Source organism: Streptomyces sp. NPDC020490 (genome assembly GCF_044335305.1).
Lineage (GTDB): Bacteria > Actinomycetota > Actinomycetes > Streptomycetales > Streptomycetaceae > Streptomyces.
This window is the reverse complement of record NZ_JBIRUY010000014.1, coordinates 86,242-143,468: the sequence shown is the minus strand read 5'-3', so window position 1 is coordinate 143,468 and position 57,227 is coordinate 86,242. Positions and strand designations below refer to the sequence as shown.

Annotated in this window: 49 protein-coding genes and 1 pseudogene (2 of these 50 only partly in view); 26 read left to right on the top strand and 24 right to left on the bottom strand. The window is 72.4% G+C overall.

All coding sequences use genetic code 11. The features are described from left to right. Both ACH4ZX_RS17230 and ACH4ZX_RS17225 read left to right on the top strand, forming a co-directional pair. Window positions 1-961, top strand: the 3' portion of a protein-coding gene (locus ACH4ZX_RS17230) for a phytoene desaturase family protein (protein WP_398272896.1). Its footprint begins 449 nt before the window's first position; only the last 961 of its 1,410 coding nucleotides appear in the window; the start codon falls outside the window, past its left edge; the stop codon is at window positions 959-961. After that, window positions 958-1,470 (top strand): O-acetyl-ADP-ribose deacetylase, encoded by a 513-nt coding sequence (locus ACH4ZX_RS17225; RefSeq protein WP_398272894.1) that lies wholly within the window; start codon window positions 958-960, stop codon window positions 1,468-1,470. Before ACH4ZX_RS17230 ends, ACH4ZX_RS17225 begins: the two co-directional genes overlap by 4 nt. 81 nt (window positions 1,471-1,551) lie before the next feature. Here ACH4ZX_RS17225 and ACH4ZX_RS17220 read toward each other — a convergent pair whose 3' ends face one another. Further along, window positions 1,552-1,851 (bottom strand): SH3 domain-containing protein, encoded by a 300-nt coding sequence (locus ACH4ZX_RS17220; protein ID WP_398272893.1) that lies wholly within the window; start codon window positions 1,849-1,851, stop codon window positions 1,552-1,554. A gap of 393 nt (window positions 1,852-2,244) precedes the next feature. Here ACH4ZX_RS17220 and ACH4ZX_RS17215 point away from each other — a divergent pair. From ACH4ZX_RS17215 to ACH4ZX_RS17195, 5 genes and pseudogenes are all read left to right on the top strand, one after another. After that, window positions 2,245-3,083 (top strand): annotated as a pseudogene (locus ACH4ZX_RS17215) (helix-turn-helix transcriptional regulator). Beyond that, window positions 3,080-3,283, top strand: a complete 204-nt coding sequence (locus tag ACH4ZX_RS17210) for a DUF397 domain-containing protein (RefSeq protein WP_398272891.1) — start codon at window positions 3,080-3,082, stop codon at window positions 3,281-3,283. Before ACH4ZX_RS17215 ends, ACH4ZX_RS17210 begins: the two are co-directional and overlap by 4 nt. A gap of 548 nt (window positions 3,284-3,831) precedes the next feature. Continuing rightward, on the top strand, window positions 3,832-7,758 hold the full coding sequence (locus ACH4ZX_RS17205) for a glycoside hydrolase family 2 TIM barrel-domain containing protein (protein ID WP_398272989.1): 3,927 nt from the start codon (window positions 3,832-3,834) through the stop codon (window positions 7,756-7,758). Between the two features lie 111 nt (window positions 7,759-7,869). Continuing rightward, window positions 7,870-9,372 (top strand): AlkA N-terminal domain-containing protein, encoded by a 1,503-nt coding sequence (locus ACH4ZX_RS17200; protein WP_398272889.1) that lies wholly within the window; start codon window positions 7,870-7,872, stop codon window positions 9,370-9,372. Between the two features lie 8 nt (window positions 9,373-9,380). Further along, window positions 9,381-9,869: a methylated-DNA--[protein]-cysteine S-methyltransferase gene (locus ACH4ZX_RS17195; RefSeq protein ID WP_398272887.1), complete on the top strand. Its 489-nt coding sequence runs from the start codon at window positions 9,381-9,383 to the stop codon at window positions 9,867-9,869. A 79-nt stretch (window positions 9,870-9,948) separates the two neighbouring features. Here ACH4ZX_RS17195 and ACH4ZX_RS17190 read toward each other — a convergent pair whose 3' ends face one another. The 3 genes from ACH4ZX_RS17190 to ACH4ZX_RS17180 all read right to left on the bottom strand — a co-directional run bounded on the left by ACH4ZX_RS17190 (window position 9,949) and on the right by ACH4ZX_RS17180 (window position 12,382). Further along, on the bottom strand, window positions 9,949-10,716 hold the full coding sequence (locus ACH4ZX_RS17190) for an SIR2 family NAD-dependent protein deacylase (RefSeq protein ID WP_398272885.1): 768 nt from the start codon (window positions 10,714-10,716) through the stop codon (window positions 9,949-9,951). 92 nt (window positions 10,717-10,808) lie between these two features. Next, a complete protein-coding gene (locus ACH4ZX_RS17185) occupies window positions 10,809-11,306 on the bottom strand; it encodes an NUDIX domain-containing protein (protein WP_398272883.1) in 498 nt (165 codons plus the stop codon). Further along, the gene (locus ACH4ZX_RS17180) at window positions 11,303-12,382 is read right to left on the bottom strand and encodes an ADP-ribosylglycohydrolase family protein (RefSeq protein ID WP_398272881.1); all 1,080 of its coding nucleotides are present in this window, start codon (window positions 12,380-12,382) and stop codon (window positions 11,303-11,305) included. The genes ACH4ZX_RS17185 and ACH4ZX_RS17180 overlap by 4 nt, the downstream gene beginning before the upstream one ends. Window positions 12,383-12,582: 200 nt before the next feature. On the opposite strand from ACH4ZX_RS17180, the gene ACH4ZX_RS17175 reads away from it, so the two are divergent. Further along, window positions 12,583-13,701 (top strand): glycerate kinase, encoded by a 1,119-nt coding sequence (locus tag ACH4ZX_RS17175; RefSeq protein ID WP_398272987.1) that lies wholly within the window; start codon window positions 12,583-12,585, stop codon window positions 13,699-13,701. 414 nt (window positions 13,702-14,115) lie between these two features. Here the strand turns inward: ACH4ZX_RS17175 and ACH4ZX_RS17170 are convergent, their stop codons facing one another. The 13 genes from ACH4ZX_RS17170 to ACH4ZX_RS17110 form a co-directional block, all read right to left on the bottom strand. Beyond that, window positions 14,116-14,850 (bottom strand): D-Ala-D-Ala carboxypeptidase family metallohydrolase, encoded by a 735-nt coding sequence (locus tag ACH4ZX_RS17170; protein ID WP_398272879.1) that lies wholly within the window; start codon window positions 14,848-14,850, stop codon window positions 14,116-14,118. A gap of 195 nt (window positions 14,851-15,045) precedes the next feature. After that, window positions 15,046-15,864 (bottom strand): CDP-diacylglycerol--serine O-phosphatidyltransferase, encoded by an 819-nt coding sequence (pssA, locus tag ACH4ZX_RS17165; protein ID WP_324788110.1) that lies wholly within the window; start codon window positions 15,862-15,864, stop codon window positions 15,046-15,048. A gap of 22 nt (window positions 15,865-15,886) precedes the next feature. After that, the gene (locus ACH4ZX_RS17160) at window positions 15,887-16,543 is read right to left on the bottom strand and encodes a phosphatidylserine decarboxylase (RefSeq protein WP_351894008.1); all 657 of its coding nucleotides are present in this window, start codon (window positions 16,541-16,543) and stop codon (window positions 15,887-15,889) included. 170 nt (window positions 16,544-16,713) lie between these two features. Further along, the gene (locus tag ACH4ZX_RS17155) at window positions 16,714-17,919 is read right to left on the bottom strand and encodes an acyl-CoA dehydrogenase family protein (protein WP_398272877.1); all 1,206 of its coding nucleotides are present in this window, start codon (window positions 17,917-17,919) and stop codon (window positions 16,714-16,716) included. 3 nt (window positions 17,920-17,922) lie between these two features. Then, window positions 17,923-18,429 (bottom strand): MaoC family dehydratase, encoded by a 507-nt coding sequence (locus ACH4ZX_RS17150; RefSeq protein WP_351894006.1) that lies wholly within the window; start codon window positions 18,427-18,429, stop codon window positions 17,923-17,925. Between the two features lie 5 nt (window positions 18,430-18,434). After that, complete coding sequence (locus tag ACH4ZX_RS17145; protein WP_324788063.1) at window positions 18,435-19,409, bottom strand: CoA ester lyase; 975 nt, start codon at window positions 19,407-19,409, stop codon at window positions 18,435-18,437. Next, window positions 19,406-21,454 (bottom strand): protein meaA, encoded by a 2,049-nt coding sequence (locus ACH4ZX_RS17140; RefSeq protein WP_398272875.1) that lies wholly within the window; start codon window positions 21,452-21,454, stop codon window positions 19,406-19,408. The genes ACH4ZX_RS17145 and ACH4ZX_RS17140 overlap by 4 nt, the downstream gene beginning before the upstream one ends. A 20-nt stretch (window positions 21,455-21,474) precedes the next feature. Then, on the bottom strand, window positions 21,475-22,812 hold the full coding sequence (gene ccrA, locus ACH4ZX_RS17135; RefSeq protein WP_398272985.1) for a crotonyl-CoA carboxylase/reductase: 1,338 nt from the start codon (window positions 22,810-22,812) through the stop codon (window positions 21,475-21,477). Between the two features lie 447 nt (window positions 22,813-23,259). Beyond that, window positions 23,260-24,090, bottom strand: coding sequence for a TetR family transcriptional regulator (locus tag ACH4ZX_RS17130; RefSeq protein WP_398272873.1), 831 nt, complete (start codon window positions 24,088-24,090; stop codon window positions 23,260-23,262). A 184-nt stretch (window positions 24,091-24,274) separates the two neighbouring features. Then, entirely contained in the window at window positions 24,275-26,080 is a 1,806-nt protein-coding gene (locus ACH4ZX_RS17125) for a 3-hydroxyacyl-CoA dehydrogenase family protein (RefSeq protein ID WP_398272871.1), read from the bottom strand. A gap of 408 nt (window positions 26,081-26,488) precedes the next feature. Further along, window positions 26,489-27,625, bottom strand: coding sequence for a hypothetical protein (locus ACH4ZX_RS17120; protein WP_398272869.1), 1,137 nt, complete (start codon window positions 27,623-27,625; stop codon window positions 26,489-26,491). 22 nt (window positions 27,626-27,647) lie between these two features. Next, complete coding sequence (locus ACH4ZX_RS17115) at window positions 27,648-28,688, bottom strand: hypothetical protein (RefSeq protein ID WP_398272867.1); 1,041 nt, start codon at window positions 28,686-28,688, stop codon at window positions 27,648-27,650. Between the two features lie 29 nt (window positions 28,689-28,717). Then, window positions 28,718-30,010: a glutamate-cysteine ligase family protein gene (locus ACH4ZX_RS17110; RefSeq protein ID WP_398272865.1), complete on the bottom strand. Its 1,293-nt coding sequence runs from the start codon at window positions 30,008-30,010 to the stop codon at window positions 28,718-28,720. A 281-nt stretch (window positions 30,011-30,291) separates the two neighbouring features. On the opposite strand from ACH4ZX_RS17110, the gene ACH4ZX_RS17105 reads away from it, so the two are divergent. After that, window positions 30,292-31,140, top strand: coding sequence for an alpha/beta fold hydrolase (locus tag ACH4ZX_RS17105; RefSeq protein WP_398272863.1), 849 nt, complete (start codon window positions 30,292-30,294; stop codon window positions 31,138-31,140). 56 nt (window positions 31,141-31,196) lie between these two features. Beyond that, entirely contained in the window at window positions 31,197-31,760 is a 564-nt protein-coding gene (locus ACH4ZX_RS17100) for an adenylosuccinate lyase (RefSeq protein WP_398272862.1), read from the top strand. A gap of 11 nt (window positions 31,761-31,771) precedes the next feature. On the opposite strand, the gene ACH4ZX_RS17095 is transcribed toward ACH4ZX_RS17100, so the two are convergent. The 3 genes from ACH4ZX_RS17095 to ACH4ZX_RS17085 form a co-directional block, all read right to left on the bottom strand. After that, window positions 31,772-32,191, bottom strand: coding sequence for a RidA family protein (locus tag ACH4ZX_RS17095; protein WP_398272860.1), 420 nt, complete (start codon window positions 32,189-32,191; stop codon window positions 31,772-31,774). 62 nt (window positions 32,192-32,253) lie between these two features. Beyond that, entirely contained in the window at window positions 32,254-33,831 is a 1,578-nt protein-coding gene (locus tag ACH4ZX_RS17090) for an alpha/beta hydrolase (protein ID WP_398272858.1), read from the bottom strand. Window positions 33,832-33,970: 139 nt separating this feature from the next. Beyond that, window positions 33,971-35,032 carry an Rv2578c family radical SAM protein gene (locus ACH4ZX_RS17085; RefSeq protein ID WP_398272983.1) on the bottom strand — a complete coding sequence of 354 codons (1,062 nt, stop codon included), beginning with the start codon at window positions 35,030-35,032 and terminating at the stop codon, window positions 33,971-33,973. Window positions 35,033-35,200: 168 nt separating this feature from the next. On the opposite strand from ACH4ZX_RS17085, the gene ACH4ZX_RS17080 reads away from it, so the two are divergent. From ACH4ZX_RS17080 to ACH4ZX_RS17040, 9 genes are all read left to right on the top strand, one after another. Beyond that, on the top strand, window positions 35,201-35,644 hold the full coding sequence (locus tag ACH4ZX_RS17080; RefSeq protein ID WP_398272856.1) for an SRPBCC family protein: 444 nt from the start codon (window positions 35,201-35,203) through the stop codon (window positions 35,642-35,644). A gap of 147 nt (window positions 35,645-35,791) precedes the next feature. After that, window positions 35,792-38,170: an MFS transporter gene (locus ACH4ZX_RS17075; RefSeq protein ID WP_398272855.1), complete on the top strand. Its 2,379-nt coding sequence runs from the start codon at window positions 35,792-35,794 to the stop codon at window positions 38,168-38,170. Between the two features lie 150 nt (window positions 38,171-38,320). Continuing rightward, a complete protein-coding gene (locus ACH4ZX_RS17070; protein ID WP_398272853.1) occupies window positions 38,321-40,810 on the top strand; it encodes a SpoIIE family protein phosphatase in 2,490 nt (829 codons plus the stop codon). Window positions 40,811-40,965: 155 nt separating this feature from the next. Next, window positions 40,966-41,691: a class I SAM-dependent methyltransferase gene (locus tag ACH4ZX_RS17065; RefSeq protein WP_398272851.1), complete on the top strand. Its 726-nt coding sequence runs from the start codon at window positions 40,966-40,968 to the stop codon at window positions 41,689-41,691. A gap of 50 nt (window positions 41,692-41,741) precedes the next feature. Continuing rightward, window positions 41,742-42,575 (top strand): M55 family metallopeptidase, encoded by an 834-nt coding sequence (locus ACH4ZX_RS17060; protein ID WP_398272849.1) that lies wholly within the window; start codon window positions 41,742-41,744, stop codon window positions 42,573-42,575. Next, entirely contained in the window at window positions 42,568-43,872 is a 1,305-nt protein-coding gene (locus ACH4ZX_RS17055) for a M20/M25/M40 family metallo-hydrolase (RefSeq protein WP_398272847.1), read from the top strand. The genes ACH4ZX_RS17060 and ACH4ZX_RS17055 overlap by 8 nt, the downstream gene beginning before the upstream one ends. A gap of 5 nt (window positions 43,873-43,877) precedes the next feature. Beyond that, complete coding sequence (locus tag ACH4ZX_RS17050; protein WP_398272845.1) at window positions 43,878-45,842, top strand: prolyl oligopeptidase family serine peptidase; 1,965 nt, start codon at window positions 43,878-43,880, stop codon at window positions 45,840-45,842. Then, window positions 45,839-46,762 (top strand): LD-carboxypeptidase, encoded by a 924-nt coding sequence (locus ACH4ZX_RS17045; protein WP_398272843.1) that lies wholly within the window; start codon window positions 45,839-45,841, stop codon window positions 46,760-46,762. The genes ACH4ZX_RS17050 and ACH4ZX_RS17045 overlap by 4 nt, the downstream gene beginning before the upstream one ends. Window positions 46,763-46,817: 55 nt before the next feature. Further along, a complete protein-coding gene (locus ACH4ZX_RS17040) occupies window positions 46,818-47,375 on the top strand; it encodes a GNAT family N-acetyltransferase (RefSeq protein WP_398272841.1) in 558 nt (185 codons plus the stop codon). Here ACH4ZX_RS17040 and ACH4ZX_RS17035 read toward each other — a convergent pair. The 3 genes from ACH4ZX_RS17035 to ACH4ZX_RS17025 all read right to left on the bottom strand — a co-directional run bounded on the left by ACH4ZX_RS17035 (window position 47,353) and on the right by ACH4ZX_RS17025 (window position 48,797). Then, a complete protein-coding gene (locus tag ACH4ZX_RS17035) occupies window positions 47,353-47,700 on the bottom strand; it encodes a DUF6204 family protein (protein ID WP_398272839.1) in 348 nt (115 codons plus the stop codon). The genes ACH4ZX_RS17040 and ACH4ZX_RS17035 overlap by 23 nt on opposite strands. 94 nt (window positions 47,701-47,794) lie before the next feature. Further along, complete coding sequence (locus ACH4ZX_RS17030) at window positions 47,795-48,142, bottom strand: VOC family protein (protein ID WP_360751630.1); 348 nt, start codon at window positions 48,140-48,142, stop codon at window positions 47,795-47,797. Window positions 48,143-48,248: 106 nt separating this feature from the next. Then, entirely contained in the window at window positions 48,249-48,797 is a 549-nt protein-coding gene (locus tag ACH4ZX_RS17025; protein ID WP_398272837.1) for a hemerythrin domain-containing protein, read from the bottom strand. Between the two features lie 136 nt (window positions 48,798-48,933). Here ACH4ZX_RS17025 and ACH4ZX_RS17020 point away from each other — a divergent pair, with 136 nt between their 5' ends. Together ACH4ZX_RS17020 and ACH4ZX_RS17015 are read left to right on the top strand one after the other, a co-directional pair. Then, on the top strand, window positions 48,934-49,572 hold the full coding sequence (locus tag ACH4ZX_RS17020; protein ID WP_398272836.1) for a phage holin family protein: 639 nt from the start codon (window positions 48,934-48,936) through the stop codon (window positions 49,570-49,572). A gap of 6 nt (window positions 49,573-49,578) precedes the next feature. Further along, complete coding sequence (locus ACH4ZX_RS17015; protein ID WP_398272981.1) at window positions 49,579-50,622, top strand: SDR family oxidoreductase; 1,044 nt, start codon at window positions 49,579-49,581, stop codon at window positions 50,620-50,622. Between the two features lie 266 nt (window positions 50,623-50,888). On the opposite strand, the gene ACH4ZX_RS17010 is transcribed toward ACH4ZX_RS17015, so the two are convergent. Beyond that, window positions 50,889-51,845: an LLM class F420-dependent oxidoreductase gene (locus ACH4ZX_RS17010; RefSeq protein WP_398272834.1), complete on the bottom strand. Its 957-nt coding sequence runs from the start codon at window positions 51,843-51,845 to the stop codon at window positions 50,889-50,891. A gap of 157 nt (window positions 51,846-52,002) precedes the next feature. Between ACH4ZX_RS17010 and ACH4ZX_RS17005 the strand changes: the two genes are divergently transcribed. From ACH4ZX_RS17005 to ACH4ZX_RS16985, 5 genes are all read left to right on the top strand, one after another. Beyond that, the gene (locus ACH4ZX_RS17005) at window positions 52,003-53,613 is read left to right on the top strand and encodes an NAD(P)/FAD-dependent oxidoreductase (protein WP_398272832.1); all 1,611 of its coding nucleotides are present in this window, start codon (window positions 52,003-52,005) and stop codon (window positions 53,611-53,613) included. 18 nt (window positions 53,614-53,631) lie between these two features. Then, entirely contained in the window at window positions 53,632-55,479 is a 1,848-nt protein-coding gene (locus ACH4ZX_RS17000) for a transketolase (protein WP_398272831.1), read from the top strand. A gap of 47 nt (window positions 55,480-55,526) precedes the next feature. Beyond that, window positions 55,527-56,453: a non-homologous end-joining DNA ligase gene (gene ligD / locus ACH4ZX_RS16995; RefSeq protein ID WP_398272979.1), complete on the top strand. Its 927-nt coding sequence runs from the start codon at window positions 55,527-55,529 to the stop codon at window positions 56,451-56,453. A 104-nt stretch (window positions 56,454-56,557) separates the two neighbouring features. Continuing rightward, the gene (locus ACH4ZX_RS16990; protein WP_398272830.1) at window positions 56,558-56,920 is read left to right on the top strand and encodes a gas vesicle protein; all 363 of its coding nucleotides are present in this window, start codon (window positions 56,558-56,560) and stop codon (window positions 56,918-56,920) included. A gap of 59 nt (window positions 56,921-56,979) precedes the next feature. Then, window positions 56,980-57,227: the 5' portion of a gas vesicle structural protein GvpA gene (locus ACH4ZX_RS16985; protein WP_360755287.1), read on the top strand. The gene runs 175 nt beyond the window's last position; only the first 248 of its 423 coding nucleotides appear in the window; the start codon lies at window positions 56,980-56,982; its stop codon lies off the right edge, out of view.

Below are 57,227 nucleotides of genomic sequence, written 5' to 3'. Positions count from 1 at the left end.
CCTCGCCCGCTTCGGCCTGGCCGGCCTGCCCCCGTCGACATGGCTGATCCGCCGCTTCCGCGACGAGCGGGCCAAGACCCTGTTCGCCGGTCTCGTCGCCCACGTCATGGCGCCCCTCAGCGGCTTCGCCACCGGCGGCGTCGGTCTGGTCTTCGCGCTCGCCGCGCACGCCCGCGGCTGGCCCGTGGTCCGCGGCGGCTCCCAGTCCCTCTCCGACGCCCTCGCCGCCCACCTCGCGGACCTCGGCGGCAGCATCCACACCGACTACGAGGTCAAGCGCCTCGACGACCTGCCGCCCGCCCGCGCGTACGTCTTCGACACCTCGCCCACCGCCCTGGCCCGCATCGCGGGCCTCGGCGGCTACTACGACCGCTACCGCTACGGCCCCGGCGTCTTCAAGATCGACTACGCGCTGGACGGCCCGGTGCCGTGGACCGCGAAGGAGGCCCGCCTCGCGGGCACCGTGCAGATCGGCGCGGACAGCGCGGAGATCGGCGCCGCCCTGCGCGCCGCCTCCCGGGAGGGGCGGGCGCCCGACCGGCCGTTCCTGATCACGGTCCAGCCCAGCGTCGTCGACCCCACCCGCGCGCCCGAGGGCAAGCACGTCTTCTGGGTCTACGGCCATGTCCCCAGCGGCTGGACCGGAGATCTCACGGACGCCGTAGAGGACCAGCTGGAGCGTTTCGCCCCCGGCTTCCGCGACCGCGTCCTCGCCCGCGCGACCGCCGGCCCGCCCGAGATGGCCGCCCGCAACGCCAACTACATCGGCGGCGACATCGCCACCGGCGCGGTCAGCGGACTGCAGACCCTGCTCCGGCCGAAACTCTCCCTGTCCCCCTACAGCACCCCGCACCCGGCCGTCTTCATCTGCTCGTCGGCCACCCCGCCCGGCCCCGGCGTCCACGGCATGTCCGGCCACAACGCGGCCAAGGCCGTGTGGAAGCGACTGCGGCAGACATGACCCCCACCATCACCTTCCTCCAGGGCGACATCAGCCGCGTCAGCGCCGACGCGATCGTCAACGCGGCCAATTCCTCCCTGCTCGGCGGCGGAGGGGTGGACGGCGCCATCCACCGCCGCGGCGGCCCCGCGATCCTCGAGGAGTGCCGCAGGCTGCGCGCCTCCAGGTACGGCAGGGGCCTGCCCACGGGCCAGGCGGTCGCCACCACCGCGGGCAACCTGGACGCCCGCTGGGTGATCCACACCGTCGGCCCCGTGCACAGTGCCACCGAGGACCGCTCCGACCTGCTGGCCTCCTGCTATCGGGAGTCCCTGCGCGTCGCCGACGAACTCGGCGCCCGGACGGTCGCCTTCCCCGCGATCTCCACCGGCGTCTACCGCTGGCCGCTGCCGGACGCCGCCCGCATCGCGGTGGACACCGTGCGCACCACGCCGACGGCCGTCGAAGAGGTCCGGTTCGTCCTCTTCGACGGCCGTGCGTACGAGGCCTTCACCCGGCACCGCGTCTGACCGCGCCCGGAACCTGCTCCATGTGCCGGGGCCGCCCGGCCTGCGGCCGGACAGCCCCTCACCATGATCTTCAGGAGCCTTCTAGCACTGGGCGCTGAGCGGCAGGTTGCCGTACTTGTCGCCCTTGAAGTAGATGGCACTGCTGTACCCGACACTCCAGTCGGTCCAGCGGACCTGGAGCCACACGTTGTTGGTGTATCCCTCGGCGGTGACGGTCTGGCCGTAGACCCAGCAGTTGATGACGTAGGTCGTGTTCGCGGCGAGGGTGCCTCTGGACGAGCAACTGGTCGACGCGCAGGTCCGGTTGGCGACGGAGGCCCACGTCGTCGCGTAGTAGGTGCCCGCCGCGGACGGCTGTACGTCACCGGCTCGCACGCTCACCGGGCGGGGCGAGGCCGCTGCCGACGACGTGGTGGCGGCCCCCAGTGTCGCCCCCACAGCGAGAAGTCCCACACCGGCCGTTGACGCTAACTTGCGACCGATTTTCACCATTTTACCGTTTCTCCCTCCCCCATACCCATCTGGTATGTAAGCGCAATGATGGTTATATGAGGTGAACATCACAAGTGTGTTTTTCGGCCTGTTTCGCCGCCGTGGCACCCTTCGAAGACCGGCACTTCGTGTGTTCTCGCGTGCGTGACGTGTGAGGGCCGGCGGCTCGTTCGGCGGGTGGCTGTACGCGAGGTGTCCGGATTCCGTCCGGGCTGTCCGGGGTGACCGGGCGCGGGCGGCAGAGGTTGGTCCGGGGAGGGGGCGCGACGGAGGGAGACGGACATGAGCGGATGGGAAGCGGGGCCGGAGGACGACGAGGCCGGGGCCGTGATGCGTACGGTGGTACGGCAGTTGAAGCTGTGGCGGGAGGCGGCCGGCCTCACCCAGGCGGAGTTCGGGGCGGCCATCGGGTACGGGGAGGAGTTGGTGTCCTCGGTGGAGCGGGGACGGCGGATTCCCCGGCCTGAATATCTGGACGCGGCGGACGAGGTGTTGGGCGCGGGCGGGAAGATCGCAGCGATGAAGGGCGACGTGGCGGAGGCCCGGTACCCGAAGAAGGTGCGCGACCTGAAGAAGCTGGAGGCGGAGGCTGTTGAGCTGTGCGCCTACAACACTCGGTCATCCATGGGCTGCTGCAGACCGAGGACTACGCACGGGCCGTGTTCAACGCACATCGACCGACGCTCACCGAGGACGAGGTCGAGCAGCAGGTCGCGGCACGCTTGGCACGACAGGGGACCCTTGATCTCATGGCCGGGCGGCGCGTGTTCAGTTTCGTGCAGTGCGAGTCGACGCTTCGTAGGCCCATGGGAGGCAGAATGGTGATGCGCCGGCAGCTCGAACGCCTGCTCGTCGTGGCCCAGTTGCGCAACGTGGACCTCCAGGTCCTTCCCCCGGACCGCGAGGTGAACTCCGGAACCGGCGGTTCGTTCCGGCTGCTCAAGCTCAAGGAAGGAACCACAGTCGCGTTCAGCGAATCGCCCCTGAGCAGCCGAGTGACGGCTGACCCGAAGGAAACGACGGTCCTCGACATCCGTTACGGAGCTCTGCGCGCCCAGGCTCTCAGCCCACAGGATTCGTTGCCACTGATCGAGAAAGCACGGGGAGAGACAAGGACATGACGCTCAAGGTCTCTGGAACCGGCACCGAGCCGGAATGGATAAAGAGCAGCTACAGCACGTCCGACGGCCCTGACTGCGTCGAAGCAGCAGCCGCCCCCGGTCGCATACTCGTCCGCGACTCCAAGAACCCCCACGGCCCCCGCCTCGCCCTCGCTCCCACCGCCTGGGCGACCTTCCTTCCGTACGCCTCCAGACACTGACGTAGTGACCGCACGCGGCCGGCGCCCGAAGCCACGGGTGCCGGCCGCATCTGCGTTTCAGCCGGCGACGGTGGCGGCCGGCAGCGGGCCGGCCGGCGCGCCGACGGCCGTGATCAGGCCCGCCCTGCGCGACACGGACACGGCGCGGAACACGGCCGGTCCCGCCGGCCACGCGGCCGTCGTGGCCGTGATCCGGCGGGTGGGGGCGTGAGGGACGCGCCCGTGCGGCACTCGCCACCGGGCCGGGCCCGGGGCCGACACCGGCAGCAGTTCGTCCACAGCTCCCGCCGCCGCTCCGGTCGGCCATGCGCCGGCCGGCGCCGTGCCATCACGTTCACACAGAGTCCGACAAGATAATTGATTCGATTGTGTTCGGGTCCTAGGGTGAGCCTGGCTCGGTAGTCACACCGTCACCACCAGTCGCCACCGAACCCGCCGCCAGCCGGCCGACAGCGCACGCGTCCCCGTTCGAGACCCCCCACCCCACTGAACCCTGACGCACCCTCAAGCCCGTGTCGTACACGGTCGTCCCGAGGAAGGCCACGGTCATGCCGCACCCGCACGCGCACCCCCACCCGCACGCGTCCCAGCCCGACCGTCCCCGGCGCGCGGTGGTCAGCCGCCGCCGGCTGCTGGAGTCCTCCGCCGCCGTGCTCGGCGCGCTCGCCCTGTCCCGGCCGTCGGGCGCCGCACACGCGGCCGGCGACGCGGCGGCCGACTCCACGCCCGAGTGGAACGGGCACGTCGGCCTGTTCGAGGTCGGCACCGAGCCCCCGCACGCCACGCTGACGCCCTACGCGGACCTGGAGCAGGCGCTGGCCGCCGACCGCACCCGCTCGCCGTACCGGATGAGCCTCGACGGGACCTGGCGGTTCGCCCACGCCGACCGCCCCGACGACCGCGACCCCGACTTCCACCGCACCGATCTCGACGACAGCGACTGGGACACCGTCCCCGTCCCCTCCCCGTGGCAGCTGTACGGCCACGACCGGCCGATCTACCTCAACATCACCTACCCGTGGTGGGGCCCCAACGGCCTCGGCGAGGAGGCGCAGCCGCCCGCCGCGCCGACCCGCTTCAACCCCGTGGGCCAGTACCGGCGCACCTTCACACTGCCCCGCCACTGGGCCGGCCGCCGCACGTTCCTGCACTTCGAGGGCGTCAAGTCGGCCCACTACGTGTGGATCAACGGGCAACTGGCCGGCTACCACGAGGATTCCTACACACCCGCCGAGTACGACATCACCGCGCACCTCAGGCCCGGCGCCAACCAGATCGCGGTGGAGGTCTACCGCTTCTCCGACGGCGACTGGATGGAGGACCAGGACATGATCCGGCTGAGCGGCATCTTCCGCTCGGTCTACCTCTACTCCACGCCCGCCGTGCACCTGCGCGACTTCAAGCTGGAGACCCCGCTCGGCGACGACCACACCACCGCGCTGCTGTCGGTCACCGCGAGCGTGCGCGACTACGCCGGCGACGGCCGGGGCCGGTACACCGTCGAGACCCAGCTCTACGACGCCGCCGGGCACCCCGTCTGGCCCCGCCCGCTGCAGCAGACGGCGGACCTCGACGCCGGCGCCGAGACGACCGTACAGGCCACGAGAGCCGTACCCGAGCCGAGGCTGTGGTCGGCCGAGGACCCGTACCTGTACACCGCGGTGCTGCGCCTGCGCGACCCGTCCGGGAAGGTCACCGAGACCCTCTCGCACCGCGTCGGCATCCGGGAGTTCGCGCTCGTGGACGGCCTGATGCGGATCAACGGCAGGCCGGTCTCGCTCCGCGGCACCAACCGGCACGAGATGCACCCCGCCCGCGGCACCGCCCTCACCCGCGCGGACCTGGTCCGCGACATCGAGATCGTCAAACGCCTGAACATCAACTCCGTGCGCACCTCGCACTATCCGAACAACCCGCAGTGGCTCGAGCTGGCCGACGAGTACGGCCTGTACCTCGTCGACGAGACCAACCTCGAGACGCACGGCATCCGCGGCCAGTACCCCGGCGACCACCCCGAGTGGACCGCCGCCTGCGTGGCCCGCGCGAAGAACATGGTCCACCGCGACAAGAACCACGCCTCGGTCGTCATCTGGTCCCTCGGCAACGAGGCGGGCGGCGGCAGCACCTTCGTCGCCATGCACGACTGGATCCGCTCCTACGACCCCACCCGCGTCATCCAGTACGAGGGCGACGACAGCCCGGGGATCAGCGACATCCGCTCGAAGATGTACGAGAGCCCGGCAGCCGTCGAGGCACGCGCGCGGGACACCGCCGACACCCGGCCCTACGTGATGATCGAGTACTCCCACGCCATGGGGAACTCCAACGGCAACTTCAAGGAGTACTGGGACGTCGTCCGCCGCCACGACGTGCTGCAGGGCGGCTGGATCTGGGACTTCGTCGACCAGTCCCTGAGCCGGCCGGCCCCGCGGCGCAGGTTCCTCACCGAGACCGGACCGGGCGGGCTGCGCGGCGAACTGCTCAACCCCAGCGGCGACTTCGACCGCGACAAGGGCGTGCGCGGGGCCACCGTCTTCGCCCGCGACCCCGGCCTCGACCTCACCGGCTCCCTGACCCTGGAGGCGTGGATCACCCCGCACGTGACGGGCTATCACCAGCCCGTCCTCGCCAAGGGCGACACCCAGTACGCCCTGAAGCAGACCGACGGCAGACTCGAGTTCTTCATCCACGGCGGCGGTCAGTGGATCAGCACCAGCTGGACCCTGCCCGCGAGCGGCTGGACCGGCACCGAACACCACGTCGCGGGCGTCTTCGACGCGACGGCGGGCGCGCTGACCCTGTACGTCGACGGCGTGGTCAGGGCCACCCGCACCACCAACCGGCGGCCCGACAGCACCGCCGCGCCCCTCACGATCGCCGGCGACGCCGACAACCCCACCCGCGAGTTCAGCGGCACCGTCCGCCGGGCCCGCGTCCACGCCCGCGCCCTCACCGCCGCCGAACTGGCCGACGACGACCGCGGCCCCGGCGACGACGGGGTGCGCTTCTGGTTCGACGCGGCCACGGCCGGCCTCGCCGAGCAACTCCCCACCATGGAAACGTACTTCTCCTACGGCGGCGACTGGGGCGACAACCCCAACGACGGCAACTTCTGCGCGAACGGCATCGTCACCGCCGACCGCGGCCACACCGGCAAGGCGGCGGAGATCAAACGGGTCTACCAGGCCGTCCAGGTGTCCCCGGCCGCCGGTGGCGCTCCCGGGGAGGTGACCCTCACCAACGAGTACCTGTTCACCAACCTCCGCGAATTCGACTGCTGTTGGGCACTCGTCGCGGACGGCAGAACCGTCCAGCGCGGGAGGCTCAGCCGCGCCCAGCTCGACGTGGAGCCGCTGGCCGACCGCGACGTCACGGTGCCCGTACGGCTGCCGCGCGACCCGGCGCCCGGCACCGAGTACTTCCTGGAGCTGTCGTTCACCACCAAGGAGCCCACCAAGTGGGCGCGGGCCGGCTTCGAGGTGGCCCGGCAGCAGCTCGCCCTCGACGCGGGCAGCCCCGACGTGGTGCCGGCGCCCCTGGAGAGCGTCCCGGCGCTGCGCCACGACGACCGCGACGACACCGTCACCGTCACCGGCGACGGCTTCTCCGTCACCGTCGACAGGCACAGCGGACTCATCACCTCGTACGAGGCCCACGGCGCCCGGCTGATCGACTCCGGCCCGGTGCCCAACTTCTGGCGGGCCCCCACCGACAACGACCGCGGCAACGGCCAGCACGTCCGCAACCAGACCTGGCGCGACGCCGGCGCCCGCCGCACGGTGACGGACGTGACCGTGCGCGCCCTGCGCGACCGCGCCGTCGAGATCAAGGTCACCGGCACGCTTCCGACGACCGTCGAGTCGGCGTACACCACGACGTACACCGTCTTCGGCAACGGCGAGATCAGGGTCGACAACACCCTCCACCCCGGCGCCGCGAGCCTGCCCTACATCCCCGAGGTCGGCACCCTGCTGTTCCTGCCGGGCCGGCTGGAGCACCTGCACTACTACGGGCGCGGCCCAGAGGAGAACCACTGGGACCGCAACACCGGCACCGATGTCGGCCTGTACTCCGGGACCGTCTCCGGCCAGTGGACGCCCTACATCCGCCCGCAGGAGAACGGCAACAAGACCGACGTGCGCTGGGCCGCCCTGACCGACGGGCGCGGCCGGGGCCTGCTGGTCTCCGCCGAACCGCTGCTGGAGGTCAACGCCTCCCACTTCACCCCGGAGGACCTGTCGGCCGGGGCGCGCCACGCCTACCAGCTCACGCCGCGTGAGCAGGTCGTCCTGCGCGTGAACCACCGGCAGATGGGCGTCGGCGGCGACAACAGCTGGGGCGCCCACACGCACGACGCCTACAAGCTCTTCGCGGACCGGGACTACGCCTACACCTACCGGCTGCGCCCGCTGATGAGAGTCCGCGCGGCGACACCGGCCTCCCGGCGGCCGACCTCCACACGGTTCTCGGACTGACGCGGTTCCCGGACCAGCCGGGACCCACGCGATCCGGGCCGGCGCAGGACAGGCGAGGTCGATGTCGGATTCCCGCCAGCTCCTGCCCGGCCCGTCCCCGATGCTGGAGACATGCAGAAGGGGATGCACACCGACACCGAGCGCTGCCTGCGCGCCGTCCGGTCCAAGGACGCGCGCTTCGACGGCTGGTTCTTCACGGCGGTGCTGACCACCCGCATCTACTGCCGTCCCAGCTGCCCGGTCGTACCGCCCAAGCCGGAGAACATGACCTTCTACCCGAGCGCGGCCGCCTGCCAGCAGGCCGGGTTCCGCGCCTGCAAGCGCTGCCGCCCCGACACCAGCCCCGGCTCCCCGGAGTGGAACCAGCGCGCCGACCTCGTCGCCCGCGCGATGCGGCTGATCGCCGACGGCGTCGTCGACCGCGACGGCGTGCCCGGACTGGCCGCCCGCCTCGGCTACAGCCCCCGGCAGATCGAGCGCCAGCTGCTGGCCGAGCTGGGCGCGGGCCCCCTCGCCCTGGCCCGCGCCCAGCGCGCCCGGACCGCCCGCCTGCTGATCGAGACGACGGCGCTGCCCATGGCGCGGATCGCCTTCGCCGCGGGTTTCTCCTCCATCCGCACCTTCAACGACACCGTGCGCGAGGTGCACGCCCTGACCCCGAGCGAACTGCGTGCCCGGACATCGAGGAAGGACGCCCGGGCACCGCGGAACGACGCCCAGGGCACCCCGGGCACGCTCACCCTCCGTCTCCCGTTCCGCGCCCCCCTCAACCCCGACAACCTCTTCGGCCACCTCGCGGCCACCGCCGTACCGGGCGTCGAGGAATGGCGGGACGGCGCCTACCGCCGCACCCTCCGCCTCCCCTACGGCCACGGCATCGTCGCCCTGACCCCCCAGCCCGACCACATCGCCTGCCGGCTCACCCTCGGCGACCTGCGCGACCTGCCCGTCGCGATCAGCCGCTGCCGGCGCATGCTCGACCTCGACGCCGACCCGGTCGCCGTCGACGACCAGCTGCGCGCGGACCCGTTGCTCGCCCCGCTGGTGGACAAGGCGCCAGGCCGGCGCGTGCCGCGCACCGTCGACGAGGCGGAGTTCGCCGTGCGCGCCGTCCTCGGCCAGCAGGTCTCCACCGCCGCCGCCCGCACCCACGCGGCCCGCCTGGTCACCGCCCACGGCGACCGCGTCGACGACCCCGAGGGGGGCCTCACCCACCTCTTCCCCACCCCCGAGGCGCTCGCCGCCCTCGACCCCGAGTCCCTGGCGATGCCCCGCACCCGCCGCGCCACGCTCACCACCCTGGTCCGCGGCCTGGCCGACGGCACCCTCAACCTCGGGGTCGACAGCGACTGGCCCGAGGCCCGCGCCCGCCTGCTCGCCCTCCCCGGCTTCGGCCCCTGGACGGTCGACGTCATCGCGATGCGCGCCCTCGGCGACCCCGACGCCTTCCTCCCCACCGACCTCGGCATCCGCCGGGCCGCCCGGGATCTGGGCCTGCCCTCCACCCCCGCGGCCCTGACCGCCCGCGCCGCGGCGTGGCGGCCGTGGCGGGCGTACGCGGTCCAGTACCTGTGGGCGACCGACAGCCACCCGATCAACTTCCTTCCCGTGTGAGGACGTCCATGAAGCACCACACCGTCACCGACAGCCCCTGCGGCCCGCTCACCCTGGTCGCCGAGGACGGGGTCCTGTGCGGCCTGTACATGACCGAGCAGCGCCACCGCCCGCCGGAGGAGACCTTCGGCCCGCGCGACGACACCCTCTTCCGCGCCGCCGAGGAACAACTGGAGGCGTACTTCGCGGGCGAGCTGAAGGAGTTCAGCCTCGAACTGCGCATGAACGGCACCCCGTTCCAGCGCCGGGTCTGGGACGGGCTGCGCGAGATCCCCTACGGCGAGACCCGCTCCTACGGCGAACTCGCCCAGGCCCTCGGCGCCCCGGGCGCCGCCCGCGCGGTCGGCCTCGCCAACGGCCGCAACCCGGTCGGCATCATCGTCCCCTGCCACCGCGTCGTCGGCGCGAACGGCAGCCTGACGGGCTACGGCGGCGGCCTGGACCGCAAGCGCCGCCTGCTGGACTTCGAACGCGGTGCCGCCCTCTTCGTCCAGTGACCGGCCCCGGCCAGAGCCCTACGGCGTCCGCACGCGCGCAGGCCACGGTGTCCGCGCGTGCGCGAAAGCCCGTAACCGCTCACCGCCCGCGCGGAAGCCGCCCCTCGGCCTCTTCGGCGCCCGCGCCGGCCAGCCGCCGCAGCAGCCGGGGCAGGGCGGTGCCGATCGGCTCGCGCACCACCTCGTCGGCGAGTTCGTCGTACGGTGTCGGCTCGGCGTTGACGATGATCAGCCGTGCGCCGTGGTCGGCGGCGACGCCGGCGAGCCCGGCGGCCGGCTGCACCTGAAGGCTGGTGCCCACGGCGACGAACACCTGGCACGCCTTGGTGATCGCGACGGCCTCGCCGAGCACCTGCGGGTCGAGCCGCTCGCCGAACATCACGGTGGCCGACTTCAGGATGCCGCCGCAGTCCCGGCACGGCGGATCGTCCTCGCCGGCCGCGACCCGGGCGAGGGTGTCCTCCATCGGCCCGCGTGCCCCGCACCGCGTGCAGACCACGCTGCGGGCGGTGCCGTGCAGCTCGAGCACCTTGCGGGCGGGCATCCCGGCGAGCTGGTGCAGCCCGTCCACGTTCTGCGTGAGCACCCGCACCGGCACCCCGGCCCGCTCCAGCTCCGCCACCGCCCGGTGCGCGGCGTTCGGCTCGGCCCGGAGGGCGCCGTTGTCGCGCCGCATCCGCCAGGAGCGCCGCCGGATCTCCGGATCGGCCATGTAGTGCTCGTAGGTGACGAGCTTCTCGGCCTCCGGATCCCGCCGCCACAGCCCGTTCGGACCGCGGTAATCGGGGATTCCCGAATCGGTGGAGACACCGGCGCCGCTGAGGATGGCGACGAGGGGCTTGGTCATGGTGCCGAGGGTAGGCGGGGCCCGGTCGTGGGGCGAACGCTTATCGGCCTGCCGTACGGCGCACGCCTGTCGGCCCGCGGCAGGGCGAACGCCTACCGGTCCACCCGGTGCCCGTTCTCCAGCTCCGCCGTGCCCGACCCGGTGGCCAGGACGTCCAGGCCCGCCAGCACGCGGCGGCCGAGCGCGCCCGGCAGGTGGTCGGCCAGCTCCTCGGGCCCGACCAGGCGCCAGGACAGCAGCTCCTCCTCCTGCAGCCGGATCGCCGCGAAGTCGTCCTCGGCCAGCACCCCGCCGTCGTACAGGTACGCCACCACCGGCGGACGGCGCGAGCCCTGCGCCCAGTCCACCGCGAGCAGCCGCCCCGGCTCGCGGTCGAGCCCGGTCTCCTCGGCCGTCTCACGGCGCGCCCCCTGGCGCGGGGTCTCGCCGTCGTCGGACTCGACGGTGCCGCCCGGCAGGACCCAGCCGTCACGGTAGTTGGGCTCGAGGAGCAGCACCCGGCCCCCGGCGTCGCGGAAGAGGACGGCGGTGGCGGCGAGGACGCGGGGGAGTCCGGCGATGTACGTGGCGTAGTCCTGGGTGGTGGTCATGCGGGAAGGGTAGCCAGCGCCAGCCGGACGGTGCGTTCCGCCAGTTCGCTGATCGCCACCCCGTCGAAGCCGAACACCGCGCTGCGCACCGTGTCGTGCAGCGGGTCCCTCCACACCGAGGGGATCGCCGCCGCCCCGGCCAGCACACCGGCCACCGAGCCGGCGGTCGCGCCGTTGGAGTCGGTGTCCAGGCCGCCGCGGACGGTGAGGGCGACAGTGCGGGTGAAGTCGCCGTCGCCGTACAGCAGCCCGGCGGTGAGCACCGCCGCGTTCGGGACGGTGTGGATCCAGTGCAGCCCCGCCGTCTCCTCCGCCACGGTGGAGAGCGTGTCCTCCCACCTCATCCGCGTGTCGTGGAGCGAGACGACGCGGCGTACGGTGCGGGCGAGGCGGCTGCCCGCCGGGATCACCGTCAGCGCGGTGTCCACGGCGTGCCGGACCGTGGGCGCGGTGAACGCCGCCGAGATCAGCGCCGCCGCCCACATCGCGCCGTACACGCCGTTGCCGGTGTGCGACAGCACCGCGTCCCGGCGGGCCAGCGCGGCGGCCCGGTGCGGCTCGCCGGGGCGGGTCCAGCCGTAGACGTCGGCGCGGATGAGGGCGCCGATCCACTCCTGGTACGGATTGTCGTACGTCGCCGTCAGCGGCGGCTTCAGCCCGTTGGCCAGGTTGCGGTACGCGGCCCGCTCCGCCGTGAACGTCTGCAGGAAGGGCAGCCGCAGCAGCCACAGCTCGCCGACCTGCTCGGTGCTGAAGGCGAAGCCGTGGGTCTCCAGCAGGTGCAGGCCGAGGACGGCGTAGTCGACGTCGTCGTCGCGGCAGCTGCCGTCGACGCGGCCGCGCACGCACTGGCGCCATTCGGGCCGCAGCGCGAGACGGTCGTTCTCGTCGGCCGGCTCCGGCAGGTAGTCGGTCAGCGGCAGGGCGCCGGCCCGCCGCAGGTAACGGTCGATCCGGTCCCGCGTCCACACCTCGCCCTGCTCGACCGGCTTGCCCAGCATGTTGCCGGCGATCCGGCCCAGCCAGCCTCCGAGGACGCGGTCGGCGAGCTCTGGCTCAGTGCCCACAGAGGTCATGGCACCGGTGTACCCGCATCCGGCGCCGCCCGCGCGCTCCGCGGCTCCCCGGCTCCCCGGCACAGGGGTCCGACAGGGCGTTCCCAGGCTCCGGACGGTGCATGACGGCGAGGGTGCCCTCCGGTTAAGGTCGCAGCGGCGCGACTGGCCTTGACGTGCCCAAGGCCCGGGGAGCAAGGGGAATTCGAGTGACACAGCGCGTGCTCATCGCCGCGGACAAGTTCAAGGGGTCGCTGACGGCCGTTCAGGTCGCCGAGCGCGTGACGGCCGGACTGCGCCGGGTCGCGCCGCGGGTGACGGTGGAGTCGCTGCCGGTCGCCGACGGCGGCGACGGAACCGTCGACGCGGCCGTCGCGGCCGGGTTCGAGCGGCGCGAGGTGCGGGTCGCGGGGCCGCTCGGCCACGAGGTGACGGCGGCGTTCGCGCTGCGCGGCGACACGGCGGTGGTGGAGATGGCGGAGGCGAGCGGGCTGCAGCGCCTGCCGGCCGGCGTCTTCGCGCCGCTGACGGCGTCCACCTACGGCTCCGGGGAGCTGCTGCGGGCCGCGCTGGACGCGGGGGCGCGGACGATCGTGTTCGGCGTCGGCGGGAGCGCGACCACCGACGGCGGCGCCGGGATGCTGTCCGCGCTCGGGGCGCGGTTCCTGGACGCGGAGGGGGAGCCGGTGACGCCGGGCGGCGGCGGCCTCGGCGACCTGGCGTCCGCCGACCTGTCGGGACTGGACCCGCGCCTGGCCTCCGTGGAGCTGGTGCTCGCCAGCGACGTCGACAACCCGCTGACCGGGCCGAAGGGCGCACCGGCCGTCTACGGGCCGCAGAAGGGCGCCTCGCCGGACGACGTGGAGACGCTGGACGCGGCCCTCGCGCACTACGCCAAGGTGCTGGAGGAGGCCGTCGGCGCCCGGGCCGCCGAGTACGCCGCCGCGCCGGGCGCGGGCGCGGCCGGCGGCATCGGCTACGGCGCGCTGCTGCTCGGCGCCCGCTTCCGCCCCGGCATCGAGGTGATGCTCGACGTGCTGGGCTTCGCCCCCGCGCTGGACCGGGCGGACCTCGTGATCACCGGCGAGGGCTCCCTCGACGAGCAGACCCTGCACGGCAAGGCCCCCGCGGGGGTCGCCGCCGCGGCCCGCGCCGCCGGCAAGGAGGTGGTCGCCGTGTGCGGACGCCTCGCGCTGCCCCCGGAGGCCCTGGGCCGGGCCGGCATCCGCCGCGCCTACCCCCTGACGCAGGCCGAGCCGGACGTCGCGAAGTGCATCGCGGACGCGGGCCCGATCCTGGAACGGGTGGCGGAACACATCGCCCACGACTTCCTGACCTGACCCGACCCCCGCATCCCTCGATCCCGGCGGGCCCCTTCCGCGGACCCCTCCCGCGGTCTCCGCACCCGCCGCCGGGCCCGCCCGCGCCCGCCGAACCGCCCGGCGCGTGCGCCGGCTGGTCGGTGCCCGGTGCCCGGTGCCCGGTGCCGGCCGGCCCCGCGGTGCGGCCGGCACCGGGCACCGGGCACGGTTTCGTCGCCCGGCGCCGGCCCGGTTCGGGCGTCGGCGAGGTACGCCGTCGGTCAGGGCGACTCCGTCACGGTGCTGCCGGGGTGTCCGGCCGCGTGCGGCCGGCCGTACGGGGCGGGCTCATGAGGTGAGCGGTGGCGGGGGCCGGGCGGTACGGCGGCGGTCGTGCCCCGGTGCGGGGCCGCCCGCCGTGCCGCCGGGCGTTCCGTGCGCCGTAGGGCCGCGTCAGATGCCGCAGTCGGGTGCCGACCAGTAGGGCGACGGGTCGAAGGCGACGTGGGTGTGGTCGCTGTGGCCGGGGTAGCCCGGGCCCAGGATCTCGGAGAAGCCGTGGACGCGGGCCTCGCGGGCCAGGGTGCACAGGCTCGGCGAGCCGACGAGGTCGGCCGCGTCGCCGTAGAGGTGACGGCTGTTCGACGCGCCGCCGACCGCGTTGTTGCAGGCGTAGGAGCGGAAGCCGCTGGAGATGGTGATCGGCACGTCACCGAGGGCGTGCCGCATCGCCTCCAGCTTCCACATGGTCTTCAGGGCGTTCGCCTTCGCGGTGGCCGCCGAGACCGCGCCGCCCGACCAGTCGGAGTTGCACCTGTTGAGCTCGGCGTAGCTGAAGTGGACGGGGGTGCAGTCGGCGTCCTGCAGCGCGTAGAGCTTGCTGAAGGTCGCGGGACCGGCGACACCGTCGGCGGAGAGCCCGTACGCCGCCTGGAACTTCTTGACGGCGGCGGCGGTGCGGGCACCGTACTCCCCGTCGTAGGCGAGCCGCTCGCCGGACGTCACCCAGCCGGCGACCCGGATCTGCAACTGTGTCACGTCGCTGCCGGAGGAGCCCTGGGAGAGGGTGCGGCTCCAGGTGTAGCACTCGTCGGCCTGTGCCGAGCCCGCGGTCGCCCCCACACCGAGCACCGCGCCAGTCATGATCATGACAATCGACAGAAGCGTGCGTGTTGCCCGTCTGAGCATCCCGGCCTCCCGACCGTGTCATCGGATGGATGTGCGCGTTGCCGCCCGCCCGGGCGGCGGTCCCCGACCAGGGTGGGGTAGAGCGCTACACGCGTCAACGACGCCGGGGTGCACGGGAGGCCGGCGGCGGTGGAGCGGGGGAGACGGCGAAGGGCCCGAGCCACCCGGCTCGGGCCCTTCGAAAGCCGCAGAGTCCTACGGAAGCTGCGCGGCCCGCGCCTCGCGGCGGTTGCCGCGGAAGTTGTTCACCCGGCGGGCCGTGGCGAACAGCGGGATGACCGCGCCCATGACCAGTTGCAGGGCGCAGCCCGTCTGGAGGAGCAGCTGGCCGCTCGGGGCGTCGAACGCCCAGGCCGCCAGCAGGCCCATCGACAGGACGATCCACGAGAGCATCGCCCCCGCGAGACGGCCCCGCGGCTTGGGGTACTCCACCCGGCTCACCATCAGCCAGGCCGTGCCCAGGATCGCCAGCAGGGTCGCCACGAAGGGCAGCTCCAGCAGCACGATCGAGACGACCGTCAGCGCGCCGAACGGCGAGGGCATGCCCTGGAACATGCCGTCCTTCATCGTCACGCACGAGAACCGCGCGAGTCTGAGCACCACCGCCAGGAGCACCACGATCGCACCCAGCGCCGCCACCCGCTGGTGCGCGTCGTCGGCCACCATCCCGTAGACCAGGACGAAGTACGCCGGCGCCAGGCCGAAGCTGATGAGGTCGGAGAGGTTGTCCAGCTCCGCGCCCATCGGCGAGCTGCGCAGCTTGCGCGCCACCAGGCCGTCGAACAGGTCGAAGACCGCGGCGCACAGCATCAGGATCACCGCCGTGGCCGCGCTGTGCCGGGCCATGCCGGTCTCCTGGTCGCCCGTGAGGTGCGGGATCAGGATGCCGGTGGTGGTGAAGTACACGGCCATGAAGCCGCACGTGGCGTTGCCGAGGGTGAGGGTGTCCGCTATCGAGAGGCGGAGAGAGAGCGGCATCTCCTCCTCGTCGTCCGCCTCGTCCGCCTCGGGCACCCAGCCCGCCTGTGTATCCGGATCAATCACGGTCAATGCGAGTCACCCCAGCCACGGTCTTCTGTCCGACCTCGACCGCGACATCCACGCCTTCGGGCAGGTAGATGTCGACACGCGAGCCGAAGCGGATCAGACCGATGCGGTCACCCTGCTCGACCTTGGTGCCCTGCGGCACGTAAGGGACGATGCGACGGGCCACGGCGCCGGCGATCTGGATCATCTCGATGTCGCCGAGTTCGGTGTCGAAATGCCAGACTACGCGCTCGTTGTTCTCGCTCTCCTTGTTGAACGCCGGAACGAACCCACCCGGGATGTGCTCGACCGACGTCACCGTGCCGGCCAGCGGCGCCCGGTTGACGTGGACATTGAGCGGGCTCATGAAGATCGCGACGCGGGTGCGGCCGTCCTTCCACGGCATGATGCTCTGCACCACTCCGTCGGCGGGCGAGATGACCCGGCCCTGGGCGATCTCGCGCTCGGGGTCGCGGAAGAACCACAGCATGCCCGCCGCGAGCGCGGTGGTGGGCACGGCCACGGCCTTGGCGACACCGGAGCGGCGTGCCCGGATCAGGCTGAGGGCTGCGGTGGCGACGGTCGGGAGAAGCCACGGCGATGCTCCGCGCGCGAGGCGTACGCCGACCAGGCTGTCGCGTGGTGCAGAGGTTTGGCTGTGGGGCATGGATGACCTTCGTAGCGGATGATGCCGCGCTGGAACGGGGGACGGCGGCTTTTCCGGGATCGTACCGGTCGTAGGCCACAACTGGGCAAGCGAGGAAGACGAGTCGGCGTCCGAAGAGTGCCTACGGGGTGTGATCTTCTTATCGAAGAAAACACCCCGTCCTGGGACAATCAGCCCTGGAACCGATACTCTTCGAGCAGCCTGCGCCCGATGATCATTTTCTGGATCTCGGCGGTACCTTCACCGATGAGCAGCATCGGAGCCTCCCGGTAGAGGCGCTCGATCTCGTACTCCTTGGAGAAGCCGTAGCCGCCGTGGATCCGGAAGGCATCCTCCACGACCTCCTTGCAGTACTCGGAGGCGAGGTACTTCGCCATCCCTGCTTCGAGGTCGTTTCGTTCTCCGGAGTCCTTTTTGCGGGCCGCGTTCACCATCATCGCATGCGCGGCCTCGACCTTGGTGCCCATCTCGGCGAGTTTGAACTGGATCGCCTGGTGCTGGGCGATCGGTTTGCCGAAAGTGTGACGTTGCTGGGCGTACTGGACGCCCAGCTCGAACGCACGCTGGGCGACGCCGCAGCCACGCGCCGCCACATTCACGCGGCCGACCTCGACTCCGTCCATCATTTGGTAAAAACCTCGGCCGGTGACCCCGCCGAGCACCCGATCGGCCGGCACGCGCAGGCCGTCCATGATCAGCTCGGTGGTGTCGACGCCCTTGTAGCCCATCTTGTCGATCTTGCCCGGGATGGTGAGGCCGGGGCGGACCTCGCCGAAGCCGGGCTCCTTCTCCACCAGGAAGGTCGTCATCGACTTGTGCGGCGCGGTGCCCTCGGGGTGTCCTTCGTCACTCCGGACCAGCACCGCCACCAGAGACGACGTGCCGCCGTTGGTCAGCCACATCTTCTGGCCGTTCAGGACGTACTCGTCGCCGTCCTTCACCGCCTTGGAGGTGATCGCGGACACGTCCGAGCCCAGGCCGGGCTCCGACATCGAGAAGGCGCCGCGGATGTCGCCGGCCGCCATCCTCGGCAGGAAGTGGTCCTTCTGCTCCTGCGTGCCGTGCTGCTTGAGCATGTACGCCACGATGAAGTGGGTGTTGATGATGCCGGACACCGACATCCAGCCGCGGGCGATCTCCTCGACGCACAGCGCGTAGGTGAGGAGCGACTCGCCCAGGCCCCCGTACTCCTCGGGAATCATCAGACCGAACAGGCCGAGTTCCTTCAGGCCGTCCACGATCGCTTGCGGGTACTCGTCGCGGTGCTCCAGCTCGGTGGCGACCGGGATGATCTCCTTGTCCACGAAGTCGCGGACGGTGGAGAGGATCTCCTGCTGGACGTCGGTCAGACCGGCGGTCTGGGCGAGGCGCGCCATCGATCAGCCTTCCTGAAGTTCCGGGCGGCCGGGCTGCTCGCCGCCGCGCTCCTTGATGTACGTCTCCGTCGGGACCATCACCTTGCGGCGGAACACGCACACCAGGGTGCCGTCCTGCTTGTAGCCCTTGGTCTCGACGTACACGATGCCGCGGTCGTTCTTCGACTTCGACGGCCACTTGTCGAGCACGGTCGTCTCGCCGTAGATCGTGTCGCCGTGGAAGGTCGGCGCCACGTGCTTCAGCGACTCGATCTCCAGGTTGGCGATCGCCTTGCCGGAGATGTCCGGGACGGACATGCCCAGCAGCAGGGAGTAGATGTAGTTGCCCACGACGACGTTCTTGCCGAAGTCCGTCGTCTTCTCCGCATAGTTCGTGTCCATGTGGAGCGGGTGGTGGTTCATGGTGAGGAGACAGAACAGGTGGTCGTCGTACTCCGTGACCGTCTTGCCCGGCCAGTGCTTGTACGTCGCCCCGACCTCGAACTCCTCGTAGGTGCGTCCGAACTGCATGGCGCCTACGCCTCCGGGATCTCGAACTTGCTGGTGCGCTGCATGCCGGCGGCGCGTCCCTTGCCCGCGATGACCAGCGCCATCTTGCGGCTGGCCTCGTCGATCATCTCGTCGCCGAGCATCGCGGAGCCCTTCTTGCCGCCCGCCTCGGACGTGCAGTACTCGTACGCGTCCAGGATCAGCTCGGCGTGGTCGTAGTCCTCCTGCGAGGGCGAGAAGACCTCGTTGGCGGCGTCGACCTGGCCGGGGTGCAGCACCCACTTGCCGTCGAAGCCGAGCGCGGCGGCGCGGCCGGCCACCTCGCGGAAGCCGTCGACGTTGCGGATCTGCAGGTAGGGGCCGTCGATCGCCTGGAGGTCGTTGGCGCGGGCGGCCATCAGGATCTTCATCAGGATGTAGTGGTAGGCGTCCGCCGGGTAGCCCGGCGGCTGCTCGCCCACGACCAGCGACTTCATGTTGATCGACGCCATGAAGTCGGCCGGGCCGAAGATGATCGTCTCGATGCGCGGGGACGCCTGGGCGATCTCGTTGACGTTGTTCAGGCCCTGCGCGTTCTCGATCTGCGCCTCGATGCCGATGCGGCCGACCTCGAAGCCCATGGTCTTCTCGATCTGCGTCAGCAGCAGGTCCAGGGCGACGACCTGCTGGGCGTTCTGCACCTTCGGCAGCATGATGCAGTCGAGGTTCGGGCCGGCTCCCTCGACGACCGTCACGACGTCCCGGTACGTCCACTCGGTCGTCCAGTCGTTGACGCGCACGACCCTGGTCTTGCCCGTCCAGTCGCCCTCGTTGAGGAACTTGACGATGGTGTGCCGCGCCTCGGGCTTGGCGAGCGGCGCGCACGCGTCCTCCAGGTCGAGGAAGACCTGGTCGGCCGGGAGGCCCTGCGCCTTCTCCAGGAAGCGGGGGTTCGAGCCCGGGACGGCCAGGCAGGAGCGCCGCGGGCGCAGTCGGTTGACCTGGGGAGCAGGGCTGGTCATGCGGGGACCTCCAGGGGGTCGAGCTTGTTCGCTTTCCGGATCTCGTCGACGATGCGGCCGATGATGCCGGTGATGTCGAAGTCCTTCGGGGTGAAGACCGCGGCCACTCCGGCGGCCCTGAGCTGTTCGGCGTCGCCACTCGGGATGATGCCACCGGCGATCACCGGTATATCTGTGGCACCGGCCACACGGAGGCGCTCCAGCACGTCCGGCACCAGCTGGGAATGCGAGCCGGAGAGGATGGACAGGCCGACCGCGTGCACGTCCTCGGCGAGGGCCGCGTCCACGATCTGCTCCGGGGTGAGCCGGATGCCCTGGTAGACCACCTCGAACCCGGCGTCGCGGGCCCGCACGGCGATCTGCTCGGCGCCGTTGGAGTGCCCGTCCAGGCCCGGCTTGCCGACCAGGAAGCGCAGCTTGCCGACGCCCAGGTCGCGGGCGGTGGCGTCCACCCTGCGGCGGACCTCGGCGAGCGCGGTCCCGGCCTCCGCGGTCACCGCGACCGGCGCCGAGGACACGCCCGTGGGCGCCCGGAACTCGCCGAACACCTCGCGCAGCGCGCCGGCCCACTCGCCGGTCGTCACCCCGGCGCGGGCGCACTCCAGGGTGGCCTCCATCAGGTTCTCGGTGCCTTTGGCGGCCTCCTTCAGCCGCTCCAGCGCCTTGCAGGGCCGGGGGTGGTTGAAGGGCGGCTGGTAGCGGGTGTCGCGCCAGTGCTGGAGCGAGGCGATGACGCGGGCCTCGACGGCCGGGTCGACCGTCTGGATGGCCGTGTCCAGGTCGGCGGTCAGCGGGTTCGGCTCGGTCGTCTCGAAGATGTTGACGCCGACGATCTTCTCCTCGCCGGACTCGATACGGGCCCGGCGGGCCGCGTGCGAGGCGACGAGCTGCGACTTGAGGTAGCCGGACTCGACGGCCGCCATCGCGCCGCCCATCTCCTGGATGCGCTCGATCTCGGCGAGCGAGGCCTCGACCAGCTCGGCGACCTTGGCCTCGATCACCTTCGAGCCCTCGAAGATGTCGGCGTACTCCAGCAGGTCGCTCTCGTACGCCAGCACCTGCTGCATGCGCAGCGACCACTGCTGGTCCCAGGGGCGGGGCAGGCCGAGGGCCTCGTTCCACGCGGGGAGCTGCACGGCACGCGCGCGGGCGTCCTTGGAGAGGGTCACGGCCAGCATCTCCAGGACGATCCGCTGGACGTTGTTCTCCGGCTGCGCCTCGGTCAGGCCGAGGGAGTTGACCTGGACCCCGTAGCGGAAGCGGCGCTGCTTGGGGTCCTGGATGCCGTACCGCTCGCGGGTGACCTGGTCCCAGATCCGGCCGAAGGCCCGCATCTTGCACATCTCCTCGACGAACCGCACGCCGGCGTTCACGAAGAAGGAGATGCGGGCGACGACGTCGCCGAACTTCTCGGCGGGCACCTGCCCGGAGTCGCGCACGGCGTCCAGCACCGCGATGGCGGTGGACATCGCGTACGCGATCTCCTGCACCGGCGTGGCGCCCGCCTCCTGCAGGTGGTAGCTGCAGATGTTGATCGGGTTCCACTTCGGTATGTGGGAGACCGTGTACGCGATCATGTCCGTCGTCAGGCGGAGCGACGGCCCCGGCGGGAACACGTGCGTGCCCCGGGACAGGTACTCCTTGACGATGTCGTTCTGGGTCGTGCCCTGGAGCCTGGTGATGTCCGCACCCTGCTCCTCCGCGACGACCTGGTAGAGCGCCAGCAGCCACATGGCCGTGGCGTTGATCGTCATCGAGGTGTTCATCTGCTCCAGGGGGATGTCCTGGAACAGCCGGCGCATGTCACCGAGGTGCGAGACCGGCACCCCGACCCGGCCGACCTCGCCGCGGGCGAGGACGTGGTCGGGGTCGTAGCCGGTCTGCGTCGGCAGGTCGAACGCCACCGACAGGCCGGTCTGGCCCTTGGCGAGGTTGCGCCGGTACAGCTCGTTGGACGCTTCGGCCGTGGAGTGACCGGCGTACGTGCGCATGAGCCACGGCCGGTCGCGTTCCTTGCGCTCCTGCGGCGCCTGACGCTCAGTCATGTGCGATACCTCCGCTGTCCTCAGATGTTGCGGAAGCGGTTGATGGCGTCGATGTGCTTGGCGCGCATCTCCTCGTCGTGCACGCCCAGGCCCTCCTCGGGGGCCAGGCACAGCACGCCGACCTTGCCCTGGTGGAGGTTGCGGTGCACGTCGTGGGCCGCCTGCCCGGTGTCCTCCAGGGAGTAGACCCTGGAGAGCGTCGGGTGGATCTTGCCCTTGGCGATGAGGCGGTTGGCCTCCCACGCCTCGCGGTAGTTCGCGAAGTGCGAGCCGATGATCCGCTTCAGCGACATCCACAGGTACCGGTTGTCGTACTCGTGCATGTAGCCGGAGGTGGAGGCGCAGGTGGTGATGGTGCCGCCCTTGCGGGTGACGTACACGCTGGCGCCGAAGGTCTCGCGGCCGGGGTGCTCGAAGACGATGTCGATGTCCTCGCCGCCGGTGAGCTCGCGGATGCGCTTGCCGAAGCGCTTCCACTCCTTCGGGTCCTGGGTGTGCTCGTCCTTCCAGAACTTGTAGTCCTCGGCGTTGCGGTCGATGATCGCCTCGGCGCCCATCGAGCGGCAGATGTCCGCCTTCTGCGGCGAGGAGACGACGCAGATCGGGTTCGCGCCGCCGGCCAGGGCGAACTGGGTGGCGTACGAGCCGAGGCCGCCGGAGGCACCCCAGATCAGGACGTTGTCGCCCTGCTTCATGCCGGCGCCGTTGCGGGAGACGAGCTGGCGGTAGGCGGTGGAGTTGACCAGGCCGGGCGCGGCTGCCTCCTCCCAGCTCAGGTGGCCGGGCTTGGGCATCAGCTGGTTGGACTTCACCAGGGCGATCTCCGCGAGGCCGCCGAAGTTGGTCTCGAAGCCCCAGATGCGCTGCTCGGGGTCGAGCATCGTGTCGTTGTGGCCGTCGCTGGACTCCAGCTCCACGCTCAGGCAGTGCGCGACGACCTCGTCGCCCGGCTTCCAGGCGTTCACGCCCGGGCCGGTGCGCAGGACCACGCCCGCGAGGTCGGAGCCGATGATGTGGTAGGGCAGGTCGTGGCGCTTGGTGAGCTCGCTGAGCTTGCCGTACCGCTCCAGGAACCCGAAGGTCGACAGCGGCTCGAAGATCGAGGTCCAGACGCTGTTGTAGTTCACCGAGGAGGCCATGACGGCCACCAGGGCCTCGCCCGGGCCCAGCTCGGGCAGCGGCACCTCGTCGAGGTGCAGCGACTTGCGCGGGTCCTTCTCGCGGGTGGTCATGCCCGCGAACATCTCCGTCTCGTCCTTGTGCACGGTGATCGCGCGGTACGACTCGGGGAGCGGCAGGGCGGCGAAGTCCGCCGACGTGGAGTCGGGCGACTGGATCGCGTCCAGGATGTCCTTCACGGTCACGGTGTTGCCTCCGGCGAATGGCGTCTTGAGGGGAGACGCTGAGGGTTACGTCGGTGCTGCTGAGGGTGTGAGGTGGGCCGTCGGTTCGGCGGGTGGTGCTGGCTGGCGGCGCTTTGTGGCGCGGAAGGGTGCCTGTGACGCAGGCGTCCGGGCGCGCAGGCCAGGGGCTTGCGGGGACAGCCGGCGTACGCGAGGTCTCGGCACGCCGGCCGCCCGGACACCTTCAACGTATGGCACGCCGTGTCACGTGACAAGGCACTGGGTGCCAGAAATTGCTCTCAGATGAAATCTTTACGTAACAAATGAGCGATGATCGATCGAACGGGCCGTGAAAGCTACCCGAAAAACCCCTCTGACATGGCAAAACGGCCACCCCGGGGGGTGGCCGTCGTCACAGCGGCGATGTGTCCGAGAGCACCTCGGCATCATGTCGCCGGGGGCTCAGCGGTCCTTGAGCGCCTCCTCGATCGTCCGCATCACCTCGTCCAGCGGGGCGTCGGTGCGGGCCACGGTGACCAGGACCTCGCCGTGCGCGGAGACCGCGGCGGGCGCCGCGGACCGCGGCGCCGAGCCGCGCCCGGCCCCGATGCCCGTCCCGAACGTCTTGCGCACGATCGCGAAGGCGTGGTCCAGCTGCGCCTCCACGTCACCCTGCCCGCCGGCCCGCAGCCAGCGCCGCAGGACATGGTTGTGGGCGGTGACCACGGCGGACGCGGCGACCTCCGCCAGCAGCGGATCGTCGTTGGCGTCGTCGTCGTGGGCGTGCTCGTCGAAGTGGCCGAGGAGGTAGCGGGTGAACAGGCGCTCGTAGCGGGCCACCGACGCGATCTCCGCCTCGCGCAGGGTGGGCACCTCGCGCGTGAGCTTGTAGCGGGCGACGGAGATCTCCGGCCGGGCCGCGTACATCTTCATGACTTCCTTGATGCCGCGGCACACCGTGTCGAGCGGATGCTCGTGCGCCGGGGCCGCGTTCAGCACGGCCTCCGCGCGGATCAGCGTGTCGTCGTGGTCCGGGAAGATCGCCTCTTCCTTGGAGCGGAAGTGGCGGAAGAAGGTGCGGCGGGCCACCCCGGCGGCGGCCGCGATCTCGTCGACGGTGGTCGCCTCGTAGCCCTTGGTCGCGAACAGTTCCATCGCCGCGGCCGCCAGCTCCCGGCGCATCTTGAGCCGCTGGGCGGCGGCGCGGCTGCCTGCGGCACTCTCCGGCGCGTCGGGCGTAGCTGGTGTACGTGAGGACTTGGCGGGCTGGGACATGACCCGAACGTACTGCATGCGCGCAGCGTGCCGCGCAGGTACCGGGGTTCCCCCGCCCCGGCCGGACGGGGTACCGCCCTGCACGGGTGGGGGACCGGACGGCGCCGGCGGGGGAGAGCCCCGCCGGGCGGCAGGGGGGCGGCTGCCCGGGCCGAGCAGCCCGCCCCAGTCCGGCTCGCCCGTCGGCCGGTCGTCCGGGCGCTTACCGCCGGGCATATTCGCGGAAGCCGCGGCCGGTCTTGCGGCCGAGGCAGCCCGCGGCCACCAGGTGCTCCAGGAGCGGGGCCGGCGCCAGGCCCGGGTCGCGGAACTCGCGGTGCAGCACCTTCTCGATCGCCAGGGAGACGTCGAGCCCGACGACGTCCAGCAGCTCGAACGGGCCCATCGGGTAGCCGCCGCCCAGCCTCATCGCCGTGTCGATGTCGTCGAGGGAGGCGTAGTGCTCCTGCACCATCTTGACCGCGTTGTTGAGGTACGGGAACAGCAGGGCGTTCACGATGAAGCCCGCGCGGTCGCCGCAGTCCACGGCGTGCTTCCTGATCTTGGCGCAGACCTCGCGGACCGTCGCGTGGACGTCGTCCGCGGTCAGCACCGTACGGACCACCTCGACCAGCTTCATCGCCGGCGCCGGGTTGAAGAAGTGCATGCCGATCACGTCCTGCGGCCGCGAGGTGGCACGGGCGCAGGCGACGACGGGCAGCGAGGAGGTGGTGGTGGCCAGCACCGCGCCCGGCTTGCACACCTTGTCCAGCGCCGCGAACAGCTGCCGCTTGACCTCCAGGTCCTCGGCGACCGCCTCGACGGCCAGGTCGACGTCGGCGAAGGCGTCGTAGGAACCGGCCGGGGTGATCCGCTCCAGGGTCTGCGCGGCGCCCTCGGCCGTCATCCGCCCGCGGTCGACGGAGCGTGCCAGGGACTTGCCTATGCGGGCCTTGGCGGCCTGCGCCTTCTCCTCGCTGCGGGCGGCCAGCACGACCTCGTAGCCGGCCTTGGCGAACACCTCGGCGATGCCGGAGGCCATGGTGCCCGAGCCGGCCACGCCGACGGAGCGGACCGGACGGCCCGGGGTGAGGTCCGCGCCCTCCAGCGGCGTCAGCGCGTCCCGCACGACGGTGGCGCTGCCGGGGGCCTCGTAGGTGTAGAAGCCGCGGCCCGACTTGCGGCCGGTCAGGCCCGCCTCGCTGAGCTGCTTGAGGATCGGGGCGGGGGCGTGCAGCCGGTCGCGGGACTCCGCGTACATGGCGTCCAGCACCGTGCGGGCGGTGTCGATGCCGATCAGGTCGAGCAGGGCGAGCGGGCCCATCGGCAGACCGCAGCCCAGCCGCATCGCGGCGTCGATGTCCTCGCGGGAGGCGTACTTCGCCTCGTACATCGCGGCGGCCTGGTTGAGGTAGCCGAACAGCAGGCCGTCCGCGACGAAACCGGGCCGGTCGCCGACCGCCACGGGCTCCTTGCCCAGTTCGAGGGCGAGGTCGGTGACCGCGGCGACGGCCTGGGGCGCGGTCAGCACCGAGGAGACGACCTCGACCAGCTTCATCGCCGGGGCCGGGTTGAAGAAGTGCAGGCCCAGCACGCGCTCCGGGCGGGCCGAGTCGGCGGCGAGACGGGTGACCGACAGGGCGTTGGTGCCGGTCGCCAGAACCGTCTCCGGGCGCACGATCGCGTCCAGCTCACGGAAGACCTGGTGCTTGATCTCGTACGACTCCGGGACCACCTCGATGACGAGGTCGGCGTCGGCGGCGGCGCGCAGGTCGGTGGCGGTGCGGAAGCGGGCCAGGACGTCGGCGCGCTCCTGCTCGGTCAGCCGGCCCCGCTCCACGGCGCGCGCGGTGGCGGCCTCCAGGGCGGCGACGGACTGGGCGGCCGCGACCTCGCTGACGTCGATGCCGACGACCTCGCGGCCGGCCTTGGCGAGGACCTCGGTGATGCCGGTGCCCATGGTGCCGAGGCCGACGACGGCGACGGTCTTGATGGGGGACAGAGGGGTGTCGGACAGGGGAGTGGCCATCGCGGGACTCCAGAAGATGAGGGTGACGACTGGGAGCGCGCCCGGCGCGCCGCGGAAGGGCGCACCGGGTGCGGGAGATATGCGGGTGTGGCCGGGCTGCGAGCGCACACGCCCGGTGCCGTCGATGCGGGGCGCGCACACGCCCGCGGAGCGACGGCCGATCCGACCGGCCCTGTCCCGGAGCCGCGTCGTACTGAGGTACGCGATGTACCGAACCGACTTCCCCCACCGCCCCGAGGGCGTGGGAGGTGTCCCGTCGCGACGGCTGCGTCACCAGGCCGCCGCGAGCAGGTGTGCGAGTGGGTAACTCGCTCGTCTGAGCCTAACCGGTGGGTAACGAGCGCGCCAGCCCCCGGTGTGTGGCGTACGCCTCGCGCGCTCGCCGTGTCCCGCGCCGGCCCGGCCGGGTCAGCCGCCGCGCAGCAGCGTGCCGATCTCCCGCTTGAGGAAGGCGTCCTGGCAGAACTCGAAGTGGTCCACCCGGCGCATGTCGAAGACCTGCCGGATGCCTCGCTGCCGGGCGCGGGCCACGACGTCGTTGAAACGCTGTTCGAAGTGCAGGGAGAAGAACACCCGGGTCCTGTCGCTGATCGCCCTGATCCGTTCGAGACGCCTGAAGAACAGCTCGTACTGGCCGTCCGGCTGCCAGTAGTCCCACAGGTCGGCCGCGTAGCGCTGGACCTGGGCGAGATCCTTGCCGCTGATCTTGTGCAGGTACTCGCAGAAGTTCTGGAACTCCACGAGCGCCTCCGGGACCTGCGCGATGCGCTTCAGCTCCGCCAGGGGCCGCTCGGGATCGAGATGGGCGACCTTCCCCGAGATGACCATGGTGGAGTGGTTGATGTTCGGGTCGAGCAGCAGCACGGAACGTATCTTCGGCTGCCGCTCCGGATGGTCCCGCCACAGTTCGGCCAGCCGGAACAGCATGTCGCAGCCGACGGAGAACCCGACGAGCGTCAACCGCTTGTACGGGTACTGCCGTTGCAGGTTGTTGATGGCTCCGCTGATGAGGTCGGCGTGCACCGCCATGCCGATGGGGCGGTAGCGGCCGTCCCGCGCCTCCTCGGCGTTGTGCCCGAACAGGGTGATGGCGGCGGTGTGCTGCCGGGCGACGTTCATGAACGGCCGGAAGTCGTCCGCGTCCAGTCCCAGGCCGTGCAGCAGGACGACGAGATCGGGCGACTCGGTGGCGCGTTCCAGGTACCACAGCTGCCGTCCGATGACGGCGTTGTCCGACGGCAGGTCCTCCTCGAAGTCGTCGGCGTGGATGTCGAAGAAGTTGCGGACCACCTCGCGCCGCAGCTCACGGCGTTGCTCTGCGAGGCCGCGCGCCCACCAGGCCAGCGAGAAGACCGCCGTGACGGCGAGGATCACCAGCGTGCCGCCGGCGACGACGTGGCTCCAGCTCCAGGCGATCACCGCCCGGGCCTCGTCGCTGTAGATGCCGATGGCGGCGCCCGTCACGCCTCCCACCACCGCCACGGCCGGCCTGTGCCGGCCGACGAACGCGGCCGCTCGCTCGATGAGCAACGACAAGCGGATCATCGAATTCCCCCGAGGATTTCCATCATGGCTCTGTCAGGACGGCCAGCTCCGGGCGCACGGTGACTTCCCCGATGAAGTGCGCGTCGGACACGTCGGCGATGTGCAGTGGCTCGGTGCTGCCGTCCCGGTAGGCGTGCACCGTGCACCCCTTGCGGGTGAGCGCGTGACTGAGCTCCATGACCAGCAGCAGACTCGGGGCGCCCAGCGCGCTCGTCACCCTCCGGACGAGCGTCCGCCGCACGTCCTCGCCGTACTGGTAGAGCACGAAGTTGCAGGTGACCACGTTGAAGGAGAAGGACTTCAGGAAGCCTTCCAGCCGCGGCGAGTCCAGCAGGTCGAGCGGCCGCAGCAGCACTTCGTGCTTCGTCCGCGCGGCCTGTTCCAGCGACCACAGCACTTCCTCGAACCGTTGCTCGTAGTAGTCGGACGGCCCGTGGCAGGTGCGCACCCACTCGACGGTGGGCAGCGGGGCGCGGTCCACTCCGCAGGCCAGCTCCAGGGGGATGGGCCGGAAGGCGGGCGCCGCCGGGTTCCAGCGCAGGTCCCCCGCGAAACGCCGGAAGATCACCTCGTTGTTCAGCTGCCTCGGGAGCAGTCCGATGCTGGTGCCCAGGTCGAGCAGGCGGACGCGGCGGATGCCGCGTGCCTCCGCGAAGGCGCCGATGACGAGCTGCGGGAGCAGGAAACGCCGTGCGCCCGTGTACGAGTTGGAGTGGCTCTCCATGAGACGGGCGATGGTGTCTCCCCGCTCCTGGAACAGCCGGGCGAGCGAGGTGACCCGGCGGGCGAGCGGAAGCTCGGGGTCGAACACCTCCGCCGGCCCGTCGTCGCGCAGCAGCAGGTGCCGCACCGCGATGCCGAGCAGGGTGATGGCGTGGGTGTCGCTGATGTACGGCCGGCCGTGCCACAACGCCGCCAGCACATCGTCGAGCGGTGCGGAGTCGCGGGACGCGGCCACCTCCGCGAGACACTCGTGGAACGCGGACCATCCGTGATTGCCCTGCTGGTGGTGGCTCATGTCGGCCAGGGCCTCACGCAACGACGCCTTGCGGGTGAGGAACACGGACCGGTCACTCCTTCACGGACAGGGGGTCACGCGACCGCCGTGCGGTGCGGCCACCGCAGGTGCGCGGGCGCGAGGCCCCGAAACGTGTGGTTCTCTGCGAAACGCTCGACCGCGCCGGTCACGGCGGCGGACGTGCCCAGCCGGCGCAGGCCGGTCAGCGCCAGCTCCATCACCGTCCTGGCGAGGCCGGCCACCGCCGGATCCGTCATGCCGTGCAGCGCCGCGTCGAGCCAGTCCTGGCGGGTGGGGGCCAGGGAAGCGGACGCGATGAGGGACGCGGCGGCGTCGGAGGTGGCCGCGTCGTCCATGAGGGCCGCGACCACGGCCACGGGCACCACCCAGTCGTCGGCGCCCTGCGCGTCGATCATGCGCAGCTCCAGGTGCCCGCACGCGCGGACCGGGGCGACCAGGGACTTCAGATGGTGGAAGACGTCGTCCCGGTGCACCGGTCGCGGGCCGCTGCCCCGCAGCCACCGCCTGAGGGACAGCCCGGCGGGCGCCGGTCCCCACACCGCCGCCGGGTCCACGCCGCTGCCCGCCGGACCGGGACAGCAGAACGGCGAGGCCGGGGCGGGCCGGGAGCCGGCGTCCGGCGCCGACCGGATGGCCGTGACCGACGTGTTCAGCGCGTACCGGGTCCATGTCCCGCGCGGATCACCGCCGCAGGGCAGCGGGCCGCAGCGGAACGGGTCCACCTGGAGGCGCAGCATCTGCCGCCCCGAGAGCACGGGCCCCTCGGGCCGGCCCGGAACCCGGGCCACCGGCGAATTGGCGAACATCGCCATCAGCACCGGCCCCAGGCAGTTGGCGATCGACCACCTCCGGGCCCTGCCGCGCCATCCGTCGGAGTCGTCCCCCGCTTCCACGTTCACCTGCACGGAGGCGGTGTTGCACAGGAGGGTGTCGCCGTTGCTGAAGTGCGCGTAGTAGCGGCGCAGCGCCCGGTAGCGGGGCAGGGCGACGGTGAAGAGCGGCGGCCGGGTGTCGAGCCCCGCGCCGAGCAGCCGCATCCCCGCCGCGGACGCCCGTCCCCGCAGGACGGCGAGGTCGCCGGTGACGGCCTCGACGCAGTCCCGCAGCGAGTCGTGCGGCGCACTGCTCAGCTCCACCTGCCCGCCGGGTTCCCAGGACACCAGGCTGCCCCCGGGGAGGGGGCCCTCGAAGAACCGGGCGAGTAACGCCAGCTCCTCGTGTGTCGCCCGGCGCGTCGGGTCGTCCACGGGGAGCACCAGCCACTCGAGCTCCACTCCTGTCCGCCCCACCCGGCTCCGGGACAGCGAGTGATCGAAGATGAGCCGCGCCGCCTCCGACTCGCTCAAGGCACCTTCCAATGAAGCACGCCCCCCTGGCCCGTTGGATCAACCTGACGTAAATGGATTGTCATGTTCCATCTGCGCTCGCTCATTGACGTCGCCGAGCGGGCCGTACAGGAATCTCTCAGGTCGGGTCCTTCTTACCCCTGCGCCGAGAACCTGAAGCGCGGGACGTCATAAAGGGCCGGAAAGTGCGATTCCTGCACATGCTGACCGGGTACTGGACTATGGTCTGGGGTTACTGACAGTGAATTCATCATCACCCGACCAAGAGAGTGGCCGATTCCATGGCAACTTTTCTCCCTGCCGACTCCTTGACCCCTAAGCGTTTCAAACAGTTGACCTATCTGGAACGTCTGGCTGATACGCGCACCGTGGTCGTTTTCTTCCACGGGCTGGGGCTGGACGCCACGGATTACCAGGGGTATCTGCAGTCACAGGACATCCATGGCATCGCGGTGAACCTGGCGGGCTACGCCCCGGGGGGCAGGGATCACCTCCCGCCCGTGCCCGTGCAGCGCCATGTGGAGATGGTGGCCGCTCTGGTGGAGCGGATCGGCGACGAGTACCCGGACAAGCGGATCGTCCTGGTCGGTTTCTCGCTGGGGGCCGACCTCGTGCTCCAGCTGGCGGAGCACTGGACGGCCGGTCCCCGCCGCCGCCCGTGCGTCTCCGGAGCGCTGCTGCTGGATCCCAACGTGAACCGGTCCACCATGACGATCTCCCGGCTGTTCGCCGCCGCCGACCGCAGCGACCCGCTGCCCGCCCTGAAGAAACTGATCGGCCTCGCTCCCGATCTGGACGGATTCCGAGCGCTGTGCGCCTATGCGAACAGAATCGCCGCGAAGGATTTCGGACAGGTTCATCAGCTTGCTGACGATATGATTCATTACTGGGACGCTGCCGGATATGATCAGTTTGGTATGCGTGTTTCCCGTGTTGTGGAAATCGCGGACACTGTCAACATCGTGCTCTCCGCCGACTACCAGGAACACCTGGCCGAAATGAAGGCCGCCGTGCGACGCCGCACCTCAGCGGCGGCCGGGGTGTCCTTCTCCATCACGGAAATGGATCATTTCGACCTGATCGAGCAGGGTGTTCTCTCGAGAGAGCTGAAATCCATCGGCTGCGACTGACGGCGTCGGCGGTGTTCGCCGGCGGGACTTTCGCAACAGGCCCTGGGGAGGAAGCGGTGCGAGCGCACCTGGAGCGCCTGAGACGGGAGTCGGGCGGCTCGCCGCTCTACGAGCGCGTGGCGGGGACCGAGGACCTCGACGAACTGGCGGACGTGCTCACCGAGCCGGGGCAGCCGCTGTGGGCCAGGGAACTGGCCGCGCTGCGGCTGGGCCTCGCGGGGGACCGGCGGGCCTTCGAGTCGCTCGTGCTGTTCCTGAACCACCGCGACCCCGAGCGCTGCGCGTCCGCCGCCTACGCCCTCGCCCGGCTCCGCGACCCGCGCACCGCCCGCGCGGCGGCCGCCCTCGCCACCAACGAACTGCGCGTCGCCTACGCCCTGCACCCGGTCCGGCTCCTGGTGGAACTGCGCGCCCCCGAGTCCGTGCCGGCGCTCATCACCACCCTGCGGCGCAGGCTCACCCCGCACGACCCCTACCGCCGGGTGGCCCTCGCCTGTGTGGAGGGACTCGGCGCCCTGGCCGACGGCCGGGCCGGCCCCGTCCTCAACGAGGCCCTGGCCCACCCGGCACTCGCCGAGGCGGCCGTGCACGCACTGGCCCGGATCCCCCGGCAACGGTGAACACCGGCCCGTCAGACCTGCACGCCGGGGACGGCGCCGTCCACGACCGCCAGCGCCTCGATCTCCAGCAGGAACTCGGGGCGGACCAGCGCGGCGACCTGGACGGCGGAGGCGGCCGGGAGACGGTCGTCCGGTATGTGCTTCGCGCGGGCCTCGCGGATCGCCGGCATGTGGGCCATGTCCGTGACGAAGTAGGTGAGTTTGACGACGTCGTCGAAGGCCGCCCCGGCGGCGGCCAGGCAGCGGCCGAGGTTGGTGAAGACCTGGCGGGCCTGGGCGGCCGGGTCGTCCTCGCCGACGAGCCTGCCGTCCTCGTCGAGGGCGAGTTGCCCGGAGACCGCGACGATACGGCCGGTGCCGGTGACGACGTGGCTGTACTGGGCGGCGGGGAAGACCCCGTCGGGGGCGGTGATCCTGGTCGGTTCGCTCATGCGTCCATCCTGGACCACGGGTGCGACAACGCCCCCGACGGGACCCCGCGGCGGGGCCGTGCTCAGCCGCGGGTGCCGAGCAGGCCGTGCAGCGCCGAGCCGTGGGCGGACGGCGCCGCCGCCCTGCTGCTCAGCGGCTTCGGGTCGGGCAGTTTCTGGCACACCGCGTCGGCCTCGCCGCCCCCGCGCGGCACCGTGCCGTCGGACAGGTACGCGGCGAGGTACTTGTCCAGGCAGGTGTTGCCGCTGAGCGTGATGCCGTGGTTCCCGCCGCCCTGCTCCACCACGAGGCTGGAGCCGGCCAGCAGGTGGTGCACGGTGACGCCGCCCTCGTACGGGGTGGCCGCGTCGTCGGTCGCCTGGAACAGCAGCGCCGGCGGCAGCTTGCCGTTGGCGATGTTCACCGGGTGCCGCGAACTCGTCGGCCAGAACGCGCACGGCGCGTTGTACCAGGCGTTGTTCCACGCCATGAAGGGCGCCTTCTCGTACACCGCCCAGTTGTCCTTGCGCCACTGGTTCCAGTCCCGCGGCCAGGAGGCGTCACGGCACTGCACCGAGGTGTAGACGCTGTAGCCGTTGTCGCCCGAGGCGTCCACGGCGGCGAAGTTCTGGTACGCGTCGACCAGCGGGCCGGAGTTCTTGTCGTTCACGTACGCCGCGAACGCCTCCGCCAGGTAGGGCCAGTAGCCGTTGTAGTAGCCGCCGGGGATGAAGGTGTCCTCCAGCTCGGAGACGCCCACCTTGCCGCCGGCCGGCTTCTTGGCGAGGGCCGCCCGCATCGCGTACCACTTGGCCTCGATCTTCTCCGGATCGGTGCCGAGCTTGTACGTCGCGTCGTACTTGGCGATCCAGGCCATCAGCGCCCGGTGGCGGTCGTTGAAGGCGTAGTCCTGCGCGAGGTTGTCGTCGTACCACACCCCGGTGGGGTCGACGATCGAGTCCAGGACCAGCCGGCGCACGTGCTCCGGGAAGAGCTTGGCGTAGACCGCGCCCAGGTAGGTGCCGTACGAGTAGCCGAAGTAGTTGATCCGCTTGGCGCCCAGCGCACGGCGGATGGAGTCCATGTCCCGCACCGCGCTGATCGTGTCGATGTACGGCAGCAGGCTCGGGTACTTCTTGCCGCAGGCCGCGGCGAAGGACTTGGCGCGGGCCAGGTTGGCCTTCTCGACGGCCGGTGTGCGCGGTACCGAGTCCGGGCGCACCGGGTTGAAGTAGCCGGGGGCGCAGTCGAGGGCGGGCTTGCTCTTGCCCACCCCGCGCGGGTCGAAGCCGATGACGTCGTACTGGGCCGCGACCGCCTTGGGCAGCGAGGAGGCGACGAAACCGGCGAGGGTGAGGCCGCTGCCGCCCGGGCCGCCCGGGTTGACCAGCAGCGGCCCCTGGGACTTCTTCGCGGTGTGCGGCACGCGGGACAGCGCGAGCGTGATCTGCCGCCCGTTCGGTTTCCGGTGGTCGAGCGGCACCTTGAGCGAGGCGCACTGCAGTGTCGGGTAGTCGGTGGTGGCGCACTTCTTCCAGGCGAGGGGCGCGGCGGTCGCGGACTGCGCGGTCCTCGGGGCGCTCGCGTCGGCGGGCACGGCCGAGACGGTCCCGGCCACGACGACGGCGGCACCGCACAGCACGGCTGCGCGTTTTCTCATGCGGTCCTCCCCAGGACGGAGGTGTTGCGGAAACCGCGTGGGTCACGGTCCACGCCGCATCGTCCCGGAAAGACGGCCCCGAAGAACTCGTTCTGGCAATACTTGACCCGATCGGGTCGCGGTATGCCCTCGAATGATCTCAAATGAGAGAAAGTTGAGTCGGACCGGACGTCGGTGGCTCCAAGGGCTCGTGCTGCGGCTCCGGTTGCCGCTGCGGGACGCGCCGGGGCACCCCCGGGCCGGCCGGACCGATCCCGTACTCCCGTGCCAGGTCATGGACCTGACGGGTGATCCGGCGCTGGTACCACTTCGGGGCGTAGGCGCCGTCCGCGTACAGGCGCTCGTAGCGGCGCACCAGGTGCGGGTGACGGCGGGTCAGCCAGGCCGTGAACCACTCCCGGGCGCCCGGCCGCAGATGCAGCACCAGCGGGGTGACGGACGTGGCGCCGGACGCCGCGATCGCCCGCACGGTGGCCCGCAGTTGCGCCGGATGGTCGCTCAGGAACGGCAGCACCGGCGCCATCAGCACCCCGCACCCGATGCCGTGCCCGGCCAGCGTGCGCACGACGTCCAGGCGCCGCTCCGGCGCGGGCGTGCCCGGCTCGACGGTGCGCCACAGGTCGGGGTCGGCGAAGCCGACCGAGACGCAGACGCCGACGTCCGTCACCCGCGAGGCCTGCACCAGCAGGTCGAGGTCGCGCAGGATCAGCGTGCCCTTGGTCAGGATCGAGAAGGGATTCGCGTGGTCGCGCAGGGCCGACAGGATGCCCGGCATCAGGCGGTAGCGGCCCTCGGCGCGCTGGTAGCAGTCCACGTCGGTGCCCATCGCGATGTGCTCGCCCTGCCAGCCTTCGGCGGCGAGCCGGCGGCGCAGCAGCTCCGGGGCGTTGACCTTGACCACGATCTGCGAGTCGAAGTCGAGGCCGGCGTCGAGGTCCAGGTAGGTGTGCGTCTTGCGGGCGAAGCAGTACACGCACGCGTGCGAGCACCCGCGGTAGGGATTCACGGTCCATTCGAACGGCATGCGGGAGGCCCCCGGCACCCGGTTGACGATCGAGCGGGCCCGCACCTCGTGGAAGGTGATCCCGCGGAACTCGGGCGTGTCGAAGGTACGGGTGGTCACCGCGTCCGCGCCGAACAGCGCGGCGTCGGCCGCCTGCCGGTGGCCGCCGGACTCCACTGTGAGGTTCTCCCAGCGCATGACGCCTCCTCGGTAGCACTGCGCCACAGAATAGAACATTCGTTCGCATGATCGTGCGAGGCTCTTTTCCGACCGCTTCCGGCCCCCGCGGGCACCCCGATTTGGCGGCCGTGGGCGGGGGTGGTTGGCTTGCCCCAACCCCGAGAACGCAAGTCCTGGAGGAACGCAATGGCGCAGGTCGAGGCCACTACGGAGCGGGTCGTCGCGGCGGACGCGGAGAAGGTGTTCGACGCTATCGCCGACTACAGCGGCACGCGCGCGAAGCTGCTGCCCGAGCAGTTCAGCGAGTACGAGGTGCGCGAGGGCGGCGACGGCGAGGGCACCCTCGTGCACTGGAAGCTCCAGGCCACCAGCAAGCGCGTGCGCGACTGCCTCCTGGAGGTCACCGAGCCCACCGACGGCGAGCTCGTCGAGAAGGACCGCAACTCCTCCATGGTCACCACCTGGCGGGTCACCCCGGCCGGCGAGGGCAGCTGCCGCGTCGTGGTGACGACCACCTGGAACGGCGCGGGCGGCATCGGCGGCTTCTTCGAGAGGACCTTCGCGCCCAAGGGGCTCGGCCGGATCTACGACGCCGTGCTGGCCCGGCTCGCCACCGAGGTCCAGCAGTAAGTCCCCGCTGCCCGGCGGCCGTTGACGCCGCTCACCGGATCGGGTGGATCTCCGCGCCGGGCACCGCCGTGCCGTAACTCGCCGACCTTGCCCGTAGTTGTCGCCGTACGCGGGAAATGCGGGCAAGCGCGACGAGGGGAGCGGCACGTGGGCGGGATCACTCTGGTGCACGAGGAAGCGGCACCGGCACCCCCGCGGACCCCCGCCGCGCCGGCCCCGGCGGCCGGACTCGGCCCGCGCCGGGTGCGGCTGGTGTTCTTCGGGCTGATGCTCGCGCTGCTGCTGGCGGCGCTGGAGCAGATGATCGTGGCCACCGCGCTGCCGAAGATCGTCGGCGAGCTGCACGGCCTGGACCGGATGTCCTGGGCGATCACCGCCTACCTGCTCACGGCCACCGTCGGGCTGCCCGTCCACGGCAAGCTCGGCGACCTGCTCGGCCGCAAGGGCGTCTTCCAGTTCGCCATCGCCGTCTTCGTCGTCGGCTCCGCGCTCGCCGGGCGGGCGCGGACCATGGACCAGCTGATCGCCTTCCGCGCCGTGCAGGGCGCCGGCGCGGGCGGACTCATGATCGGCGTGCAGGCGATCATCGCGGACATCGTGCCGCCTCGGCGGCGCGGGCGGTTCATGGGGATGATCGGCGCCGCCTTCGGGCTCGCGTCCGTCGCCGGGCCGCTGCTGGGCGGCTACTTCACCGATCACCTCTCCTGGCGCTGGTGCTTCTATTTCAACGTCCCCCTCGGCCTGCTCACCCTGGCCGTCGTCACCGTCGTGCTGAAGCTGCCGAAGCCCTCGGCCCGGCCGCGGCTGGACCTCCCCGGGACGCTGCTGCTCGCCGTCGCCTCCACCTGCCTGGTGCTGCTGACCAGCTGGGGCGGCACCGAGTACGCCTGGGACTCCCGCGTCGTCCTCGGCCTCGGCGCCGCGGCCGTGCTGGCGGCCGTCCTCTTCCTCGTCGCCGAGCGCTTCGCCGCCGAACCCCTCGTCCCGCTGCGGCTGTTCCGGGACTCCGTCTTCAACGTCACCGGGCTGGTCGGCCTGGTCATCGGCGTCGCGCTGTTCGGCGCGGCCAGCTACCTGCCGACCTTCCTGCAGATGGTCGACGGGGCCTCCGCCACCGAGTCCGGTCTGCTGATGCTGCCCATGATGGGCGGCATCGTCGGGGCCTCGATCGTCTCCGGGCAGCTCGTCAGCCGCACCGGACGCTACAAGGTCTTCCCCGTGCTCGGCGGCGCCCTGTCCGCCGTCGGCATGTGGCTGCTGTCCCGCCTCCAGGCCGACACGCCCCGGCTGCACTACAGCGTCTGGATGGCCGTGCTCGGCGCCGGCATCGGCATGGTGATGCCGGTCCTCGTCCTCGCCGTGCAGAACTCCGTGCGGCCCGCCGACCTCTCCACCGCCACCAGCGCCAACAACTACTTCCGGCAGATCGGCGGCAGCGTCGGCGCCGCGGTCTTCGGCACCCTGTTCGCCGGCCGGCTCGCCGACGCGCTCCACGAGCGGCTCCCGCCGCGCGCGGGCGCCGCCCTGCCCGACCCGGAGTCCCTCACCCCGCAGCTCGTCCACGCGATGCCCCCGGCGCTGCGCGACGACTACATCGCGGCGTACGCCGACGCCATGCCGCGGATCTTCCTCTACCTGGTGCCGGTGCTCGTCCTCGGCACGCTGATCGCCTTCTTCCTCAAGGAGAAACCCCTGGTGTCCCACAACGCCGCCGAAACGGAGCCCGCGACCGTGACCGTCCCCCTCCAGCAGGCTCGTACGCACCCCGCCGGAGTCCCCGTCTGCGGCACGGTCCAGCACCCCGACGGGACCGTCGTGGCCCGCGCGGCGCTCACGCTCATCGACGTGGCCGGGCAGCAGATCGGACGGGGCGCGAGCGGCGACGACGGACGGTACGCGCTGTCCACGCCGGGCGCGGGCTCGTACGTGCTCATCGCCGCCGCGGGCGGACACCAGCCGCAGGCCGTCTCCGTCACCGTCGGCGAGCGCCCGGTCGAGCTGGACGTCGTCCTCGGCGGCGCCGGACGGCTCGCCGGGAGCGTGGTCACCGCCGACGGCAGCCCCGTGCGCGACGCCACCGTCACCCTCACCAACGTGCACGGCGAGGTCGTCGCCACCACCCGCAGCGGACGGGAGGGCGGCTACGTCATCACCGAACTGGTCGCCGGCGAGTACACGCTCGCCGCCAGCGCGCCGGTCTTCCGCCCGGCCGCGCTGCCCGTCAGCGTGCAGGCGTCCCGGGAGACCCGGCAGGACGTCGAACTCGCGGGCGGCGCCGTGCTGCGCGGCACCGTACGGGCGAGCGGCGGGAGGCCGGTCGAGGACGCGCGCGTGACGCTGCTCGACGCGGCGGGCAACGTCACCGACACCCTCACCACCGGCCCCGACGGCACCTTCCGGTTCGTCGACCTGTCCTCCGGCGAGTACACGGTCATCGCGGCCGGCTACCCGCCCGTGGCCACCGTGCTCCAGGTGGCGGGCGGCGGCCGCACCGAGCGGGACCTGCAGCTCGGCCACGAGGACTGAGATCCGCGGCGCGCCCGTCCGGCTCCGCGCGCGCCGGAGCGAATGGTTGAACGCAATTCCCACATTGGCGCCCGTCACCACCGCACGGAGCCGTACGGTGGTGACGGCGGCACAGATCTTGCGGAGCCGTGGGGAGAGAGGGCCTGGGCCATGGACCGTGGCACCGAGACCGAGCGGGACGCGCCCTGCGGCCGGGGAGCCGGGGAGGACGCGGCGCCGCGGCCCGCCGAGGCCGGACGCGTCCCGCTGGCGGTGGTCGTGGCGGACCGCGACGGTCTCGTCTCCCACTGGAGCAGCGGCGCCCGCCGCCTGTTCGGCGTCGCCAGACCGGACGCGATCGGCCGCCCCGCCGCCGATCTGCTGCCCGTCGCCGGAGCCCTGCCCGAGGAGGACGACGCCGCGTGCGAGGAGGACGGCGCCCCGTGCGAGGCGTACCCGGACGGCGACGGCATCGGTCCCGGCCTGGAGGCGTCCCTCGACCGCGTGCTGTGCTGCCCGGCCGCGGGCCGCGCCCGGCTCACCGTGCCCGACCGCGACCGGGTGGACGTCCTGTGGTGGGCCTACCCCCTGGCCGGCCCCGGAACCGGACGGCTGCTGGTGCTGGCCGCCGACGCGGCGCGGCTGAACTCCCCGGACGTCTCCCGCGACGACGCGGGCTACGAGCGCATCGCCCCCGGCTTCGCCCTGCACACCGACTTCCCCGGCGCCGACGAACTGGCCCGCAGGCTCCCCGAGATCCTGCCCAGCATGAGCGTCGCCGACAGCGCTCGCATCGTCGCCCAGATCCTCGAACTGGGCTACCCCGTACTGGAATTCAGCCAGAACGAACGGGTGCCCGTCACCCCCGACTGGGGCGTGCCCCGGCGCGCCGAGCGCAAGGCCCGCCGGGAACGGGCCGCGCGGGCCGCCGCCGAGGGCCGGGCCGTGCCCCTCGAACCCGCCGACGAGGGCGAGGACCTCGAGTACGCCGCCGTACGCGAACGCCTGGAGTTCCTCAACGAGGTCAGCGGCCGCATCGGCACCTCCCTGGACCTCGCCCGGACGATCACCGAGGTCAGCAGGGCCGTCGTGCCGCGCTTCACCGACGTGGCCGGCACCTATCTGCGCGAGCAGGTCGTCGCCGGCGAGGGCTTCCCCGAGGGCGTGCCGGACACCACCACCATGTGGCACCGCGTCGCCGTCGAGCACACCGACGAACCGGGGCGCTGGGACGACGTCGTGCCGGTCGGCGAGGCCATGCCGTTCCCGGCGCACACGCCCTTCTTCCAGTGCATGACGACCGGCGAGCCCGTCCTCGTGCCGCGGATCAGCGAGGAGACGGGACACGCCATCGCCTCCCAGTTCGAGAAGCGGGACATCCGGCCCCTGATCACCGGCCGCTCCATGCTGGTCGTGCCCCTGAAGGCGCGCGACGTGGTGCTCGGCTTCATGATCCTGCTGCGCCACCCCGAGCGGCCCGTCTTCAACGACATGGACCGCGTCACCGGCGCCGAACTCGCCGCCCGCGCGGGCCTCGTGCTCGACAACGCGCGCATGTACACCTACCAGGAGAGAGTCGCCGAGACCCTCCAGGACAGCATGCTGCCGCACATCCCGCCGCGCATGGCGGGCTGCGACATCGCCACCCGATACCTGCCCGGCACCCTGCTCGGACGCGTCGGCGGCGACTGGTTCGACGCGGTCAAGCTGCCCGGCGCCCGCACCGCCCTGGTCGTCGGCGACGTCATGGGCCACGGCCTCAACTCAGCCGCCATGATGGGCCAGTTACGGACCGCGGTGCAGACCATGGCGGCCCTCGACCTGCCGCCCGCCCAGTTGCTGCGCAACCTCGACGACCTCGCCCAGCGCCTCGGCGAGACCTACCTCGCGACCTGTCTGTACGCCGTCTACGACCCGATCGCGAGCGAACTGCACCTCGCCAACGCCGGCCACATCCCGCCCGTACTGGTCCGCGCCGAGGACGGCCGCAGCGAACTGCTCGAACTGCCCACCGGCGCGCCCATAGGGGTCGGCGGCGTGCCCTTCGAGGCGGTACGCGTGCGCGTGGCGCCCGGCGACCGGCTGATCATGTGCACCGACGGCCTGGTCGAGGTGCGCGGCGAGGACATCGGTGTCGGGCTCGCGACCCTGTGCGAGTCCGCCGCCCACCCGGCCGCCTCGATGGACGACGCCTGCGACACCGTGGTCCGCGCCCTCAACACCCGCGGCGGGCGCAAGGACGACGTGGCCCTGCTGATGGTCCGGCTGGCCGGTATCGCGCCGGACGACGTCGCCGAATGGCGGCTCGCCCGCGACCCGGCCCAGGCCGGCCGCGCCCGCGCGGTGGTCCGCGAGCAGCTGAACGCCTGGGGGCTGACCGGACTCGCCGACAGCGCCGAACTGATGGCCGGCGAACTCGTCACCAACGCGCTACGGCACGCGCACGGCCGTTCCGTCGAGCTGCGGCTGGTGCGCGGCGACACGCTGCTGTGCGAGGTGGACGACGACGACCACGACCTGCCGACGCTGCTCAGCGCCGGGCCGCTCGACGAGTCCGGGCGGGGGCTGCGCGTGGTCAGCACGCTCGCCCGCGAATGGGGCGCCAGCCGCACGAAGGCCGGGAAGACGGTCTGGTTCGAGCTGTCCCTGCCCCGGCGCTGACGGTGCGACAGGGGGCGTGAGGGAGCACGGGGGCGCGCGCGTATCGAATGGGGCGTGAAGGAATGCGCCACGCGCTTGTAGCTGTCTCCGGGGTGCGATAGACCGGACTGGCCCGTCACTGGCGGCGGGCCCGCATCGCACCCCGGGGAGTGGGCATGAGCGTGACGAGTCGGTACCGGGAGGCGTGGGAGGGCTTCTGGCGGGAGGCCCCCGAGGAGCAGGGAGCCGTCTTCTGGGACGCGGAGCCCGCCCTGACGACCGGCCCGCACCTGGCCCTCTTCGAGCCGTACCTCACCGAGCCCGGCCTGCCGATGGTGGACCTCGGCTGCGGCAACGGCACCCAGACCCGGTTCCTCGCCGACCGCTTCCCGCACGTCGTGGGCGCCGACCTGTCCGCGGCGGCCGTCGAGCACGCCCGGCGCGCGGACCCCGCCGGGCAGGCCACCTACCGCGTACTGGACTTCGCGGCGAAGAACGAGACGGAGACGCTGCACGCGGAACTCGGCGACGCCAACGTCTACCTGCGGGGCGTGCTGCACCAGGCCGAGCCCGACGACCGGCAGCGGATGGTGGACTCGGTCGCCGCGCTCCTCGGCGAGCACGGCCGGGCCTTCCTCGTCGAGCTCTCCGAGGCCGCCAAGCCCGTGCTGCTGGGCCTGGCACAGCGCCCGGCCGGCCCGCCGCCCAAGCTCGCGCCCGTCTTCCGGCACGGGATAGCCCCCGGCGAGGTGGCCGACGAATCCGTGCCCCGCCATGTGCGCGCGGCCGGCCTCACCGTGCTGGCGAGCGGGGAACTCCCGCTGACCACGACCGAGTTCGGCGCCGACGGCACCCGGATCAAGCTGCCGTCGAAATGGCTGGTGGCCGGCCGTGCCGGCTGAGGGCCGCCCCCCGTAGCGGGACGTCCCCGCGCCGCGTAACGTGGCGGACCATGAAGATCCTCATCAGCGCCGACATGGAGGGCGCCACCGGCGTCACCTGGCCGGCCGACGTGCTGCCGGGGACGCCGCAGTGGGAGCGGTGCCGGCCGATGTTCACCTCGGACGTCAACGCCGCCGCGCTGGGCTTCTTCGACGGGGGCGCCGACGAGGTCCTCGTCAACGAGGCCCACTGGAGCATGCGCAACCTGCTCCTGGAACACCTCGACGAGCGGGTGCAGATGCTCACCGGGCGGCACAAGGACCTGTCCATGGTGGAGGGTGTGCAGCGCGGCGACGTCGACGGCATCGCGTTCGTCGGCTACCACGCGGGCGCCGGCAAGGAGGGCGTCCTCGCCCACACCTACCTCGCCAATTCCATCACCGGCGTGTGGCTCGACGGCGTGCCCGCCAGCGAGGGCCTGCTGAACGCACGCGTCGTCGCCGAGTTCGGGGTACCCGTCGTCCTCGTGACCGGTGACGACGTGGCGTGCGAGGACGCGCTCGGCTACGCGCCCGAGGCGCTCAAGGTCGCCGTGAAGGACCACGTCTCGCGGTACGCGGCGGTGTGCCGCACGCCCGCCAGGACCGCCGCCGACATCCGCGCGGCGGCCAAGTCGGCGGCCGCGCTGGCGGTCCGCCAGGAACCGGTCGCGGCGGGCCCGTTCACCGTCGCGCTCGAGTTCGACGCCGAGCACCTCGCCATGGCCGCCACCGTGGTGCCGGGCGTCGAGCGGACCGGGGAGCGCAAGGTGGCGTACACCAGCGTGACCATGTACGAGGGCATCCGTACCTTCAAGGCGGTCACCACCGTCGTCTCGGCCGCCGTGGAGGAGCAGTATGGCTGACGCGCAGGCGCTCGACGAGGTCGTCCGGTTCACCTCCGACCTCATACGCATCGACACCACCAACCGCGGCGGCGGGGACTGCCGGGAACGGCCCGCCGCCGAGTACGTCGCCGAGCGACTGGCGGAAGCCGGGCTGGAGCCGGCCATGCTGGAGCGCACCGCGGGGCGCACCAACGTCGTCGCCCGCATCGAGGGCACCGACCCGGCCGCCGACGCGCTGCTCGTCCACGGGCACCTGGACGTGGTGCCCGCCGAGGCCGGCGACTGGAGCGTGCACCCCTTCTCCGGGGAGGTCCGCGACGGGGTCGTCTGGGGGCGCGGCGCGGTCGACATGAAGAACATGGACGCGATGATCCTCGCCGTCGTGCGGGCCTGGGCGCGCCTCGGCGTACGGCCACGGCGCGACATGGTGATCGCGTTCACCGCCGACGAGGAGGACAGCGCCGCCGACGGCTCCGGATTCCTCGCCGGGGAGCACCCGCACCTGTTCGAGGGCTGCACCGAGGGCATCAGCGAGTCCGGGGCGTTCACCTTCCACGACGGCAGCGGCCGGCAGCTCTACCCCGTCGCCGCCGGGGAGCGCGGCACCGGGTGGATGAAGCTCACCGCCCGCGGCCGGGCCGGGCACGGCTCCAAGGTCAACCGGGAGAACGCCATCACCCGGCTCGCCGAAGCGATCACCCGGATCGGCGGTCACGAGTGGCCGCTGCGGCTGACCCCGACCGTCAGCGCGGCGCTCACCGAACTCGCCGCGCTGTACGGCATCGACACCGACCTGCACGACGTGGACGGGCTGCTCGGCAAGCTCGGACCGGCCGCCCAGCTGGTCGAGGCGACCGTCCGCAACAGCGCCAACCCGACCATGCTGCGAGCCGGTTACAAGGTCAACGTGATCCCCGGGGAGGCGGTGGCCTACGTCGACGGCCGGTTCCTGCCCGGCTGCGAGGACGAGTTCCGCGCCACCCTCGACGAGCTCACCGGGCCGGACGTGGACTGGGAGTTCCACCACCGCGAGGTGGCCCTGCAGGCGCCGCTCGACTCGCCGACGTACGCCAGGATGCGCGCCGCGATCCAGGAGTTCGCGCCGGAGGGACACGTCGTGCCGTACTGCATGTCCGGCGGCACGGACGCCAAGCAGTTCTCGCGCCTGGGCATCACCGGCTACGGCTTCGCGCCGCTGAAGCTCCCCGAGGGCTTCGACTACCAGGCGCTCTTCCACGGCGTCGACGAGCGCGTCCCGGTCGAGGCGCTCCACTTCGGCGTCCGCGTCCTCGACCGCTTCCTGCGGACGGCCTAGCAGAGATGGGGGAGACGGTGCAGACCCTGCCGTACGGTTCGTGGCCCTCGCCGATCAGCGCGGCGCTCGCCGCCGCGCACGACGGACACCCCGAGTACGTGGGATTCGTCGGCGACGAGGCCTGGTGGACGGAGCCCCGGCCCGCCGAGGGCGGCCGGCGCACGCTGGTGCGCCGGCACGCCGACGGCGGGGAGGAGTCGGTGCTGCCCGCCCCGTGGAACGTGCGCAGCCGGGTCATCGAGTACGGCGGGCAGCCCTGGGCCGGGACCGTGGTGGACGGCGAACCGCTCGTGGTGTTCGTGAACTTCGCCGACCAGCGGCTGTACCGGTACCGGCCGGGCGGCGAGCCGCTGCCGCTGACCCCGGTCTCCCCGGTGGGCGGCGGACTGCGCTGGGCGGAGCCGCAGGTGCTGCCCGGGCGCGGCGAAGTGTGGTGCGTGCTGGAGGAGTTCACCGGCGACGGGCCCACCGACGTGCGCCGCGTCCTGGCCGCCGTACCGCTGGACGGCGCGGCGGCCCAGGACCGGGACGCCGTGCGCGAACTCAGCGACGGCCGGCACCGGTTCGTCACCGGGCCGCGCCTGTCACCGGACGGGCGCAGCGCGGCCTGGCTCGCCTGGGACCATCCGCGCATGCCGTGGGACGGCACGGAGGTGGTGCTGGCCTCCGTCGCCGGGGACGGCACCTTCCACCGGGCGCGGACGGTGGCCGGCGGGCCCGAGGAGTCGGTCGCCCAGGTCGACTGGTCGGCCGACGGCCGGCTGCTGTACGCGAGCGACCGCACGGGCTGGTGGAACCTGTACCGGGACGGCGAGCCGGTGTGCCCGCGCGAGGAGGAGTTCGGCGGCCCGCTGTGGAAGCTCGGCCACCGCTGGTTCGCCCCGCTGCACAACGGCCTGATCGCCGTCGTGCACGGCCGCGGCGCCGCCGCGCTCGGCGTGCTCGACCCGGAGACCGGCGAGGTCGTCGACGCGGCCGGCCCCTGGACGGAGTTCTCGCCCACGCTCGCGGCGCACGGCGACCGGGTCGTGGCCGTCGGCGCCGGCCCGCGCAGCGCCCACGAGGTCGTCGAACTGGACACCCGCACGGGCCGGGCCCACGTCATCGGCGCCGAGCACGACGACGCCGTCGAGCCCGCGTACTACCCCCAACCGCAGATCCGCACGTTCACCGGCCCCGACGGACGCGACGTGCACGCCCACGTCTACCCGCCCCACCACCCCGGGTGCGCCGCCCCCGGCGACGAACTGCCGCCGTACGTCGTCTGGGCGCACGGCGGCCCCACCGGCCGGTCGCCCCTGGTGCTGGACCTGGAGATCGCCTACTTCACCTCCCGGGGCATTGGCGTGGCGGAGGTCAACTACGGCGGCTCGACCGGGTACGGGCGGGAGTACCGCGACCGGCTGCGCGAGCAGTGGGGCGTGGTGGACGTCGAGGACTGCGCGGCCGTCGCGCTCGCCCTCGCCGACGAGGGCACCGCCGACCGGGCCCGGCTCGCCGTCCGCGGCGGCAGCGCCGGCGGCTGGACCGCGGCCGCGTCGCTCGCCTCGACCGACGTCTACGCCTGCGGCACGATCATCTACCCGATCCTGGACCTGGCCGGCTGGGCCTCGGGGGAGACCCACGACTTCGAGTCGCAGTACCTGGAGGGCCTGGTCGGGCCGCTGGCCGAGGTGCCCGCCCGGTACGCGGAACGCTCGCCCACCGAGCACGCCGACCGCATCACCGCGCCCTTCCTGCTGCTCCAGGGACTGGACGACGTGATCTGCCCGCCCGTCCAGTGCGAACGGTTCCTCGCCCGCATGCAGGGCAGCGGGGTGCCGCACGCCTACATCGCCTTCGAGGGGGAGGGGCACGGATTCCGCCGGGCGGAGACCACCATCCGCGCCCTGCAGGCCGAACTCTCCCTGTACGCACAGGTCTTCGGCCTGAACCCGCGCGGTATCCCGACCCTGGAGCTGTCGAAGTGAGGGAGCTGCTGCGACCTCCCCGGCTCGCCCCCGGCGCCCGTGTCGCCGTCGTGGCGCCGAGCGGGCCGGTGCCCGAGGAGCGGCTGCAGGCCGGGCTGGACGTACTGCGGGGCTGGGACCTCGACCCGGTGGTGGGCCCGCACGTCCTGGACCGGCACGGGAAGCTGGGCTACCTGGCGGGCACGGACGCGGACCGGGCGGCCGACCTGCAGGCCGCCTGGTGCGACCCGGCGGTGGACGCGGTGCTGTGCGCGCGGGGCGGGTACGGCGCCCAGCGGATGGCCGACCTGCTCGACTGGACGGCGATGCGGGCGGCCGGGCCGAAGGTGTTCGTCGGCTTCAGCGACATCACGGTGCTGCACCAGGCGTTCGCCACCCGCCTCGGCCTGGTCACCCTGCACGGCCCGGCGGCCGCGGGCGTCGACTTCCTCAAGAACGCGCGGGCCCAGGACCATCTCAGGGCCACCCTGTTCGCCCCCGAGTCGGTCCGCTGCATCGCCTCCGGGGGCACCGCCCTGGTCCCCGGCCGGGCCCGGGGCGTGACCCTCGGCGGATGCCTGAGCATGCTCGCCGCCGACCTCGGCACCCCGCACGCCCGCGACGGGGCCCGGGGCGGCCTGCTGCTGATCGAGGACGTCGGCGAGCAGCCGTACCGCGTCGACCGCATGCTCACCCAACTCCTGCGCTCCGGCTGGCTCGACGGCGTCACCGGCGTCGCGCTCGGCTCCTGGGACGGGTGCGGCCCCTACGACGAGCTGCGCGCCGTCCTCGCCGACCGGCTCGGCGGCCTCGGCGTCCCCGTCGCGGAGGAGTTCGGGTTCGGGCACTGCGCGGGCGCCCTGACCGTCCCGTTCGGCGTGCGCGCCGAACTCGACGCCGACGCCGGCACGCTCACCCTGGATGAACCCGCGCTGCGCTGAGCCGACCCCGCCCGGTGCGACGGCCACCGGGGCGGCGGCGTCGTAGGCTGACGGGATGCCGCATCCCCCGACCCGCTACCTCGCCGAAGGCCCCCGCGTGGGGCTGCGCCACTTCACCTACGGGGACGGTGCCGAGTTCACCGCCCGCGCCCGGGAGAGCAAGGACCTGCACCACCCGTGGCTGTTCCCGCCGGACACCCCGCAGGCCTACGCCGCCTACGCGGGCCGGCTGATCGAGGACCCGACCAAGGCCGGGTTCCTGGTCTGCGCGAAGGAGAGCGAGCACGGCGACGGCGCCATCGCCGGCTTCATCAACATCAACAACATCGTCGAGGGCGGCTTCCGGTGCGGCGCGCTCGGCTACGGCGTCTTCGCGCACGCGGCCGGACGCGGGCTGATGCGGGAGGGCCTGGAACTGGTGGTGCGCCACGCCTTCGGGCCGATGCGGCTGCACCGGCTGGAGATCAACGTGCAGCCCGGCAACGCCGCCTCGATCGCCCTGGCCCGCTCCTGCGGGTTCCGCCTGGAGGGCTTCTCGCCGGACATGCTCTACGTCGACGGGGCCTGGCGGGACCACGAGCGCTGGGCGCTCACCGTCGAGATGCGGGCTTGAGGTTGATCTTCATGGTGTCGAGGTCGGTGACGGTCGACTTCATCCGCGTGAAGCCGTAGCCCAGCGCGCGCAGCGTGGCCCCGGCGCGGTCCTCCGCGATCGCGCCCGCCATCTCCTCGCCGTCCGCCGCGTCCGACACCACCACGAACCGCATCGAGAAGTGCTTCAGCGGCGACCGCTCGTAGGTCAGCGAGCCCTCCTCGGTGAACCGCATGCTGGCCAGCCCGTGGTCCGCCGCCTCGTCGAGCAGCCGCTGCCGGGCCGCGTCGCTCAGCCCGTCCCACGTCCCCCGGACGATCACCCGGTACGTGTGCTGCTCACTCATCGCTCTGCTCTCCGTGTCGTTCCGCGCCGGTCGAGGGCCGACTCTACGGGCACGCGAGGACGACGCCCACGGAATTTCCGGGACCGGTGAGGGGTCAGGCGCCGCGGTCCACGTACTCGTAGACCGTGCCGTCCGGATGGATCGCGATCAGGTTGCGGCCCGCCGGGGTCGCCACCGGGCCCGCGACGATGTGCGCGCCCAGGTCGGTGAGCACCCGGTGGGCCTCCTCGACGTCCTTGACGGCGATGGTCGCCGCGACCTTGCGCAGCACCTCCAGCTCGGCCTCGGGCCCGCTCATCAGCAGGAAGCAGCCGACCGCGGCCACCTGGACGCCACCGCGTTCGAAGCGGAGGGCCCGGCCGCCCGCGAGCCGTTCGTAGAAGGGGACCGCGGTCTCCAGGTCGTCGACGCAGACGCGCAGCGTGGCTCCCAGAATGTCCATGCCGCAGAGCCTAGTTGGGGCAGCCGGAGAAGGTGATCCATTCCCGCGATCGCCTCACCGCTTCAGGGCGCCGCCTGATCGCGGCGGGACTTTTCACCCGACCGGCTCAGCCCACCGCCTTGCGGATGACGTCGCGGGTGCGGTCGACGACGGCCGCCACCGGGCCCACCGCCACGTTCTTCAGAGCCGTGTCGGTGCCCGGGTCCGGCCGGGTCGGCGCCAGGGCTTCGGCGGCCCGCACGGCACGGGCCAGCGACTCCAGCCGGCCCTTGTCGGCGACCTCGGCGAGCCGCGCGAACTCGTAGCGCTCCTCGTTGTCGGCGTGTGCGAGCACGTCCTGGCGCAGCGCCGCGAACCGGTCGAGGAACTCGGGCGAGTCGGTGTCCATGTCGTCCAGCAGAGCCAGGGCCTGCTTGGCCTTCTCCTCCTCCTCGATCCGCTGCCCGACGATCGTCTCGCCGTCGTCGAGGTGGCTGCGGGCGAAGGGGTGCACGACCTCCTCCTCGGCGGTCTCGTGCACCGCGAGAAGCCGGACCAGGTCGTGGAAGTGCCGCCTGCGGTCCTCGCCCGCGGTGCGCGCCACCTCGTCGAACAGTGTCCGGATGCGCGCGTGCTGTGCCTCGAGCAGTTCCACCACGTCGGTGCGCTGGGTCATCCTCTTCCTCCTGTCGGGGGGCCGTCCGGTTCCGTGGGCGGGTACCCGGGGCGACGGCCGGCGCACGCGGCTCCTCGCCGCCGTGCGGACGGCGTCGGACGGTGTTATGCGCCGTCGGCGCGGGTACCCGGCGGCCATGGAAGGCTTGGATCACCTGGAACATCTGGACAAGCAACTGGTCGACGAGCTGGCGCAGGTGGCGCGCGAGACCGTGCGCGACGAACTGCGCGAACAGACTCGCAAGCAGCGGCGTACGGCGATGCTGTACGCGGCGTCCGGCGCCGCCGCCCTCTACGCCGGCGCGGCCCTCGCGCTCACCGTGGGCCTCGCCCTCGCCCTCGGCATGCCCGGCTGGGTCGCCGCCCTGATCACCGCCGTGATCCTCTCAGCCGTCGCCTACGCGCTGCGCGCCGCGGCCCGGCCGCACCCGTCCGCGACGGCTCCGGAACACGGGGCCGCCGCGGTCCACGGGGCCCACGAGGCCGGGGCCCCCGCGGGCCGCGGCTGGGGCACCGGCAGCCACGCTCCGGGCGCCCCGGCCGGCGGACTCGGCACCTCCCACCCGCCGACGCCGTCCGCCGGGCCGTCCGCCGCTCCGCCTGTCCGGCCGTCCGCCGCGCCGCCCGTGACGCCGCCTGCCGCGCCGCCCGCGGCGCCGGGTGGCGCGGCCGGGGCACCGGGCGGGCCGGTCACCGGTCCCGCCGGACCCGGCAGGGGCACCCCGGCGTCCCGACCGGACGACATCGACCCCGAGCACCCGCACCGCGGGGCGTGACGCGTGGTGCGCGGGCGTGGGGGCGTACCCCTGCCGAAGGGGCGCAAGACGGTCGTCGTGACGGGCGCCAGCGGCGGCGTGGGCCGGGCCACGGCCCTGGCCTTCGCCCGCCGGGGCGACCGGGTCGCCCTGCTGGCCCGGGGACGCGAGGGACTCGCCGGGGCCGCCGACGAGGTGCAGCGCGCCGGGGGCGAGGCGCTGGTCGTGCCGGTGGACATGGCGGACGCCAAGGCGGTGGACGACGCCGCCCAGCGGGTCGCCGACGTGTTCGGGCACATCGACGTATGGGTCAACGACGCGTTCGCGGGGGTGTTCGCGCCGTTCACCGAGATCACCCCGGACGAGTTCCGCCGGGTGACCGAGGTGACGTACCTGGGCTACGTGTTCGGCACCCGGGCGGCGCTGCGGCACATGCTGCCGCGCGACCGGGGGACGATCGTGCAGGTCGGCTCCGCGCTGGCCTACCGCGGCATTCCGCTGCAGTCGGCGTACTGCGGCGCCAAGCACGCCATCCAGGGGTTCAACGAGTCGCTGCGCTGCGAACTGCTGCACGCACGCAGCGGGGTCCGTACGACGATGGTGCAACTGCCCGCCGTCAACACCCCGCAGTTCGACTGGGTGCTCAGCCGGATGCCGGGTCAGGCGCGGCCGGTGGCGCCCGTGTACCAGCCGGAGGTGGCGGCGCGGGCGATCGTGCACGCCGCGTCGCACGGACGGCGGCGCGAGTACTGGGTGGGCGGTTCCACCGTGGCCACCCTGATCGCCAACGCGGTGGTACCCGGCCTGCTCGACCGGTACCTCGCCCGCACCGGCTTCGACTCCCAGCAGGACCAGGACGGGCACGGCGGACTGCCGAACCTGTGGGCGCCCGTGGACGGGCCGCACGGCCGGGACCACGGGGCGCACGGACGCTTCGACGACCAGTCGATCGCGCACAGCCCGCAGGACTGGGTCTCCCGCAACCGGGGACGGATGGGAGCCGGCCTGGTCGCCGGCGGCCTGGGCGTCGCGGTGAGCGCCGGTCTGCGCCGGGTCAAGGCCCACAAATGAATGATCAGGTCGTCCAAATGAATGATCAGGTCGTGGGGGGGGGGGGGGGGGGGGGGGGGGGGGGGGCGCCCCCGCCCCCGGGCCCCCCCCCGGGGGGGGGGGCGGGCGGGGGGGGGGGTGGGGGTGGGGGGGGGGGGGGGGGGGGGGGGGGTGTCGGCCTGTTTGGGGCGGGTACACGCCCAAAAATTTATTTAACTGGTCAAAAAATGTATTTTTTTGGTGGGGGGGGGGGGGGGGGGGGGCCCCCCCCCCCCCCCGACCGTCCGTCACTCCCTCAGCTGCGGCAGCACCTTCGTCCGGTAGAAGTCGAAGAAGCCGCGCTGGTCGGGGCCGATCTGATTGACGTAGATGCGGTCGAAGCCCGCCTCGGCGAACGCGGACAGCGCGGCCACGTGCTCGTCCACGTCGTCCCCGCACACCGCCTTCTCGCTCACCATCTCCTCGGTGACCAGCGCCTGAAGCTGCTCGAAGTGGCTCGGCTCGGGCAGGATCTGGCTCATCTCGCCCGGCAGGAACTGGTTGGCCCACAGCCGACGCACGGTGCGCACCGCCTCGTCCCGGTCGGCGCCGTAGCAGACCTTCGTGCCGCCCATGACCGGCTTGCCGCCCCCGCCGCCCTTGCGGAACTGCTCCACCATCGAGGCGTCCGGCATCATCGTGACGAAGCCGTCGCCCACGCGTCCGGCCAGGCTCGTCGCCGCCGGTCCGAACCCGGAGACGTCGATCGCGACCGGCTCCTCCGGCAGGGTGTAGAGACGGGCGTTCTCCACCGTGTAGTGGGTGCCGCGGTGATTGACCTCCTCGCCGGTGAACAGCCGGCGCATGATCTGGACGGCTTCCTCCAGCATCTCCAGGCGCACGTGCGCGGGCGGCCAGACATGGCCGAGGATGTGCTCGTTGAGGGCCTCGCCGGTGCCGACGCCCAGCCGGAAGCGGCCGTTCGTCATCACCGCCGAGGTCGCCGCCGCCTGCGCCACCACCGCCGGGTGGACCCGCACGGTCGGGCAGGTCACGGCCGTCTCGACGGGCAGCGACACCGCTTCCGAGAGGGCGCCGATCACCGGCCACACGAACGGGCTCTGACCCTGGGCGTCGTTCCACGGGTGGTAGTGGTCGGAGATCCACAGCGACTGGAATCCGGCCTGCTCGGCCATCCGCGCCTGCTCGACGAGGTCCGCGGGAGCGAACTCCTCGCACGACAGGAAGTAGCCGTACTCGGGCATGGGGGTACCTCCAACGCAGCTCCGCGAAAGCGGCGGTCAGGTCGCCCACCCGGGTACCCGGGTGGCCCCGGCGGCAACCGGCGGACGTTTGGGCGGTCCGACCAGGGGGACGCGGAAGGCTCTCCTACGAGGCACCCGACAGCGCCGGAGGCGAACCGTGAGTCGACCCCGCATCGTGATCGTCGGTGCCGGGTTCGCCGGGTACCGGACGGCCCGCACCCTTTCCCGGCTGGTGCGGCACAAGGCCGACGTCACCCTGCTGAACCCGACCGACTACTTCCTCTACCTGCCCCTGCTGCCCCAGGTCGCCGCCGGGATCCTGGAACCCCGCCGGGTGACCGTCTCCCTCTCCGGCACCCTGCCGCACGTACGGCTGGTGCTCGGGGAGGCCGACGCGATCGACCTGGACGCGCACACCGTCCACTACACCGGCCCCGAGGGCGACGGCGGCACCCTGTCCTACGACCGGCTGGTGCTCGCCGCGGGCAGCGTCAACAAGCTGCTGCCCATCCCCGGCGTCGCCGAGCACGCGCACGGCTTCCGGGGCCTGCCGGAGGCGCTGTACCTGCGCGACCACGTGACCCGCCAGGTGGAGCTGGCGGCCGTCGCGAAGGACCCCGCGACCTGCTCCGCCCGCTGTACGTTCGTGGTGGTCGGCGCCGGCTACACCGGTACCGAAGTCGCCGCGCAGGGGCAGCTGTTCACCGACGCGCAGGTGCGCAAGCACCCGCTGCGGCAGGGCATGCGGCCGCGCTGGATACTGCTCGACATCGCGCCGCGGGTGCTGCCCGAACTGGACGAACGGCTGTCGCGGACCGCCGACAGCGTGCTGCGCCGACGCGGCGTCGACGTGCGGATGGGCACGTCCGTCAAGGAGGCCACGCCCGACGGAGTCCTGCTGACGGACGGGGAGTTCGTCGACTCCCGCACCCTCGTGTGGTGCGTGGGCGTACGGCCCGATCCGCTCGCCGAGTCCCTCGGGCTGCCCATGGAACGCGGCCGGCTGCTCGTCGACCCGCACCTCCAGGTGCCGAGCCACCCGGACCTGTTCGCGTGCGGCGACGCGGCCGCCGTGCCGGACCTGGAGCAGCCCGGCGCGTACACGCCGATGACGGCCCAGCACGCCTGGCGGCAGGGCAAGGTCGCGGGCCGGAACGTGGCCGCGTCGCTCGGCGTCGGCGACCGCCGCGCCTACCGCCACCGCGACCTGGGCTTCGTCGTGGACCTCGGCGGGGTGCAGGCGGCCGCCAACCCGCTCGGCGTCGCGCTCTCCGGCCCGGTCGCCGGGGCGGTGGCCCGCGGCTACCACCTGGCCGCGATGCCGGGCAACCGGGTGCGGGTCGCGGCCGACTGGCTGCTGGACGCCGTACTGCCGCGCCAGGCCGTGCAGTTGGGGCTGGTGCGGTCCTGGTCGGTCCCGCTGGACACGGCGTCGCCGGAACTGGCCCGGACGCCGGGCAGCCGGGAGCAGCGGGCGAAGCCGCGGACCGGCCTGCCGGCCGACCCGCCCGCGGGCACGTCGGCCGACGCGGGCCCGGAGCCGGCCGGGAACCGGCCCGACGGTGAACGGGCCGGGAATCGGCCCGGTGGGGAGCCCGCCAGGAAGCAGCCCGGCGGTGAACCGGCCAGGAAGCAGCCCGGCGGTGAGCCCGCCGGGAACCAACCAGGTGGTGAGCCCGCCAGGAGCCGGTCCGGAGGGCAGTCCGGAGGGCAATCCGGTGGGCCGTCCTCCGAGCCCCCGGCCCCGTCCAGCGGTCCGACTGACTGACACTTCCGAAGGAGACGTATGAACACCGCCGAACTCGACGAGCTGGGACGCCAGTTGCGCGTGGACAGCGTGCGGGCGTCGGCCGCCGCGGGATCCGGGCACCCGACGTCCTCGATGTCCGCCGCGGACCTGATGGCCGTACTGATCGCCAACCACCTCCACTACGACTTCGAACGCCCCGCCCATCCCGGCAACGACCGCTTCGTCCTGTCCAAGGGGCACGCCTCGCCGCTGCTGTACGCCGCCTACAAGGCGGCCGGCGCCATCGACGACGGTGAACTGCTCGGCTTCCGCAAGCTCGGCAGCCGCCTCGAAGGGCATCCGACGCCGCGCAGGCTGCCGTGGGTCGAGACGGCCACCGGTTCGCTCGGCCAGGGCCTGCCGGTCGGCGTCGGCATCGCGCTGGCCGGCAAGCGGCTGGACCACCGCGACTACCGCGTGTGGGTGCTGTGCGGGGACAGCGAGCTGGCGGAGGGCTCGATCTGGGAGGCCGCCGAGCACGCGGCGTACGAGCACCTGGACAACCTCACCGCGATCGTCGACGTCAACCGGCTCGGCCAGCGCGGCCCGACCCGCCACGGCCACGACCTGGACGCCTACGCGCGCCGCTTCCAGGCGTTCGGCTGGCACACGGTCGAGGTGGACGGCCACGACGTCGACGCGATCGACCGCGCCTACGGCGAGGCCAGGTCCACCTCCGGCCGGCCCACCGCGATCCTCGCCCGCACGCTCAAGGGCAAGGGCGTGGCCGCCGTCGAGGACCGCGAGGGCCTGCACGGCAAGCCGCTGCCGGACGCCGACGAGGCGGTGGCCGAGCTCGGCGGACCGGGCGAGGTCCGGGTACGGGTGCACCAGCCGGCCGCGGACGGCAGGGCGCACGACGTCACCGCCGCCCGGCCCGACCTGCCCCGCTGGGACGAGGGCGAGAAGGTCGCCACCCGCAACGCCTTCGGCGAGGCGCTGGCCGCGCTCGGCACCGCGCGCGGCGACGTCGTCGCCCTCGACGGGGAGGTCGGCGACTCCACCCGCGCCGAACTGTTCGCCAAGGCACACCCCGACCGCTACTTCGAGTGCTACATCGCCGAGCAGCAGATGGTCGCGGCCGCGGTGGGTCTGGCCGCCCGCGGCTGGGTGCCGTACGCCGCCACCTTCGCCGCCTTCCTGACGCGGGCCCACGACTTCGTGCGCATGGCGTCGATCAGCGGCGCCGGTGTCAACCTCGTCGGCTCGCACGCGGGCGTCGCGATCGGGCAGGACGGCCCCTCCCAGATGGGGCTGGAGGACCTGGCCATGATGCGGGCGGTGCACGGCTCGACCGTGCTGTACCCGTGCGACGCCAACCAGACCGCGAAACTCGTCGCCGCCATGGCCGGCCGCGACGGCATCCGCTACCTGCGCACCGGACGCGGCGAGAGCCCGGTGATCTACGGGCCCGACGAGGAGTTCCCGGTCGGCGGCAGCAAGGTGCTGCGTTCCTCCGACCGGGACCGGCTGACCATCGTCGCCGCCGGAGTGACCGTGCACGAGGCGCTGGCCGCCGCCGACGCGCTGGAGCGCGAGGGCGTCCCGGTCCGGGTCGTCGACCTGTACTCGGTCAAGCCCGTCGACCGGATCACCCTGCGCCGGGCCGCCGAGGAGACCGGCTGCCTGATGACCGTGGAGGACCACCACGAGGAGGGCGGCCTCGGGGACGCCGTCCTCGACGCGTTCACCGACGGACGGCCCGTGCCGCGGCTGGTGCGGCTCGCCGTCCGTACGATGCCGGGCTCGGCCTCCCCGGGCGAGCAGCTGCATGCCGCGGGCATCGACGCCGAGTCGATCGCCGCGGCCGGGCGGCTGCTGGTGGGGGAGGCGGTCGTGCCGTGAGCGATGCCGACGTGCGGGCCGGCGAGGACGTGCGGGCCGGCGAGGACGTGCGGGCCGGCGACGGCGTGCGGACCGTGCGGGCGGGGCGCCGCACGGTCCGGGTGCACCGTCCGGACAAGGTGCTGTCCCCCGGCGGCGACGGGCCGGAGTACACCAAGTCCGACCTGGTGGACCACCACCGCCGCGTCGGCCCGTTCATGCTGCCGCACCTGCGCGGCCGGCCGCTGATGCTGCAACGGCACCCGGACGGCATCGACGGCCCCCGCTTCATGCAGAAGAACACCCCGGACACCTACCCGGACCGGGTCTCCCGCGTCGAGGTGCCGAAGGAGGGCGGCACCGTCCGCCACACCGTGTGCGACGACTCCGCCACCCTGGTCCACCTGGTCGACCAGGCCTGCCTGACGCTGCACCGCTGGATGTCCCGGGTGGGGCGCGTCGACCGGCCCGACCGGATGGTGTTCGACCTCGACCCGGCGGGTGACGACTTCGCCGCGGTCCGTGCGGCGGCCCGGCTGCTGGGGGAGCTGCTCGCCGAACTCCGGCTCCCCTCCGCGCCGATGACGACCGGCTCGCGCGGCCTGCGCGTGATCGTCCCGCTGACCGGACGCCACGGCTTCGACGAGGTCCGCGCCTTCGCCCGCGACGTCGCCGGCACCCTGGCCGCCGCGCACCCGGACCGGCTCACCACCGCGCCCCGCAAGAAGGACCGCGGTGACCGGCTCTACCTCGACATCGGACGCAACGCCTACGTCCAGACCGCGGTCGCCCCCTACACCGTGCGCGCCCTGCCCGGCGCTCCCGTGGCCACGCCGATCGCCTGGTCCCAGCTCGACGATCCCGGCCTGCACGCCCGCCACTGGACCGTCGCCGACGCCGTCGACCAGGCCCGCACCGACCCCTGGGCCGGTGTCATGAGCAGGGCGCGCGCCCTCGGACCGGCCCGCCGCAGGCTCGACGCGCTACATGGTTGATGCACGTACCGGCGCTGTCCACCGGTGACGCCGATCCCCCCGGACCCGGCCGCCCTGGAAGGTTTGTCCGACGGCTGGGCGGCCACACGGAGTGAGAGGTGGCCATGACGAACACAAGGAACACACCAGAGTCACAAGATTCGCAAGACGTTCAGGATTCCCCGAAGAAGGCGGAGAGCCGCACGACGAAGAAGCGGCCGGGCCCCATGGAGGTGCTGCGCCACGCGCGCGCCCAGCTCGCGGAGCTGACGGGCATGGCCGCCGAGAGCGTCTCGTCCTTCGACCAGACGGAGGACGGCTGGTCCCTGGAGATCGAGGTCCTGGAGCTCGCCCGCGTGCCCGACACGATGAGCCTGATGGCGAGCTACCAGGTCGAACTCGACCCCGACGGCCAGCTGACCGGCTACCGGCGCGTCCGCCGCTACGAGCGCGGACGGGCCGACTCCCACCGGCCGGGCGGCCGGTAGGCCGCTCGCCGGAAGCAATCGATCACTCACCAGTCCACAGAGAAGGAGGCACGGTCGGCATGACCGTTGTCCCGGCCCAGCAGAGCGGCGGCGGAGGCGGCTCCAGCGGCCTCTACGACGTCCTGGAACTCGTCCTCGACAGGGGGCTCGTCATCGATGCGTTCGTGCGCGTGTCCCTGGTCGGCATCGAGATCCTGAAGATCGACGTACGTGTCGTCGTGGCGAGTGTCGACACCTACCTGCGCTTCGCCGAGGCGTGCAACCGGCTCGACCTGGAGGCGGGCCCGCGCAAGAGCCCCGGCCTGCC

Coding starts and splice junctions, on each gene's coding strand:
- ACH4ZX_RS17225 (WP_398272894.1), top strand. CDS start 958: ATGACCCCCACCATCACCTTCCTCCAGGGCGACATCAGCCGCGTCAGC.
- ACH4ZX_RS17210 (WP_398272891.1), top strand. CDS start 3,080: ATGACGCTCAAGGTCTCTGGAACCGGCACCGAGCCGGAATGGATAAAG.
- ACH4ZX_RS17205 (WP_398272989.1), top strand. CDS start 3,832: ATGCCGCACCCGCACGCGCACCCCCACCCGCACGCGTCCCAGCCCGAC.
- ACH4ZX_RS17200 (WP_398272889.1), top strand. CDS start 7,870: ATGCAGAAGGGGATGCACACCGACACCGAGCGCTGCCTGCGCGCCGTC.
- ACH4ZX_RS17195 (WP_398272887.1), top strand. CDS start 9,381: ATGAAGCACCACACCGTCACCGACAGCCCCTGCGGCCCGCTCACCCTG.
- ACH4ZX_RS17190 (WP_398272885.1), bottom strand. CDS start 10,716: ATGACCAAGCCCCTCGTCGCCATCCTCAGCGGCGCCGGTGTCTCCACC.
- ACH4ZX_RS17185 (WP_398272883.1), bottom strand. CDS start 11,306: ATGACCACCACCCAGGACTACGCCACGTACATCGCCGGACTCCCCCGC.
- ACH4ZX_RS17180 (WP_398272881.1), bottom strand. CDS start 12,382: ATGACCTCTGTGGGCACTGAGCCAGAGCTCGCCGACCGCGTCCTCGGA.
- ACH4ZX_RS17170 (WP_398272879.1), bottom strand. CDS start 14,850: ATGCTCAGACGGGCAACACGCACGCTTCTGTCGATTGTCATGATCATG.
- ACH4ZX_RS17160 (WP_351894008.1), bottom strand. CDS start 16,543: ATGCCCCACAGCCAAACCTCTGCACCACGCGACAGCCTGGTCGGCGTA.
- ACH4ZX_RS17155 (WP_398272877.1), bottom strand. CDS start 17,919: ATGGCGCGCCTCGCCCAGACCGCCGGTCTGACCGACGTCCAGCAGGAG.
- ACH4ZX_RS17150 (WP_351894006.1), bottom strand. CDS start 18,429: ATGCAGTTCGGACGCACCTACGAGGAGTTCGAGGTCGGGGCGACGTAC.
- ACH4ZX_RS17145 (WP_324788063.1), bottom strand. CDS start 19,409: ATGACCAGCCCTGCTCCCCAGGTCAACCGACTGCGCCCGCGGCGCTCC.
- ACH4ZX_RS17140 (WP_398272875.1), bottom strand. CDS start 21,454: ATGACTGAGCGTCAGGCGCCGCAGGAGCGCAAGGAACGCGACCGGCCG.
- ACH4ZX_RS17130 (WP_398272873.1), bottom strand. CDS start 24,090: ATGCAGTACGTTCGGGTCATGTCCCAGCCCGCCAAGTCCTCACGTACA.
- ACH4ZX_RS17125 (WP_398272871.1), bottom strand. CDS start 26,080: ATGGCCACTCCCCTGTCCGACACCCCTCTGTCCCCCATCAAGACCGTC.
- ACH4ZX_RS17120 (WP_398272869.1), bottom strand. CDS start 27,625: ATGATCCGCTTGTCGTTGCTCATCGAGCGAGCGGCCGCGTTCGTCGGC.
- ACH4ZX_RS17105 (WP_398272863.1), top strand. CDS start 30,292: ATGGCAACTTTTCTCCCTGCCGACTCCTTGACCCCTAAGCGTTTCAAA.
- ACH4ZX_RS17095 (WP_398272860.1), bottom strand. CDS start 32,191: ATGAGCGAACCGACCAGGATCACCGCCCCCGACGGGGTCTTCCCCGCC.
- ACH4ZX_RS17090 (WP_398272858.1), bottom strand. CDS start 33,831: ATGAGAAAACGCGCAGCCGTGCTGTGCGGTGCCGCCGTCGTCGTGGCC.
- ACH4ZX_RS17085 (WP_398272983.1), bottom strand. CDS start 35,032: ATGCGCTGGGAGAACCTCACAGTGGAGTCCGGCGGCCACCGGCAGGCG.
- ACH4ZX_RS17080 (WP_398272856.1), top strand. CDS start 35,201: ATGGCGCAGGTCGAGGCCACTACGGAGCGGGTCGTCGCGGCGGACGCG.
- ACH4ZX_RS17070 (WP_398272853.1), top strand. CDS start 38,321: ATGGACCGTGGCACCGAGACCGAGCGGGACGCGCCCTGCGGCCGGGGA.
- ACH4ZX_RS17065 (WP_398272851.1), top strand. CDS start 40,966: ATGAGCGTGACGAGTCGGTACCGGGAGGCGTGGGAGGGCTTCTGGCGG.
- ACH4ZX_RS17060 (WP_398272849.1), top strand. CDS start 41,742: ATGAAGATCCTCATCAGCGCCGACATGGAGGGCGCCACCGGCGTCACC.
- ACH4ZX_RS17055 (WP_398272847.1), top strand. CDS start 42,568: ATGGCTGACGCGCAGGCGCTCGACGAGGTCGTCCGGTTCACCTCCGAC.
- ACH4ZX_RS17050 (WP_398272845.1), top strand. CDS start 43,878: ATGGGGGAGACGGTGCAGACCCTGCCGTACGGTTCGTGGCCCTCGCCG.
- ACH4ZX_RS17040 (WP_398272841.1), top strand. CDS start 46,818: ATGCCGCATCCCCCGACCCGCTACCTCGCCGAAGGCCCCCGCGTGGGG.
- ACH4ZX_RS17035 (WP_398272839.1), bottom strand. CDS start 47,700: ATGAGTGAGCAGCACACGTACCGGGTGATCGTCCGGGGGACGTGGGAC.
- ACH4ZX_RS17030 (WP_360751630.1), bottom strand. CDS start 48,142: ATGGACATTCTGGGAGCCACGCTGCGCGTCTGCGTCGACGACCTGGAG.
- ACH4ZX_RS17025 (WP_398272837.1), bottom strand. CDS start 48,797: ATGACCCAGCGCACCGACGTGGTGGAACTGCTCGAGGCACAGCACGCG.
- ACH4ZX_RS17020 (WP_398272836.1), top strand. CDS start 48,934: ATGGAAGGCTTGGATCACCTGGAACATCTGGACAAGCAACTGGTCGAC.
- ACH4ZX_RS17010 (WP_398272834.1), bottom strand. CDS start 51,845: ATGCCCGAGTACGGCTACTTCCTGTCGTGCGAGGAGTTCGCTCCCGCG.
- ACH4ZX_RS17000 (WP_398272831.1), top strand. CDS start 53,632: ATGAACACCGCCGAACTCGACGAGCTGGGACGCCAGTTGCGCGTGGAC.
- ACH4ZX_RS16990 (WP_398272830.1), top strand. CDS start 56,558: ATGACGAACACAAGGAACACACCAGAGTCACAAGATTCGCAAGACGTT.